This window comes from Gluconobacter kondonii (assembly GCF_002723995.1).
Lineage (GTDB): Bacteria > Pseudomonadota > Alphaproteobacteria > Acetobacterales > Acetobacteraceae > Gluconobacter > Gluconobacter kondonii.
Map to the genome: position 1 here is coordinate 1 of NZ_BEWP01000017.1, position 42717 is coordinate 42717.

The following is a 42717-nucleotide window of genomic DNA, read 5'->3' on the forward strand; positions in this document are numbered from 1 at the left end:
CACCGACACAAGACTCCCCGTCGAAGTCAAACAACAAAACGCCTTCGTCAGAGCTTTTACTCGGTAAAACAGCAAAGACGCCTGAGCGGGAGACGTAGAATGAAGTCGAAAATATTTCGTTTTCTTTTTCTCCTCTCAGGCGTCTGCGGTCTGGCGTCGCATGCATTTGCGGCTGAGAGCAGCGCCATTACGGCGCCCGGCCCTCTGGGAGTGTTGGCCGGAACGTTCGTGAATGCGGGCGTTGGCACCCCTGTTGTACTGATGATCCCCGGCTCCGGCCCGACGGACCGTGATGGAAATTCGGCTCTGGGACAGAAACCTGCGACGCTGCGGCAGATTGCGGATGGTCTTGCTGCCCATGGAATTTCGTCAGTCCGGATCGACAAGCGCGGCATGTTCGGCAGCAAACAGGCGGTGGCTGACGGCAATCACGTCACGATTGCGGATTATGCTGCGGATGTGCGGAACTGGATTGCGGTCATCCGGGCCAGGACCGGCGCGCGGTGTGTCTGGCTGGCGGGTCACAGCGAGGGTGGGCTCGTCGCGCTGGCAAGCGTTCAGGGACAGGCCGACATCTGCGGGCTGATACTTCTGTCCACGCCTGGACGGCGGCTGGGTGAAGTTCTGCGGGCGCAGCTTCACGCCATTCCTTCGGCCAAAACGGTTCTGCCGCAGATTGACGCGACGATTGATGCTCTTGAAGCCGGACAGCATGTGGATGTCCAGACGCTGCATCCGGGGTTGCGGGGCATGTTTCATCCTCTGGTGCAGGATTTCATGATTGATCTGTTCCATCATGATCCGGCGGCGCTGCTCAAGGCGTATCACGGGCCGGTTCTGATCGTTCAGGGCGGTGAAGACCGCAAGGTCAGTGCAGCCGATGACCTGTCGCTGCTGAAGGCTGCGGATCCCGGGGCGACAGTCGTTCTGTTGCCGTCGGCGATTCATCCGCTGGCGGATCTGGGCACGGTTCCAGCCGCCGATGGGTCGCTTTTACTGGATGGTGCTGTCGTGCCTGATATTGCAGAGTTTATTCAGAAACATTGACCCGAAGCGGAAGCGGGCACACATCTGGGAATAACGGAGGATCAGAGATGGCAGACGATGGATATCCAGCAGAAGATTATCTGCGACCAAAGCTGCAGAACCTAATCTCAGACGGTGTGCGGGCTGGCTTCCCGCAGGATGAAGTCATTGCGGTCCTGATTTCCCTGCTGGATGAGGGACCTGAAGAAGACGGGGAAATGAGATGAGCGACCCATATTCGGTACTGGGCGTTTCGAAAACGGCGACGGACAAAGAAATTCGCAGCGCGTATCGGAAGCTGGCCAAGCAGTACCATCCGGATCACAACCCGGACGACAAGAAGGCCGAAGAGCGCTTCAAATCGATCGGTCAGGCGTACAATATCGTCGGCGACAAGGAAAAGCGCGCGAAGTTCGATCGCGGGGAGATCGACGCCGACGGGCAGGAGCGTGGGCCTTTTGGTGGTGGCTTTGGCGGCGGGTATGGTCCGGGTGGCCCACGTCCGGGCGGACAGGGTTTTCAGGGCGGGTTCAATCAGGAAGACCTTGGTTCCTTCTTTTCGGACATGTTCAGTGGAGGATTTAGTGGTGATTTCCAGCCGGGTGGTTCCGGCGGCCGCCGTGCGTCCAAAGGATCTGACCGTCGTTTTGCGGTGACGATCTCGTTTCAGCAGGCTGTTCTGGGAACATCACTTGATCTGACCCTCGGCGAGGGCGGGCACACGGAGGTCCGCATCCCGCCAGGTGTGGAAGACGGGCAGACCCTGCGCGTGCGCGGCAAAGGCGCGCCGGGACGTCCGGGCATGGATGGCCAGCCGGGCGTGGCCGGGGATGCGCTGCTGACGATTTCCGTCACGCCTGACAGCCGCTATGTCCGCGAGGGACGCAACCTGCGGATGACGCAGAATCTGGATCTGAAAACGGCTGTTCTGGGCGGAAAGATCGCCGTTCCGACCCCCAAGGGTGATGTTTCGGTCAAGATTCCGAAGCACTCCGACAGTGGCAAGGTCCTGCGTCTGGCAGGGCGTGGAATCGGAGGCGATAAAAAGCATCCGGCCGGTGATCTGCTGGTGACGTTGCAGGTCCATATCGGTACTGTCTCCCCCGAGCTGGAGGCCTTCTTCAGCCAGCAGGAGAGCTGAAGAGATGGGGATGGTGCGTCGCGTCCGGTCGAGACTGCCGGAATGGCCGTGGAGTGACATCATCGGCGGGATCGTAGCGCTGGTCTTCGTGGTGTGTCTGGGTGTCATCAGCACGCACGCACTGATCCTCGCCGGGGAGTGGCATTTGCCCTAAAGTGCTCCGTCTTCTGGTTTCTGACGGGTTCTGCATGACCGCTACTTCTCTTTCTTCCGCTCCCGGGATGCGCCGTAGGGCGTTTACCGTTGTTCTGGCCATCGAACTGTGGGAGCGGTTCGGATATTACGGCATGCAGGCCGTTCTCACGCTGTTCATGGTTGTGCATCTCCGGATGGGAGATGCAGCAGCCAACCTTATGATGGGTGCCTTCGGGGCGCTGACTTACATTACGCCTTTAGTTGGCGGTGTCATTGGAGACCGCGTGCTGGGCGCGCGGCGGACTGTCGTCATGGGCGCGCTCCTGTTGACATGCGGCTATGCCGTTCTGGCCGCAGCATTGCAGTCCCATATTTTGCTTCTGGTGGCGATGGCTCTTATTTCCACGGGAAACGGGCTGTTCAAGCCTAATGCCGGAAATCTGGTGCGCCGGATTTACAAGAACGATGACGCGGCGCTCGATGCCGCTTTCACGCTCTATTATATGTCCGTCAATGTCGGTTCGACGGTTTCCATGTTGCTGACGCCCTGGTTGCAGATCCATTATGGAGCGCCTTCTGCGTTCGCCGCATGCGCGATCGGGCTTGGGGTTGGGCTGCTGTATTATGTGCTGCGGTCCAACTGGCTTGACGCCACCACGCCTGCTTCCGAAAAACAGCCTGTGCCGCTGCGCAGGTTTGGACTGGTCGGGGCTGGTCTCGTTCTTATGACCGTTTTCAACGCATGGATTCTGGGGAGCGATACTCTGGCCCGGCTTTGCGTGACGGCGGCTGGGGCAATTCTCGCGGCGATCTGGGTGGCGCTGTATGTGCGGGCGCCGAAAGCCGAACGTCCGGGACTGCGGCTGACCTATATGCTGTGCCTGCAGGGGACGATCTATCTTGTTTTCTACCAGCAGATGATGACGTCCCTGACGCTTTTTGCCCTTCGTGGCGTCTCGGGAGACTATCGTATTGGCGGAGTGACGCTGTTTCACATGTCGGCAGGGCAGTTTCAGGTTCTCAATTCCCTCTGGATCATGGCTCTCAGTCCGGCGCTGGCCTTTCTCTACAACCGGATGGGGCAACAGCAGAAACAGACCTCCCATGCCCGCAAAATGATCCTTGGCTATGCCATGGTCGCCTTGGGATTTGGTGTGTGGTGGGCTGCTGCTGCCCATGCGGACGGGCTGGTGTCGCCTTGGGTGATGGTAGTGGGATATGGCTTTCTGTCTTTGGGCGAACTGCTGACAATTGGTCTGGGGTTGGCAGTCGTTGCCTGTTATTCGCCCGCCCGGTTGAGTGGCTTTATGATGGGCGCGCTCTATCTGCTGTGGGGCATTGCCATGTATGTGGGCAGTCTTGTTGCCAATCAGGCTGCGCTGTCTCCTGAAGCGATCGCCGGAGGTGGTGGGGCTTCGCTCTATGCCGGACTTTTTCGGACATTGTGTGAAATCGCTGCCGCTCTGGTCGTGTTGTTGCTCTGCCTTGAGCCTCTGACGCGCCGTTGGGACCGGGAACACGCAACTGTGATCGGAGGATAAGGCACCAAAACTGTAGCGTTAAACTTTTTGTAATTATGGAGAAATCTCCAGATTTAAAAATGACGGCAGGTATCGGGATCGTGTCCTGAAGGGCATATTACGAAAACTGACGTCTTCTGTGCTCTATTCTGGACCGTTTTCGGACTGTATGACATCTCCCGGCCGCGTGATCGGGTTCTGGCGGCTGTCATGGTGTCACAGGGAGACGGTTTGGAAGATGGGGAAGCTCGGACAGGATTGGACGAAAACGCTGTGGACGGCCTGCGCCATGACAGCGCTGCTTTCAGGTCTTACGGACGTCGCGCACGCACAGACAACACCCGCTGGTGTTGTGAACGGTCATCAGAAAGCCGCTGCCAGCACCAGCACGGCGACCATGGGCACGCCGCAGATCCGCACGAAATCCATTTCTCCCGTGCCGCAATTCGTCAAGCCGACACCCAAAGGCGTTGAGCCCGCAGCCACCACGTCCGACACGACCGAGAACCGTTTCTTCCCGGCGTCTTTTCACGACTGGCTGACCCAGAGCACCATGACGGGTGACTGGGGCGGCTGGCGCACTTGGCTGGCTGACAAGGGCATCAATATCGGTGGACATTATCTTGAGGACAGCGCCGGTAATCCGTTGGGCGGCAAGACCAAGGCCGTGCGTTATGCGGATGAGTTCGGTATTAATGTCGACTTCAACCTTAAGAAGCTGACCGGCCGGAATCTGGGTATGTTTCATACGGTGATCACGGCGCGTCAGGGACTGGGCATTGGTGCGACGCTTCCGGCGCTGGACAGCCCGCAGCAGATCTTTGGCTCGGGCGAGACGGTGCGTCTGACGCGTCTGTCCTGGGAAATGCCCTGGAACCGGTATGTTTCGACCGAAGTTGGTGAAATCAACACTGAAAACGATTTCGAACAATCGTCCATCTATTGGGGCATGAGCCAGTACTGCCAGTTCGAATCCAACGCGATTTGCGGTATGCCGCAGTCCATCGCGATGAACTCGGGCTATGGCTGGTATCCGACGGCGCATCCGGGCGCATGGGTGAAGTTCTACCCGGCTGGGAATAATCATTATCTGGTACAGTTCGGCGCGTATTCGATCGATCCGACGATCTCGAATACGCACAACGCTTGGAAACTGAATCTGCATGATGCCATCGGCACGTACATTCCGTTTCAGCTCGGCTGGCATCAGGGCGGCAAGGACGATTACAGCGGCCCGCTCCAGACCAACGTCAAGATCGGCGGATACTGGGATACGTCCGAAGTCAGCGATGTCTATTCCAAGCTCAGCATGTTCTCTGTTCCGGCCGAGTATCTGCTGTCCGCCCCGACCCAGAAGGTCCGTGGACGCTTCGGTGGTTGGTTCCAGTTCGACCGGATGCTGGAGCGTGATGCCGCCGATCCGAACCGTGGCACGACGCTGTTCACGTCCTTCACCTGGGGCGATCCGCGGACATCTGTCGCACCGTATTTCATCACCTGGGGTGTCACCCGTAAGGGCACGTTCCGTAATCGCCCGAACGATACGATCAGCCTTGGCATGAAGATGCTCTGGGTGAATCCGAAGCTCACGATCTGGGCGCGCCAGATGCAGGCCTCGGGCGCACAGGGTATCAACAAGCCCTCCGGCGAGCATGCGATCGAGTTGAACTATGGCTGGCGTCCGACGCCCTGGCTCGTGATCCGGCCGGGTGCGCAGTATATCTGGAGCACCGGTGGCACGAACCGCTACAAGAACCCGCTGCTTCTGGATTTCGAAACGGGCATCACGTTCTGATCGTTCCTGATCGAAACAGCTAAAATGAAAAACGCGCCGCTCCTGTACGGGAGGGCGCGTTTTTTGTGCTCAGTCTTTTGGGCGGATTACAGATCCGTCGTGAAGGAGAACTTGAACGTGCGGGGCATGCCCTGCATCAGATAACCGTTGAAGGCCGAGGACCAGTAACGCGTGTTGGCCAGATTATCGACGCCGAAGCGCAGTGTGACCGGCGTGTGATGCGTTACGAACGTATAGCGCCCCGCCAGATCGAAGCGCGTCCAGACCGGGATATGCAGGGTGTTGGCGGTGTTAACCCACTGCTTGCCGGTATTGACCACACGCCCGACGACCGTGGCGCCCTTGAGGAACGGCAGGTCGTATTCGAGATTGCCGTTAATGGTGTAGTTCGGCACACCGATGGCGGTGTTGCCGTCCTGAAGACCATTTGCCGTATGACGCAGATCCGCCTGAATGACGGTGCCGCCACCATTGAAGCGCAGGCCGGGCAGAATCTCGCCATTCAGCGTCAGTTCGATACCGCGGTTCCGCTGCAATCCGTCTTCACGGAAGGCAAACTGGCCCGTATTGCCGAGTGCCACGGAATAGGCGTTGGGCTGTGAAATCTCATAGACGGCGAGCGCGGCACTGAAGCGGCCCGTGTCGTATTTCGCGCCCACTTCATACTGCGTGGATTTGTAAGGCGGGAAAATCTCGCCCAGATTCACAACATTTCCCGAAGCCGTCGGTCCCTGCGACAGGCCTTCGATCCGGTTGAAATACAGCGATGTCCGGCGTGTCGGATGAATGACCAGCCCCACGACCGGGGTAATGGCGTCCTGATCATAATGGTTGTTCATCGCGCCCTGACCGGTCTTGCTGTAGGCGTAACCTTTGATGAGCATGTTCTGGTAACGGAAGCCGCCTGTCAGGGCGACACGGTCGTGGAAGAAGGACATCGTGTCCGAGAAGAACAGGCTGTAAAGGCGCGTGCGGTTGGTGGACTGCGGGTCATCAAGAACACCGCCGACGGTGGTTTCCGCCGGGGCAACGAACTGCGGCGTGTTGTAGATGTTGGTCGCACCCGGTGTCCCTGCCATGGCGTAGGCAGCGGCGCTGTCTTCCCACAGGCCGGAACCGCCAGCGTTGATTTCATGGCGGATGAAGCCGGTGCGGAAATGGGCACGAACGCCTGCGCGCGTGCTTTCATTCGTCTGATCATAGGGCACATACATCGCGCCCGCCGTTCCGGCGCCGGTGACGGAGTTGGTGACGGTCGGGTTGGAATAATTGCCCTTTTCGTTGCTGGTGAGGGCACCGAATGCGCCATAGAGCGTAATATTTTTCGTCAGATCGTGCTCGGCGTTCAGCATGCCGAAAACATAGTTCAGATCATTATACGCCCAGCGCTGCCCAAAATTATGCGAGGGCGCGACAGGCCGGGGAACGGCCGTGACGGCACTCCCAAGGAAGATCGCCGGTCGGCCGCCATCTACACCCTGGTTTTCGTAGTCGATATCCATCGTAATGCGGGTGCGGTTGTCACGATCATGCCAGTCGAAATCCGCGCCCAACGTGGTGGAATGACGGTATTCGTCCGTTACGGCGTCCTCGCCGCTCTTGCCTGCAACATTCAGCCGTACGCCGAAATCCTTGTCCTGTCCGAAGCGCCGACCGACGTCGATGCTGCCACCGCCCATGGCGCTGCTGGTGTAATCGCCGGTGAGGCGGGTGAGGGGAGCATTTGTTGCGTGTTTGAACAGCAGATTGATGTTGCCACCGATGGCCGAGCCGCTGGGCGCGGCCCCGTTGAGGAATGCGCTGGCGCCGTTGAGAACCTGCACCTGATCGTAAAGTTCGGGAGAGACAAGCTGCCGGGGCGTGATGCCGTAAAGCCCGTTAATCGACACGTCGTCACCATTTACGGCAAAGCCCCGGATGACGAACATTTCCGAGAAATTGCCGTAGCCATAGGTCGTGCGGACGGTCGGATCGTTTTCCAGAACCTCGCCCAGCGTCTGGGACTGTTGGTTCAGGATCAGGCTGGAATTGTAGCTGCGAATGTTGAACGGAACATCCAGCCCCTTTTTGTTGCCCAGAGCCCCGAGCTGTCCGCCGCTACTGACCTGCATCTGGTCTCGGCGTCTGGCACGGACAACGATTTCCTCGTCCTGACTGATCTGCTGGGCCTCGGTTGGAGGCTTAGCGGAAGTGGTGGATGTCGTGTGGGCGACGGTGGAGACAGGGGCGGCGAAGGCCGGAAAAGCTGTTCCTGCCAGCAGCAGACAGGACAGGCGCGCGACCCGGAGCGGGTTTGAAAGCGGGATGGAAAGTGATGCGCGCACGGAAACCTCGAAGCAAGAAGCGGTTGCGCGCGTTATTGCGATAATGAGATTTATTCGCAACTAAAATATGACGTTCGGTTCGGAGCCACGGCGATTTGCCAAAGCCGGGAACTCCTGTAGCGTAAAAGTCAGAGTTTTTTTATGATAGGAAATTGCCAGATGTCCCTTCGCCCCCTGCTCGCCCGGAGTGTTCTGAGCGTCTCGCTGGCTGTTGCGTCTTTCGCCGGAACTGCTGCTACGGAATACGCTTTTGCTGCGGTTCCCGCTCCAAATGTGCCGCTCAAGCTGATGAGCGTTGCTGTTCAGGGCAACAGCCGCGTTCCGACGGCAGATATTCTTCAGGCATTCGGCTATCACGCGGGGGACAAGGTGACCCGCAACGAGCTGGATGCCTCTCAGAAGCGCATCGGCGAACTCTATTCTTCGCGCAATGTCGGGACCAGCCTTGAGGAACGTCTGCGGATTTCCGGCGATGGCGTGGCTGTTAAGATTATTCTCGAGGAACAGGCTGCAAGCGCGCCGGCCCAGCCTACTGCCCTTGTTCTGGACAAGGTCGCGTTTCAGGGAAACAAAAAGGTCTCGACAGCCGATCTGGAAGCCGCGACCAAGCTTCGTGCGGGCGGACCTGTCTCGAACGAACTACTCTCCGCAGACCAGCAGGCCATTCAGGGTCTCTATAAGGCCAAGAATGTCGGGGTATCTTTTCAGCCGCAGGCGACCTATCCGAACCACGACCAGCATGTGGTTCTGGTCTGGGTCATCAACGAACAGGACAAGGCTGCGAACTGACGCAGCCTGATCCTATACAGGCCGCTCAGCCCAGCGTGTCCGGGTCGAGCGGCTCTGGTGTGAGGATGGACGGTAGATAGAGCGGATGTTCAGGACGCCCGCTCTTGCTCAGGCGCAGGGCCGTGACCCGGATGCCGTTCTGCCCCATCAGTCGGGCAACTTCGGTTCCGCGCCCGCGCAGGCCCTTGGCCTGCGGCGACCCGTAAGCCAGCACGACCAGATCGACCTGCCGGGCCATGTCCAGCAAATGGGCATCGTTGTCCGGCCCGACCGGATCGTCCACCTCAAGCAGACGCTTCTGGTCCGTGCAGCGATAGGCGAAGCTGTTACCGACGAACATGCCGCCATAACCCCATGCCCGCGCGTAACGCTGGCATTTGGCGACCGTGCGGTCATCGCCGAATTCGGTCGCCACAGACGGGTTCATCATCAGCCACATGACCATGGGGCGTGTATCGTCCCACACGCGGCGCAATGTGTAGCGGTAGCAGTCTTTCGGGCCACCATAGATCGCGGTGCTGCTGACATCCGCGGAGAGTTTCAGAGGGCCTGAATCGCCGACATGATGGTGGTCGAACAGGTCGGAAGACGCTGAAATGGAAGGTGCGCTCACGGGGTCTGCTTCAGGGCCTTTACCGCGGCAAGCGCGCGCGAGACATGCTCGTCAGGAGACATCGAGGCATAGCTCATGACGATATGACCGTCCGGTGCAATGACATAGGATGTCCGGCTCGCCATATGCAGCAGGGGCATTTTGGCGGCATAGCTGCGCGTGATCTTACCCGTGGGATCGGCGGCGACAGCAAAGGTGCTACGGCATTCACTGACCGAAAACCGGTCCAACTTGTCGATCGGGTCCATTGAAATGCCGATCACGGTTGCGCCCTGTGCCTTGAAGTCGGGAATGGCGTCCGCGAATTCATGGGCTTCGATCGTGCAGCCCTTGGTGAAGGCTGCCGGATAGAAATACAGGACCACCGGACCGGTCTTGAGGGCGTCGGCCAGATGATAGGTGAACTCGTGCCCTCCGAGGCTCGCAGGGGCCGAGAAATCCGGAGCATGGCTGCCGGTTTCGAGGGCGGCATGCGCCGGAGTGATCGTCAGGGCGCCGGAGAGGGCGACAGCACAGAAAGCGGTCGTTGCAAGAAAGCGGCGCATCGGGGTTTTGTATTCCTGTCAGAAAAGCGGGCCGACATGCGACCCGGCAAACGGATCAATAGGCGCCGGGCGGAACCACAACGCAGGGAGAACCGTGCGACAGACGGCGGCAGGCTGCAACCGCATTTTCATGTGACAGACCCGTCAAACGCGCGCGATAGAGATGGGACCGGCCATTTTTGACGCTTTCAACCTGTGATCGGGCGGAGGCCACAACAACACCGCCTTTGCTGTGAGCCGTGGCGGTCGCAAGGCTCGCCTGCTTGGCATTGGCGAAAGCGCCGACCTGAATCGCCCAGTTTCCGGCTGCATTTCCCGGTGTCGCCGCGCTTTTGGCCGGAGCGGACGCCGCAGGAAGCGCCATGCGGTACTGGGGCCGGGTGGCGGGCATGACGGCCATGATCGGCTGGGGCTGGAGGTGATGCCCGATCGGGATTTCCTGTGCCGTCACGCGGTTGTCAGCCACATCGTTTGCGGGCACGGAGACCTGACGTACGAGAGGATGAGCGGGCGCTGGCGCATAACCACGGGCGGCCCAGGCGGCGCTGATACTCGTTGGTGCCTCAGCCCCCGCAGCGGAGGCGACCTGAACCGGAGCTTCGGCAGGCGATGTCGCGCTCTGCGGCGTCGCATTCGGTGTGTCAGAATCTGCATCGTCAGAGGCCGTGTCGGCTGCCTCCCGGTGGCTCCACGCCGCACTGACGGCCTGTCGCTCAGAGGACGAAGTCGTCGGCGCTATGTCGGCAGGCTGGGTGTTCTGGGCCAGCATGACCTGCGCGTTGGGATCATGTTGTGCGACCAGAAGATCGGCTGCGGAGCGGTTACGGGGTGTGATCCCGGCGATATGCGGTCCGATCGCGGCAACATACCGGCGTGTCTCGCGCGGCAGTGCGCGGCCGCGACGCAGATAACGGTCAAGGCTGCCCGGCCCGTCATTATAGGCCGCAAGGAAGCCGGGGGAGCCATAGATGTCATACATCTGGCGCAGATAGGCCGTGCCTGCGAGAATGTTGTCATGCGGATCGAAAGGATCTTCGCCAAGCCCGTATTGCTGGCGCATGTCGTCATAGGTCGGGGGCATGAGTTGCAGAAGGCCCATCGCGCCGGGAACCGATGTGATGAAATTGCCGTTATGGTCAAAAAGATGGCCGCCGGATTCCTGCTGCATCACGGCCCGGATCCAGGCATCGGGCACGTCAAAGCGCTCGGACGCTTCGCGGATATAAGGTCCCCACGGGTCTTCGGGGGGGCCCGGCGGGGCGTAATAGGATTTTGCATGGGCGCGGTAATTGGCCGCTTCCTGCGAAACCGGCATTTCCGAAGACGATCCCATATCGGCATTGTTGCCGGCACAGGCCGCCAGAAGCCCGACCAGACCGAACGCTGCGCCCGCACGGATGAAAGAAAGAGTGCGAACAGAAGTCCGGAAAGGAAAGACGGGTCTGGGCATCGGGTCTGGGCACCTGAGGAAAACTGGTCTCATTACGCCAAGCATACACGGGGATTGCGGCGAAACTAGGAAAAAGGCTCTGGTGGGCAGATTTTCTGAGGCAGGACTGCGCGTCGGACGGAGTATAGCGGCAATTCATTTCCCGAATATGAACTTCCCGGAATAAGATGATCACTGTAGCGTCTTCTTGCCGGGACATAGGGGATCGGGTAGGCGGACAGTATGAGTGTACCTTCTCCAGCTTCCGATGTTGCCAGGGACGAAGCGCCGCGCAGGCAGAGTCGTCGTGACACGCCCCGTGGCAGCCCTGCTGCGCGGGCCTGGGCGGACTGGAAGGAAACCCGACGTCTCTGGAGACTGGGCGTCAGGCTTGGCTGGCTCGATATCCGGCTCCGCTATCGGGGGTCGGCGCTGGGGCCTTTTTGGTTGACGATCACCTCCGCGCTGATGGTCGCCTCGATGGGTGTTCTGTACAGTCGGCTGTTTCATATGCAGCTTGCGACCTATCTACCGTTCCTGTCGCTGTCGCTCACTTTGTGGAGCGTGGGGCTTTCAAGCCTGATCCAGGAATCCTGCACCTGCTTTCTGGAAGCGGAAGCCATGGTGCGCTCCGTCCAGTTGCCGCTTCTACTTTATGCGCTGCGGGTGGTGGTCCGGAATGCGATTGTGTTTGCCCATAATATCGTGGTGCCACTCGCCGTATTCGCCATTTATCATGTCTGGCCGGGGGTGAATGCCCTTCTCGCGCTTCCGGCCCTTCTGCTCTGGGCTTTGGACGGGTTCGCCGCCTGCATGGTGTTTGGCTCGCTCTGCGCGCGGTTCAGGGATATCGCACCTATCGTCGGGGCGTTATTACAGATCGTATTCTATGTGACACCGGTCATCTGGATGCCCCAGCAGCTTGGGGCGAAAGTATCCTATCTGCTGTATAATCCGTTTTATCCATTGCTGGAAATCGTGCGCGAGCCTCTGCTGGGGCGTGTGCCGTCCCTGCAGATCTGGGGGATTGCACTGGCCATCAGTGTGGTGTTCTGGCTGATTGCCGTACGCGCGTTTATCCGGGCGCGGGCGCGTCTGGTCTTCTGGATCTGACATCATGGCCCATATCTGTCTTGAAGATCTCTCCCTGTCGTTTCCCGTTCTGCATGGTGGTTCGCGTTCTCTGAAGAAGACGTTGCTGGCCCGTGCGAAAAGCACCGTGGCCGCCAAAACGGGCGCCGTGGGCGGCAGAATGCGCATCAGCGGCAATTCCGCCGAAGTCGTGGAAGTTCAGGCCCTTTTTAATGTCAGTTTCACGATTTCCGAAGGGGAGCGGGTGGGGCTCGTCGGGCATAACGGGGCTGGAAAATCGACGCTCCTGCGTGTGCTTGCTGGAATTTATGAAACAAACGAGGGGACGCTGGACATTGAAGGCGACACCCATGCCCTCATTGATCCCAATGCGGGGATGAATGGCGAACTGACGGGGCGCGAAAACATTCAGCTCTTCGCCTGCCGTATGGGGATGGGACGGGTCGCGACACAGGAACTGGAGAAGGATGTGGAGGCGTTTTCGGATCTGGGAGCGTTTTTCGATCTTCCGGTACGGCTCTACTCCTCCGGCATGTCCGTCCGTCTGGGCTTTGCACTGGCGACGGTCCCGCGTCCCCGCATTCTGCTGATGGACGAATGGTTCATGGCCGGGGACCAGAAATTTCAGGATAAGGCCCGCGCACGGCTTGAGGGCATGGTCGACGCCGCGGAAATTCTGGTGGTGACGTCCCACGCGCTGTCGATTCTCCGGCAGTGGTGTACGCGCATCATCTGGATGGAGAGCGGGGAAATTCGCATGGACGGCCCCACCGAAGAGGTGCTGGATGCGTATGAAGCGGCACTGGCGATCACTCCGGTTTAAAGACGCTCCCGCCTGCTCTGTGGGGTATGGAGTTGGTATCCCGGCAGGCGTGGAGTAGGCTCCGAGGGGTTTTTACATTCAGGGAGACATTTCATGTCTTATGCCGCTATTGACGCCGCACGCGTCGCCAAAGCCTCCGAATCCGCGCTCCAGACTCTGTCGACCGTGAAGGAAACGTCCGAGGCCCATCAGCGCAAGACGATCATGATCGAGCGGATTCACGCGCTTGCCAAGGCCGCAGCCGAAACCAAAGACTGCAATGCTATTACGCTCACCTCTGAGGAATTCTGGCTGATTTCCAAGAACTGGTAACGCGATCTGAAGGCGGTGGAGCGAGCTGCCGCCTTCAGCCGTTATAGGAGGCCAGTTCGATCAGATTGCCATCCGGGTCACGGCAATAAACGGATGTGATCGGACCAAGGGCGCCAAGACGCGCAACCGGGCCCTCAACAATTTCCACGCCGCATTTTTCCAGATGCTTGACGATATGCTCGCTGGCGATGGCCGTCGTGAAGCACAGATCCGACGTTCCGGGCGCAGCCGCTCCGGCGGTATCCCAGCCCTCCGCACCTTCGGGGCGCAGATTGATCTTCTGACCACCAAAGCTCAGGGCTAAACGATTGTTGCGGCCATACTCGTCGATATCCATGCCCAGAACCCGCTGATACCAGGACGCGGACAGGTCCCGGTTGCGGACGGTCAGCACGATATGGTCTAGGCGGTCGACGGTAAAGCGCATGGGGATCCCTCATGAAAGCGACATTCAGGCCACTGGTTCCAGTCAGTATAGGCCGGAACCATACACTCTGGCTAACGCCTAGCTGGGCGGACGTTTGCGGAAGGCCGCGAGGCTGACCACTTCCGCGTCTTTTTTGCCGTCTTCCGAAGAGGAGGGCTCTGGCTGGACGTCCGGATGGTGGGCCGGGTCGATATCGTCGGGCTCTACCGCACCTTCGGGGATTTCGATGTCCTCATCGTCTTCAAGCGGGGAATGGTTGAAGCGCAGGGCCATCCGGATATGGGGATCGGCAAAGGCCGTGATGGCGTTGACGGGAATGCACAGGATGCTCCCGACGCCGCCGAAGGACAGACCGACCGAAATTACGTTCTTGTCGCGGTCCAGCGCCAGATCCCAGAACTGGTGCTGAAGAACGATGGTCATTTCTTCGGGATACTGCGCCCGCAGGCGGGCAGGGATAATCACATCCGGCCGGTTCGTGCGGAACGTCAGATAGAAGTGATGGGCCCCCGGCAGCCCCTCGGCTGCAACGTGCTCGATCGCACGCAGCATGACTTCACGATAGGCGTCTTCCACCCAGTCATCATAGGGGAGAAGGCTCTCGGGAAGCTCGTGCTCGAAGCCGTCCTGGCCGTTGTGATCGTCGTCGCTCATGGTCGCAAGCCTGATGTTTCGGTCAACTTTCATCAAGGGATGCGACAGACGGGCACGGATGGCAAGCCGTCTTTGAGAGGAATGTCGGAGACATGATGAGGTGGGAGGGCTTCTGTTGCCCGGTGCCCTCCCGAACCGCGCTTATCGCTTATGCAGCGACAGCGAGCACCTCTGAGTTATCGTTGGCACTTGTAAGTTTAGCCCGATGACGGTGGTACAATGCCGGGCAAAAGATAAGTCTTTACCGTGCGCGTCGAGCCTGTTTCGTCCCCACAGACCCCTTTTGCGAGGGGTTTTTCATGGTGGAGACGCCGGGCACTGCCCCCGGGTCCACAACACTTATTCCACTTACCGTTTATCGCCATAGCCGGGGACGAACCCCTTGCATCGGTGAACATAGGAGTGCTGCTGTCCGGTCGCAAGGGAAAAGGCGGTTACGAAAAAAATTAAGGCACAGGAATCGTGTCAATCCGATTCATTCGGATGACGTGGGACGAAAGCGCATGCTAAAGCCGCCGCCATGGCACTGACATCCGAACAGCGCGCTGAAATCGAAGCGCAGCGCAGCGAACCCCAGCTTACGTCCCGTCCGACTGTGGCGGCGATGGAAAATCTGCTTTTCACGCCTTTCGAGGTGCTGGATCATGGTTTCCTGCGCGTGGTCGATTATATGGGCGACGATGGCGCGGTCGTGCAGGCTGCGCGCGTGTCCTATGGCCGCGGGACGAAGAAGGTCTCCGAAGATGCGGGTCTGATCCGCTATCTGATGCGTCACCGTCATTCGACGCCGTTCGAGATGTGCGAGATCAAATTCCACGTAAAGCTGCCCGTGTTCGTCGCGCGGCAGTGGATTCGTCACCGTATGGCGAGCGTGAACGAATATTCGGCGCGCTATTCCATTCTGGACCGGGAGTTTTACCTTCCAGCACCCGATCAGGTGGCGACGCAGAGCAGTTCGAACCGGCAGGGACGCAGCGATGCACTGGATGCCGAGACAGCGCATGAGGTTCTGGAGATCCTGCGTCGGGATGCCAGCCAGTGTTACGACGATTATGAGAGCCTCCTGAACCCTGAAGGCACAGGACTGGCGCGTGAGCTTGCACGGATCAATCTGACCCTGAACACCTATACGCAGTGGTACTGGAAGATTGATCTGCACAATCTGATGCATTTCTTGGCACTGCGCGCTGATCCGCATGCGCAGTACGAGATCCGTGTCTATGCGGAAAAGATGATTGAAATTCTCAAGGCCTGGGTGCCCGCGACGTCTGCGGCGTTCGAGGAATACCGCCTTGGTGCCTTTACGCTCTCGGCAGGCATGCTGAAGGTTGTGCGGCGGCGTCTGGCGGGTGAAACCGTCACGCAGGAAAATTCCGGCCTGACCAAGCGGGAATGGTCTGAAATGGCGGCGGTTCTGGATGCTCAATCCTGAACCCAGCCCCGGCTTTGCATCTGCCGGGAAGGATTCCGCCGAAAGCGATCTTGAACGGCTGATGAGCGCGGCACGGGAGGCGCAGGCTGAAAGCCCTGTGGAAGACGCTCCTGTAAAGTCACCCAATCTTCTTGTCTGGGCCGGGGTGGCGGGCTCTCTTGTCCTGATATCTGTTGCCATTCACTTTTTCTGGCCAGCTTCATAAAATATTCAATTCAGTAAACGATAAGTAAAATTAGAGATTATTTGATTTTTTATTTCGTGAGCTGTTATGAGAGATTCGGTGTGGATTCGTGTGAATTTTATCACACTTATCTCGAGGCTTTTTACGAACAGACTTATCCACAGGGTATTGCCGTCTGTTTGAAGTGCTCCGATTCGTAGAATCGAGCGCGAAAATGTTCTTAAGATGCTGATTAAACGCGATAATTTTAGAGTGGTGTCTCAAGGTTAATCAGGATTTGGCATCAGGCCTGTCAAGAAAATTTTTGGAATACCCACATTTCACCCTCTGTGGGTGCGATACTTGTGCATTACTGGTATCATGTGCGAATTCTGATTTTGCGGCAAAAATACGTAGGCAGTATATGCCCTGAACGGCGTTGACCGTCCCGTTGGTTGCTGTCGCCATGCTTTTTGGAAAAAGCTGGTGCCGGGTGAGGGATTTGAACCCCCGACCTTCGGTTTACAAATAGGACGCATTACGAAAAAAACCAGTAATATGCTGGATATTTTCAATGACAAGTTGTGCTGTGCTTTTTCTGTGCTACTTGGGCGCATTGCGAATCGCAAATGACCATCCACAGGAAAGTCCGAGCCTTGCGACTCGGACTTTCCTTCGCGGGTGAGATTACCTTAATGGGCTGAATGAGTGTTGTTTCCTTAAAATGTTATGGCTGCTCACTCGTTTCAGATGGCTTGGTGGGGGGTTGAACAAGTTTCCACACGAGATAACCCCGCGTTGTGATCTGGGTATCTATGCTGGGACTATACGGACCGCTCAAAACCGATGGAGGCGTAAGCCCGTGATATTTTATACACCCTAGTTCCATCAGGCGTTGGCATGAGTCCGCCAATATCAACTCATTGGCATCGTCGGCTTGCCCGATCCTTCTCTCGAACTCGATCCGGAGACCAAAGTGATTAACCTTCGCGTGGCTCTCTTTGGTCTCTTTGCAGCCGTACATGTCGAGAACCAGAGCATCAACGGGATCAAGCTGTTTGATGATCTTGATGACTGAGCTGGTGATACCGGTATCTTTTTGAACCAGCATCCTAGCGATCAAGGCACTCCAGAGCTTTTGCAGTTCCTCGCGATCTTCTTCCATCGCGGGCTCCAGAACCTGTTTGGCGGCTGTTGTGGAAACCTCTTCAAGCCGCTTTTGCCCCTCGATCATTTCTTCAGCCATAGCGAGTTCGTGTCGAAGGTTTCTCTTTCTTCGCCGGCGCATAATCGGATCGGTCCATACTAACCTGACCGTTTCATAAACAGCTTCTCCAAGGCCAGGTATTGCTTTCACGACATGGCCTAAAGCGTGAGTCGCTTGTTCTAGATCGGTGCTAAGAGGTGTCAGGTCGTTCATATGGTCCTCCATGAAGGATCATATCAAAAAGAAGCCCCGACTTGACGATAGGGGCTTCTTTTTTTGGAGACCTAACTTCTGCTCAATATTCGGTGTTGAGCATGATCACCCGGTTCTCTCCATCATCAACCCGATAGAGCTTGATCTCCTTCACGGGCATATCCGTATAGAGAACCTTCTGGCTCGTAAGCGTGACGGGCTCGCCTCCCTCTTTTCCTCCGTCAGTGCATGTCGCTATTGCGGTGTTGTCCTCGTATTTGCGGATGGTCCATGTCTGAAACTCCTCGGCTTTGACCTTTGTGTTCAGTTGGTGGCTACCGATCAGGTCAATGATCCACGAGCAGCCATTCTCTGCGATGAACTTTGCTCCGTCTGTCAGAAGTACTCCGGTTGGCAAACGCCACCATGTCGTCGATCCAGTGAACTGTCGGAGATCGGATTGTGTGAAGCTCATGCTATGCCCTCTTCAATGACGATTAGTTCTTGAAGGTCAGACAGTTCACGCTTGCGCTGTTCATACTCCCAAGGGGTAAGACAAAGTTCCTCGGTATGAATGATGGAATCATCAACGGGGGAAAGTGTTTCAAGAACTGCAAACAACATAAACTGTCTCCTTCGAGTAGTTTATTGCGAAGTTCTGAAAGTATTCCTATCGAAGACTTTGAGATTTATGGTTATTTATTAGTTGGCTATAGAATAAAATGAAGTGATGCTTTTGGTTATATCTGACTAGTTTACTGGTTCTGGTCTTCCTCATTTAACATATATTCTGCATTTCTTAGAGAAATCCCATTTAGTCACAAAAAAAGGCGCCGAAGCGCCTTTCTGTTATTGCTCTTTCGGGGATCAAGCAGAGGTGTGAAACGTGGCCTGTATCCCAAGTGCTCTCATGATGCCCATGAGGCTCGACAAACTGGGGTTCCCCTTATCGGAGAGGGCCTTGTAAAGAGCCGGGCGGCTGATACCAGCCTTGTTGGCTGTCTCGGACATTCCTCGTGCTTTAGCGATGACGGAGAGCGCGTGAGTGATCGCCGGGATATTACCGTCTTCCCATGCCATGTTGAGCAGTTCCTCTTGAACGAGAGGGTCTTGTGCTGCTTCAACACTGTTAAAGGTCTGTAGCTCTGAAACCTTCATCATTCCTCTAACTCCTGCGCCATCTGCTTCGCTGTCTCGATGTCCTTGCTTTGTGTCCTCTTAGTGCCTCCGCCGAGAACAACGACAAGGACCGCACCGCGCTGCACAAAGTATATCCTGTAACCCGGCCCATAATGTATGCGGCTTTCGGAAACACCCATTCCGCACGCCTTAACATCGCCAAATGAGCCGCCTTCCATCTGGATCAATCGGGCTCTGATTTTGGCAGCCCCTCGGCTATCCTTCAGCCCGTTAAGCCAACGTATAAAAAGAGGGCTTAGTTTGATTTCCATGTGTAAACTTTAGTAGACAGTGGGGGTTGCGTCAACCGAAAAGGTGGGAGGCGGATGGGAAGGCTAGTCGCCTTCCTCGACCTCAAACACCACCACGTCATCTTCGATTCGGTGCTCAACTTCTCCGCTGAGTAACTGGTGCGCTGCATCCTCGGGGATGCCGTATGCCTTTGCTAGAACCTGTCGCATCCCTGCACGGTCTTCCTCGAACGCGTATCCGTTCTTCGCCCAGGCGATTATCCCCGGCGTGTAGGCCGCTGCACTCGATCCGAGCCTGTATGTCTTCTTCGCCATGTCCCACCTCACAAAAAAGGGGAGCCTGCGCTCCCCGGTTGTTTCTCAGTGACCGCGACCAGTGCGGGCCTGTGCGCCTATGCGGGGTGTTTCCGGCTTTGCAGCTACAACCTCTTCCTCTTTGCGCTTGCGTTCGCTTGTTGCCAGCAGGGGCTTGTCGAGTTCCCCGGCCTTCGCTGCTACGATCAGCAGTTCAAGCACTGCCTTAACGTCATCTAACTTGGGACCGGTCTTAATAGCTGCTCCGCCTTCGGAAAGCTGGATCTTCTTCGAGCCGTATCGGGGAGAAACAAAGTAGGCGTTGTTGCCTTTCTCCCACCACGTCGCAAATCTCACAGACTTCTCGAACTTGTTGGTCTCGCCTGTTGCTTCGTCCTTCTCACGGCGTTCACGCATCAGATTGAAGGGCTTGCCTTCGACCTCTGCCTGTAGTGCCCGCAACTGCACTTCGACGCCTTCAACGAACCGCTTGCGGACGTGTGGTGCCCGATCATTCTCGGCGTCAACTTCTTTAACGAACTGTAGCTTGCTAAGAGCGGTCATTGTAAGTGTTCTCTGCTTTTTGGCTTTGCGTTATTGCTTGCCTACATCGCTAATATGTTTCCTTTCTGAATACCTTCCTATGTCAAAGATAGGCTTTTCTTATACTCTTTGGATATTGACGCGGAAAAGAAAAGACAAACCTACCTGATGGGCAAGTCTAGTATTGTCCTTATATTACTTGAATGTAGTGTGCTACTTGAGGGAAGCCAGAACCAACGGACTAGCCACACCGAGGACTTCTGCTGAATACAGAGAGCCCCTGAGAGCGTTATACAGTGCGGTCTAGGTCTTCTCGCTACACATTGTAGCCCAGATACTAAATGGCTCTGTACGACGCTCTATGAGGTTTGGGCGAGGTACCTCAATAGCTCACTGCGCTCGCCCTGAGGACCGAGTGCAAGTTGCGGAGTTTCAGACAGCAGGCCGACCTGCATAATCGGTGCGTTGACGTGGAAGACCAACACGTCTCCGCTTTTCATCCTGAAGGTGAACTCCAAGAAGTAAGTCGTGCTGTTGCTGCCTTGTGAAAGGGTAAAACTAACAACGGTTCCGGCTGCCGACGCCGGGCCGATGACTAGGCAGTTATCGCTAGACGCATCGCCGATGTTTCGTATCGAGCAACTGACCAGAGTGTCAGACGCCGATATAAGGTTTCGGATATCGAGAGAGTATGTGATCGAGGAGGACTGATCACGGCTCGCTAGATAAATGGCTTGCTGATCGAGGGCAGGATACCTTGCTATAACAATCTTGCTGTTTGTGAGATTAGACATCGCTTCTCCGTTTTTGTTTCAGTAGTTTTAGTTTGCAGATGGTGCGCTTGGGAGTGTTTTAGACTTTGTGTCCGTCCCATTATCGATTGCCATCAGTGCCTTTAAGTACGTTACCCACGCATCCGGCGTGGCCTCATTCAGCATCGTATAGTTGTTCTGCACGTATGTTCTTGCATCCGCCAGGGCAGTTTGTGCTTGATCGGAGAGAGGGGCAACGTAAACCGGTGCTGTGTAATCCACCACCCTCTTGCCCTTGACACCTTTTCCCACAGGCAGACGGAATGTTGGATCATTCCACTGAGCTTCTGTTAATGGAATCATGTTTGAGGCATCTGGTACATTGTCCAAAGACCCCATATCGCCCGTATCATACCATCCTGTTACGATAGTCGGCTGCGTAGCTGTCGTATCATACGAGGCATAATATCTTGCTGGATAATCTGCTGTTGTTTTTGTCATATCAATCTCCTTACTTTGGTCCAAAAGCTACTACTGAGAACTGAGTAGCACCTCTATTTACCACTCGGATTGTGAAACCCGAGGCATCCCAGTTATATGCTGCAAAATCGACGTCAATATCTTGGGCCGGTGTGATAAGGATTGCTACTGGTGCTGATCCAAATGCTTGCGGAAAGTTTACGCGCATATTGTCAGTTGCATTAACTTGGAATGGCTCCATTCTATTACCATAAGCAAAGTTCCAGATGTTTCCCGAGGAACCGAAATCACCTTGGTAAGAGCTCCACGGAACATAGTTGGCATTAACCCAGTTCGTTGTTCCATAACCCTGACTATTGACCCATGACTGAACATCATTGGCTTTTTGATTGGCTACGTTATGGGCGAAAGCTGTTGTGGCTATGTGTGTTCCATTATCTTCATTGCCGTGTGTCTGGTACCATGCTTCGCCACCTACACTTAGATTTCCATTGACCAAAACCCCGGCATTAAAAGCTACTGTTCCGTTATAGGAACCAATAGTATTCGTGTAGAGCCAGTTGCCCTGACCTACCCTGACATCACCATTCACGATTGCAGCGCCGTTGATGGTGGCCTGACCGGAAGTGATATTTCCACCTAGGTTCAGAGAGCCGTCAGGATTGAATATCGCAAAATGATCCGAGCCGTTGTTGGTATGGATTACAACATTTCCCTGATTTGTATCCTGATATACCGACGAGTTTCCGCCGTTGTTGAATGCAAGTGTCTTTAGAAAAGCACCTTGGAATGTCGGCGTTGAACTTGTTTGGAGTGTTTGGTTCGTAATCGTTCCGACGTAGTTGTGAACAAACGAGGTAGATGCTGCATTTTTAGAGTTATCGGATGTTGAAACAGTGGGAACCTGCAACCCTGTGCCGACTGACACGATGCCAGAGTTTCTGCTTATCGTGAGGGGTGTCGATAAGAGGGTATTGCTGTCCGAGTAAGCAGAAATAACCAGATCACCACCGGCGTTGTTGCCTGTCTCTGCTGCATTGCTTTTTCCGATGGTCCAGCGATTTTTGCCGCTATTGCTCAGGTAGATGGTTGCCCAGTCAGACCCATTATCAATGATGGATAGGTTAGACGTCAGGTTGGGGGTCGTTAGTGCTCCAGCGGTTATCTTGCCGCTTACGGAGAGAGGGCATGAAAAAATAGCGCTTGCGGCTTGGAAGTTCAGGGATGCCTGACCAGTAGCAGATGCTGAACCACCGCTTGCAGAAATGCGAGCGTCAAAGTCATGATTAACACCGAAGGAATGGAAATCCAGATAGGTGGTATTGTTCTGACCGTTAGTGGTATCGCCTAGTTCTATACCCATTGTGCCGCCCGACGACGCGCCGACACTCAACGCCTTACCGATAGTAGCCTGACCAGTAGTCGTTATGTCGTTCGCTGTTAGGGAGCCTGAAACGGCTAGAGGAGAATAAAGGGTGGAACTGGCGGGAGCGAGAGACAGAACTCTTGAAGCCATATCGCCGGTAGTGGAACTGTCTCTGAACATGAAATGACCACTGAAGTCAGTGAACGTCATTATATTGCCAGTACCCTGACTCCATGTTGTCGCGTCTGTTCGGTAAATGTCGTTATCCAAGGAGATTGAATGATAATAATGATCCCCTGCGTTCGAGATCACATGAGCGCTGGTTGAACTATCCTGCTGGAGCGAGATGCCGCCGATTGTCGCAGATTGATCGACCTTCAATGAACCGGATATCTCGCCACCGATGAGGGGCAGGTATTGTCCCTGAACCCAGTTCTGTTCAGCGAGATAGTGCCATGTCCCGGAACTGTCCTGTGCAGAGGTTGTGCCAGCAACATGATTGAAACCTATTTTGCGAATACCGTAGGTGTTGTCGTCTTCTTGCTGGAATACAAAGCCGCCTAGTTGCGTCTGATCGACCTGCGCGATCAACTCCGAACCTGTCCAGCCGATATAAACCTTGTTATTAGCCATCCAGTCACCACCGCCCTGCTGAACTGGCGTAAAGCCGACTGTCGCTTGCATGGCCTTCTGGTTCACATAATCTACGGTAGCGATCTGGTTAGCTGGCGCGGATGAACCCGGCTGCGATGTCAGAGGAGTGCCTGTTAGTGTCGGACTGTTCAGAGGCGCAAATGTCTTGTTCAACAAGTTGCTGATCTGGCCAGATGAGTTGTCGGGATTGACGCCATGTGACGTTAGGATTGCATTTAGCTCACTAACGATAGTGTTCATATCCGTGGTGGTAAGTTTTGTTCCCTGTTGTCCGATAGCCGGATTAGGGTCCTGATATGTTTTATTGAACATCAAATAACCTCTTAAAAATGAATATATTCAATCGTATTTAATGGTTTCCTTATTACGCGAAGTTTGGATTGTAGTAAAAATATGCTTTGCACATTGCAGGAACTAGGTCTGAGAACTCGCATTCAAGAAAAGCAATGTTCGGGTTGTCTGTGCTCACGAATGTAACGGCATAGACTTGGCTTTCGTCGTCCATCGTTCCAACGTCGTCACCGAAACGGTAAACACCCGGAACGATACCCCCATACTCAACTACCTTGATCGTGAAGCCCATTGCTCGTGCATGGTTGACGTAGAAGTCTTTCGAGATGCTGCCCGTCATCGTTAAGCGAGCAACGATCTGACCTCTGCGTTCATCATCACTGGAGTCTGCTGTTACGCACTTACTCGGCAGACCTACTGCCGTTTCCCACACGTCTATGAAGTTTGTTGTCGTCGCAGGGAAGAGATCAACAAGGAGATCACAGGCCGCATCATCGAACCTCTGTTTCTCTTGGTTCAAACCCTCAACGAACTTTGACATATTACTGCCGGGATTTTTGTTCCAAGCATCGCCATTAGGAAGAAGGTTCTTTGCAGCATTGATGTAGTCGGCTGCCTGTGTTCGGGTAATAAGGTTACTCATGGCGCCTCCTTAGTTGTAGGTAATGTTGCCGATGACAGGAAGCTGACCGAGCGTCGTTGTGACGTTCCCGGACGGCGCTGTCAGCGTGAAGTCAGTTGAGCCCGTCACACTGCTGATTGCAGCGATGATTGAGGCTTGCGAAATGACCGAGCCAAGCGGTGATCCCTGATTTTCAAATAAGGTTGTTAGTGAGGTTTTGATCGCACTTTGAATGGACGCCGATGCCGATTTGAGCCCAGACAAGGTGATGTCTGTTGAGACTTTGATCGGGGAGCAAACGAGCAACAACTCGGAGACCGGCTTCTGGGATTGCAGCGCATTAGCGACCGAGAGCTGATCCCCCGTCGCTGTCTGCCAGCGAGTATCGAGCGTTGAAGATCCGTCCGAGCCTTGCGGGAAGCCCTGATACTGGTTTGTACGATCCATCATGACATACAGGACCACTTGCCCTGGCATAACGGGTACGGGGTTAACCCATGCAGCGGTGACACCGGGAACGGCTAGAGCCCAGTCCACATGGTCTTGCGAAGAACCGCCTACGCTTCGGACTTTGAATGCGTCGATTACGCGAACGCGAAGCTGATCATCTGTTTCTAGTGGTGTACCATTTTCAATGGAGTTGGTTAGAGTAACGGAAGCGTTTACGCCCGCAATCGGGCTGATGAGCGAAAGCATTGAACCTGCGCTCGCATTGCCGGATGTGCCTGAAACGGTAGCTGTTATGGGAACACTGTTTCCAACATTGGAAAGAATGTTCGTCGTGTAGATGAAGCCATCGCTTCTTTGCAGGACCGTACCCGCTGGAATGGTCGCGTTCGTTGTGCCCGAGAAAGAAACCGATCCTGTTGCCAGAGCGGCAGACTTTCGCGTGATGCCTTTGAGGGATGCCCATTCCTCAAGATAAACGTCCGTAGCCGTCGCCGGGCTGGCCTGAAGGATCAAATATTGTAGGAATGCCCAAAGGTAGTAGATTTCTTTTGAGTCGGCTCTTGCTATTGTTCGTAGAACTGATTGGTCAGGAAGATTGACGCCTGTACTGTTTACGATGTCCTGTTCCATTCTTTTACGAATGGTTTCAAACGTAGGGTAGGCATATGCCATGGTAATACCTCTTATATTGGATAGAATATTCTCTCCGTATTTAGAGGCGTTTGGATTTATCGGCGTAAAGCAAGCGGGCGTCATATATGCCCGCAGAGGGCATTTAGTGATCCCGGGGCACTGTGTAACAAGCTGGGCGTTAAATGCGCTGTGCGGGCTTCTGAGGGCGTCTTAGGGACGCTATTCACAGGAAAGCCCCGACATTGCTGCCGGGGCCTCTTGTTTTTGGCTTATTCCGATTAGCCGTTGTTTGCACCGCTTGCACTTGTGCCTGCCTGACCCTTCTTCGCAACTGCGCCAGAAGCATCTGTGCCAGCCAAGTTAGGAGTGAAGATCGAAGAATCAACACTGGAAGCAAGAGCAGCGAAGTTGCCAAGGGACCAATCTTCAACAGTCATCTTCGCAATCGCGTTAGGCTGAACAGTGTTGAAATCGTGCCTCATGGAAGCCTTGAAGCTGTAGAGGTCCTGTCCCCAAGAGTGAACAGCACCGCTAGCGTTCGAATACGAACCAACGTCAGTACGGTCGAACTCATAAGAGGTAGCTTCACCGAAGCGCAGGTAGTCACCCTGAACCAAGTAGATATTGGACCCCTTTCCAGAAGTACCAAGATTTGTCGGGATCTGTGTCGTGGTCAAAATGTCCTTTCCGAATAGCTTGCCCGAAGCAAGCTCTTCCTTGAATGGGAACTGGTAGTCGTTAGCGAAGAACATCAGAGCATTCTTGACGTTCGGGTGCATAAGGAATGTCGAACCCTCGGCGTCAATCAACTTACCTTCGAGAGCAGCAATCAACTGAGCAAGGCTCTGGGAGATTGTCGTTACGTTTGTAAGGCCGGTCGTACCGGTCAACGAAGTGAAGGTGTTAGCAGCGGGAACGAGACCTTCAAGACCGATTGGCTTGTTGCCTGATCCGTTATCAAGGCTGTTGATCATAACGCTATCGACCTTAGCGGACATAACGCGACCAATCTGCTTTGCAACCTTAGCGGCAATCTCGAAAGGAGATAGGATATCAACTTCTTTGGTGATCGACGTTACGGCAGCAATCTTTCTCCAACGGAGATATACGCGGTCCCAATCGCCTTCGCTGTATGGGAACTGTTCGCCTTCGTCGATGTAAGCGGCGGTCACGGTGCCTGACTCACGAAGGATGGTCTTCTGACCAAGTGGCATAGATTCTTTCTGAGCAATCTTTACGATTACAGATTCAGGATAAAGCGCCTCAACGTATCCTTCCATTGCCTGTGGGATGATCGGCTCACTGGTAGTAGTGGTTGCCTTGGTCATAATGTTTGCCGCATCGGAAGCCTTAAAGCCGTTCGCCTTTAGCTTTGTTGCAGCATCACGGCCATGCTTCTCGGCAAAAATCTTACCAAGACCGCGATAACCAAACTCTAGTTTTGGATCGAGGCCCGAACCAATATCCTTGTTGATCGAGAAGGTCTTAACCTTGAACTCACCGGACTTCTCATCAGAGTCAGATGAAGCAGGCGAAGAGGTGTCTTCTTCAGCATCCTTTGCTTTCTTCGCATCAAGCTCTTCTGCACGAGCTAGGCGCTCTTCGAGAGTGCGAACGCGGTTCTGTAGATCCTCATATTCTTTCTCGGCTGGTGCTGTGTCTTCGCCTTCATCTTCTGCTTTGCAGAGAGCGATAAATGCCTTGTCGAGTTTCTTTACTGCTTCATCTAGCGAAGCCTTTACATCAAATGTGCGATTAGATGACATATATGTCTCCTTGAATGTTATTAGTGATAATCACCTTTGTATTTATTGATTGAATATTATATTCACTTGAGGCGAGATTTGATCTTTGCCAAGTCAATCTCGCGCTGTAATCTTTTGCGGTTTATTTTTTTCTTCTGATCTGGAAGAATGTCACTAGCTTTATTATCGCTAGTATCAGGGTGGTTACTGTCTTCAGTGTCTGGGGCGTCATCTTCTTGTTTCTCCTTTACATTGACTAGAAGTGCCTCTTGGTTGCAGGGGATCGGCACAATGGAGAACTCAAGAAGTTCTGATTCCGTTATGGTCATTCCACCGGCATCATTGATGCTGTAGTTGAGGGGGCGGAAGCCGATGCTTACGGCGCTGATAAAGCCGTCTTTTAAGGCTCTGCGACAGAACTCTGCGTCTGGACCAACAACGGGATAATCCGCTGGGCAGAACTCAACAGTTCCCTGCCATCCATTACCGACGCGCTTCAGTTCAACGCATCGCCCGATAGGCCATTCGCCGTCGTTATGGATTTTGAGAACGCGGGGATTTCGTAGATACTCGGTAACGTCTAAGCCATCGGGATCAACGATATCGTTAGCTCTATCCAAGGCATCGTTTGTGATGACGAAAGTGAAAAGATCACTGCCGTTGTCTAATGCTTTAATCTGGAAATCGGCTGTAACTGTCTTTTCCAGAGCCGATACGTCTTGAGACTTAACGGCATCACGGAAGCTCTTAATGGATATATGTTTCCTCATGATTGGTTTTCACTTTCATCATTGTCGGTTGGTAGGGTTCCTCCCGGTGTTGTCTGCAAGCCGTCGGTCTGGCCGATCGCGCCTGTATTGAGTGGACGTAGAATCTCATCGCCTCCCTCGTATCCGGGGAGACCTTCTCTTGCGCGCCATTCGTTTGGAGATAGAAGACCGGCAACGACGGCTTTGGAGCCAGCGTCAACGCGATCCTTGTAAACAGGACTGACAGCCTGTGTGTAATCGTACTTCATGCGATATTGATCACGCTCGGAAGCGATGAAGCACTTATCCAGAAATAGCTCTTCAAACTGCGTTGTTACGGGTCCGCAAGTGTCGCTGTAGAAGGTGCGCTCTTTCTGCTCGATGGATGCAGCGGCGTCCTTGTCCTCAAGTCCCAATCTATGAGCAGGGTAGTTCGTGACGTTACAGACGTTTCGCTTTGAATCCTCACCCATTTCAGGAAGCATCAAGTCCTTGACGCTTAGGTTCATGGGAACAAGTTGAATGTCTGGTGGAAGAGCGGGACCCATGCCAACATTGGCCGTTCCTGCCATTCCCTTCATCAAGTTTTCACGGATCGTAGCAAGCTGTTCCGGCTTATATCGACCAGTCGTTGTGATGATATATTGGATAGAAGTTCCGTTGCGGAATGCACCTGCTCGCGTCTCTTGAATGGCAAGATCAATCCCGAAAACTTCCGGCGATAGATCAAGCGGCCCCTTACCGATTATGTTGTTCTCGAAGTTGGTGTGCATGAGATGAATGACATCTTCTTGCAGGAGCCTTCTTGTCTGGCCGGTTTCGGCTGCAAAGCTCGTCTTTCGGCCTTTGAACTGGTTGGTCGACGCCGTGTAGAGCCTGTCTCCGTCTTCCAGTTCCGTGACGCTCATACGGTCAGGTGTGATGGTGATCAGCTCAACGGGGCGTCCATCATTTCCTCGGATGATCGCCACATAAGCGTTTCCCCAGAGGACATAATGGATCATAAGATTGTTCATGAACTGGAACCACGAACGATCCTTGCTGTTCGGGGTTTTAAGCAAGCTGCAAAGCGGATGGTCCGTTGTGTTTGTCCATCCGCCGTTGGAATCTATCTTCTGAATGTTCGGTGGTAGTTTTGCGATTGCTGATGAATACCCCGTCACACACCCGAAAACAGTTGGTGACTTCATGACCGTGTAAGGGGTGACGACAACGCCTGAAAACGTCGATCCTGCTCCCACCATGCCGGGAGGTGGTCCCCAGTATTGAGGGGCTTCTATATATGCACCCGGCCCGAGTTTTGCTGGAGGATTATCGGAAGGGATCGGTGTTTCCACCGGGACGGCTTCGGCCTTTGTGATAGTTGGCGCGGCCCAACTACTCGTAGGTGTGGGGCTTGAATCCTCCCCTTTTATTAATCTTGAAAATATGGACACATGAATACCTCGTAAGAATACTTCTTTGAGGTATTTATTTCGTTACCATATCACTTCGGTTGAGAGCGGCTGACTGCCATCACGGATATAAGAATGAAGGGCATTACACGTTGCATGAACGCCGTCTATCTTGCGCGTAGACATCTTATTTTCTTTGGAAAGCTGTAGGTTCTCCAAGTGGTCATATGAGGCATAGACGTTCAGGCAGTTCCAACGGAAGATCGGATTGTTAAACTTGATCTTGTGTTCAAGGATGGACTCTTCAAAGAGCTTATTCGCAAGGTTTAGGTTCTTTCCCTGCGTTACAGGCCAGACTGTTAGGCCCTCGTCTTCAAGCTCTTCCATCATATTTTCAGAGCCCCATTTATCGACGTTTACCGTTTCGATTTCATATGTCTTGCTCAAGTCGATGATGTAGTCCCGCATTTCTCGATAGTCGATTGTTCGGCGGCGTTGCGTTGTTAGATATCCGTCACGGACCCAAGCAGGATAAAGCTCGTTTCCAGCACCTTCTACCGTGGCCTCTGGAAGCCAGTACTTCGGAAAGACATAGAAGGTATCATCGCGTTTGAAGACAGTAGACACGCAGGTCATATCTCGAACACTCGACATATCAACGCCGATCCAGCAGGGCTCTCCTTTGAAGTCCTCGATCTTCAAACTTGTATCCAGACCCGCATTAACGTCGCTGGATTCCAGCCACTGCGACGAACTGGATAGCCATATGTTCAGGTTAAATGTGAAGAATGATGCTCGTTCGGATTTAGAGCGTTTTGCATCCGCTGCGTTCTTCTCGAACTTCTTACGGTTAAATCCGAAGTCCCAAGAAGGATTGGCCTTGCGCCATGTGCTTTTCTCAAAGGGGTTATCGCCTTCATCAGCGGCCCATATGCAGCCGAAGAACGTTTCATCGACCAAGTTGCCTTGCAGAATATCGACGCATTTTCGGTGCATGGAATAGCCAAGCCCTTCCATTGAATCGCCTGCTGTCGTGATGATCTTGGTGAGTGTCTGGGGTCGATCTTTCAACATGCCTGTTTGAAATATGTCGTAGACCTTTCGTGTCTTGGTTGTGTGAAACTCGTCGAAAATCACCACACTTGGGTTCAATCCGTGCAGCCCATCAGCATCACTAGACACGGCGCGGAAGAACCCACGGTTGCCGATCTTGCGCCCATTTACGACGATCTCTTTGTCTAGGCGGATTTCTTCCTGCTTCGCTTCGATCCCCAGTTGAGACATGAGGGCAGGATGGTTCTGTGTATGCTGATAGGTGAAGCCGTAGAGGATGCGAGCCTGTGCTTCCGTAAGAGCACTGACATAAACCTGTGGGCCGCCTTCGCCATCGCAAGCGAGGAAGTAGATCGGCATCCCTGTGATGACTGAGGTCTTACCGTTTCCTCGTCCCATCTCGTCGTATGAGAAAGAGAAGCGTCGGTAGTCGTCTGAATCGTTAACCCATCCGAGCGTCTGGGATATCGACCATAGCTGATAGGGATACATCTCGAAGGGCTGTCCCATCTTGGTTCCTTCCAAGATGGTCAGGTAGCTCATGAGAGTTTGGTATCTTTTCCCTTTGCTCGGGTCATAGTGGTAAGGGAAGTCAGGTGTAGAAGCTCGCTCCAGATCACGGATAGAGCGTTCACACGCGAGCTTCGTATATTCACCTGTTATGATTTTCCCAGACAGGACATCCTTGACGTAGGCATACTGATCTTGCTGTTCGAGATTGCCAGCATCAATGGCGGCGAACTTTCCTCCGCACGACATTAGGTCAATCCGGGAAACTGCACGACTGTCACGGTGTCTTCGTCGGATGCGCCTTTCTTGAGGGACTTGGTGTCCATCGGCGTCATGCCAAACTTGGCATACAGACCTTTCAGGGAAGCCTGTGTGGCATGAAGGGCTGTCAGTTCAGGGTGCTGACGACGCATCTTCCCTGAGTCGTAGAACTTGCCATGTTCGTCGATATAGGCCCGATACTCTTCTTCATCGGTAATCAGGCAAACCATCTGAACCATCGCCGCTTCGTGGCGTGCCTCGTAATCAGGATGAGAAGTTAGCTGTTCAAACAACTCTTCTCTTCGAGGTTTGCCGTCAATGTTTTTTGGGAATGAGTTTTTCTTAATAGTCACGATAATAATCTCCAATGATGTGTCGGAGATATTTAGCTTTTGACTTTTTTACTTTTTCAAAATCAGGATTTTTACGGACTAGACTGGGTGTGCGCTCGTGTTTGGGTCCGCTCAACTTTTCGGAACGCGTTACCCCTTAGGTCATCAAGCCCTCAGAGCGTCGTAGAGCACGGTGTAAGGTGCGCGGGTGCAAGTAGTGCTGCGCTGGTGTGCGGGGGTCTGTACGGGCTTCTGAGGGGGAGACTTCGCCTACCTACCGCTCGCTGATGAGTACGAATCGAGTACATTCTCATTGAATGTAACAGTGGTGGCTGGTATCAGGGATGAAGCATTAGTAAAGGATAGACCCTAATGACTAACGTCTCAGAAAGAGTAATCGTTGCAGCTATAAAAAAGGTTGTCCGCCTAGAATCCGACGGCGAGTGGCGACTATCGCTCGATCTGACCGGTGAACCTGCAAACGATCTTCGTAACTTCCTTCAGGCGCACATAGAATCAGGCGAGCGTAGTGTAAGCGGTGTAGAAGGTTTTCTTTCGCAACAGATAAGTCAGATAGTTGAAACTAGGATTGCTGAAAAGAAACAAAACTTAGACGATTACGAACAATATGTAGTCGAGCGGTCGGGTCGAGGCTGCCTAGAGCAAGTCTGGCCTGTAGCGCAGGAGTTGCATAGATTTATAATCCCCTCAGCCAACTAAATCTCTATCGATCTCGGTGGTAGTGGGAAAGTTGCCATTGATGTCTTCAATCGTTGCTAGCAATCCGAAGAAAGAGAAGACGTCCTTGTTAAGGGTATGAATCGTCATACCGTTTTCTCTTTCTTTTGGGTGGGGGGCTATACGGGCTTCTGTGGCGCTCGCTGATGAGTACATTCGCGTTGAACGTAACAGCGGCGGCTGGCATTAGGAATGAACTAACATCAGAAAGGATTTAGATAATGGATACCGTATCGAACGAGGTAATATTTGGGGCTTTAAAAAAAGTTCTTCCGCCAGAAAGTGATGATTCTTGGGTTCTGAGGCCAGATTTTGAAGGGGTTGCTTCTAAAGATCTGAAAGACTTCATCAATGAAGGTATCAGATGTGCACAATATGAAACCCATCATATTAAAACTTGGCTTCGTACGGCTATCGAGGATTTGATAGATCAAAGATTTAAAGAGAAATCGGTAGGATTAGACCCTTATGAGCAGTACGTTATGAAGCGTGATGCTAAGTCAAGCCTGTCGGATATTCCTCGTTTAGTTGATCGAGTTTACAACTTTCTTTTCCTGTCAGGTCACTAAATCACTTACAAGGCCGGAGATAGTTCTCCTGTTGTCGCTGATCTTTTCAACCATTGCGGTCGTCACGTCGCTGGTGATCGCTTTGGCTGATTGGCTTGTAGAGATTGTACTCGTGATGTCGCTTGGCACGGAACTTGTTTGAGCAAAACGGCCAAGGGTCGCTGCTCCACCGAACAAGCTATCAATCCCCGAAATACTATTCGTTAAGCCCGTTGATCGGCTGATTAAGCCCGTCACACTTGCGCCTACTGTCGTGAGGGCGGAAGCAGGAGTTCCTAGTAGGCTCTTGGCCTGCATGGCTGTGTTGAAGGCCGCTCCGATTGTTCCAATGCCGCTCGCCTGGCTACCGGTTAGGACATTGGTGACTGTCTGGAAAATGCTGGTCTTCTGCTGGCTGGTCTTGCTGTGAGCGAAGAAGGATAGGCGGACTTGAACGATGCCGAGGCGTTCCTTGCTCTCACTAAATGGGCACTGGAGGATTGTTCCGTACCAACTGCCAAGGGAAGGGTGGACTAGTTCGATAAGGGCTCCGCTTGTGTCGGCCATTTCCTCCATGAGATCCGTGAGGTCTTGGTAGGCATCACCATTCATGATGGCTGTTAAAGCTCGTCCCAAGAGGCCGTTGTCGTTTACATCTAGCGAGCCTTCAATCTCGAAGATTGTAGGTCTCTGGCCTAGTGTCTCAACCATAGGAGTGAGGCCACCGGGATACTGATGGATAATGCGGTTGGCTCCGTAGCTAACTGTCTCATAACGATCCACGATGATTTTTGTGCCAGCTATCGTGCAGGTTTGAATGGTCATTTTACGGTACTCCATAGGTAGCTAAAGTTCTGCCGGGATGATCCTTTTGTGATCGTGACACTGATGTTCAGGCGTTTGCTGCTGACGAGTGTGCAGGCGATATCAATCTTGTCGCACATATTGTCGTCCAGCATGTCTTGCAGAGCTTCTCGGACGTAATCCGTTGCTCTTGCTTCGTAGTTTTCCTTGTCGGTGACGGGGAGGTGCCAAAGTTGCCAAAGGCGACTTCCGACCTTGCGCCCGTTCTCCTGATAGGCGTCGTACCAAAACCCTTCTTTGTTTTCGGTACGATCCCATGAGGTTTCCGCTCTTCTATTTGTAAAAAGGCGGAGGATCACGCATGTCTCAAGATCGTTGCTGGTGTCGATGTCCGTGACTGTCACGCCATTGATTACCGAGGTCGTGAAGGACCAATCTATCTGTTGTGTTTCTTCGTTAAAACAAAGCCTTATGTCAGCCATGCGTGATTTTCTCCTTAGTTGGTCTTCGAGTTCAGAGCCGCCTTGATCTGGTCGTCTTCTGCGCCTGCATCCTTCACGAGACTGATTATGTCGCTCCATTCATCAGCAGTCGGAGTTCTCTTCTCTGCGATGATGGAATAAACTTTCTCGATAAACTCGATGAATACAGGTGCTTCCTGAACAACAAGAGCGCCAAGGCTTGCGATTTCTGTAATCAATGAAGTGTTCATGTTATTTTCCTTCCGTTGAGGTCTTTCCGATTTTGTGATCGTCGAGATAAGTGACGAGTGCCGTTACGGCATCGTTTGCTAGAGTGTTTGCTGTGCTCGTTACGGTCGTTCCATTTGCATAAGCGGTGTCCACTGTTGCGAGGGCATCACTGGCATTTTTGTCCAAATCCAAGAGCGTATTGGCGATGTTCACATCGACCTTACCGAATGTGCCGCTTGCGTATTGAACGACAATCTTGTGAGCAACCACATAGGCAGAACTCGCCGTGTAGGCCGTTTCCTGTCTCTGCGTTGCCGAGCAAGCTGTTAGACTGATGGTGCCACCTAGCATCACTGCTGAAAGTAGAGCGCCTGTTATTACCTTTGTTTTCTTTGACATGAGGTTCCTTTCATGAGGTTGTTTCTCTGTGTATTTACTTGAAAGGAAGAAACCCCAGCCAAGAGGATGACCGGGGTTTCGACAACACACAGGATGCTACTTCTTGTAGCGTGGTATTTATGCTGGCGGACTTGTCTTTGAGCCCTTGCCGTTCTCCATGTGGGCATGAGACTGCAAGCTGATACCTGCGCCCACGACATCGCCGGACGCTGTAATCTTTCCGCTGACCTCAAGATCGCCGGTGATGGATACCTTGCTGCCATCGACCTCAATGACAGTCGTGCCGTTGATCGTGATGAATGTCTTGCTATTGGCTTCAATGTGGATGCCGTCTTGCGTGATCAGAACCTTCTGGTTTCGATGATCGTGCTGGCAGCTATCGCCTTGGCCGAGATTTGCCGGATGATAACGAGGGTCATGAGTGGCGATAACGAGCTTATTGTCATTGTGGCCTGTGCTGGAAACAGTCTGCCCGACTGCACCGGATAGGGCAGCGGACGCGAAACCATAGTTGCCGATGACCTGCACGTTATGGAGTTCGCCAGATGCGCCGTATGTCTGACACTGAGCCGTGTGGACCTTGCCGGTTGTGTTCGCATCCGTGGTGAAGAGGGTAGGCTTTGTCATATGGAGGATGCGGCTTTCCAGTACGGCAATCCTCTCCTGTAGGTTCGATATTGTTCTGTAATCCATGGCTTCTCCGTTCTGGTTACGATTTCGTATTGTAGTAGTCTGCCGAGGGATTGATGACGTTCGGCTGGATGCTGAATGCTTCACGCGGCATGAGCGTGATCTGGGTCGTTGATCCGTTTGTGAGGTCTCGAATCATCGTGTAGCCGGCGACAATCATCTTGCTATCTTTGATGCCTGTGAGGGGATCGGTCACGCTCACAAGGGTATTGATGTCCCAGAGATCGCCGCTGTCACTTTGGTAGCCTGTCATGACCAAGTTCATGACCATAGAGCGACCATAGTTCCGATTGGCCTGCCACTGGGCAATGTTCTGGGCATACTGGTGATCGGGAGAATCTAGGGAGTTAATCAGCAGGAGTTTGCGCTGTGTTCCCACAAGTTCTTGCTGTGGGTCTTTGCCAATGCCGGTAGGGATGGGGAGAGCAGGACCGCTGCTGTATTGATCATTCGGCTGAACGGCGACGACGTACTCCGAAAAGCGTCCGCTGATATCGAGGGAGAATGAGGTGTCCTCGATCATAGCAGTAGAGGTGTCGATTGTAGCAACGGGATTGCCATCTGCTACGTCTGCGATAACCAGTGCGCCACCCACGCTATCGTAGAGGATTTTGCCGTATATTCGCGCTGCTCTCTGCAAGATCGCATAAGGCGTTTCTCCTGCGTTGAGGTTCATCTGACTTAGCTGGTCTTGCTGATATGTCGAAGCCGCTGATGTGCCAGATTTCGCGTAGGTTTTAACCCCAAACGGGCTGCACAACGTCTGGGCCAAGCCGTTTAGGTCTTTGTAGGTTGCAACATATCCGGGGATCATGGCCGAGCAGTCGAAGAGGTCACGCAAGGCCGAGCGTCCCTGTATGACAACGGGGTGATCGCTCATGGAACCTGAGGTGTCCACACGTTCGAGGATGCCAGTGAACATGAGCTTCTTGGCTATGTAAAACGTCACTTTCTGATTTGCTTGGACGGCCTCTAGGAGTTCAGGAAGCCTCGCATAAGCAAGGGCGATAGTGATGGTGAAGTTGCCCGGTAGCTGCTCCATGGATCTGTTGAACTGGAATGATGTGTAGTTCAGGAGTTCGCGGTTCCCAACGTAGATATGAAACTCCATATCAGGTGGATGGAAGGCATTGCCTGTGACGGTGATGTTCTCGGTGCTCATCGGCTCAACACCTCATTCGTCAGGTCCATAAACAGCGGCCTGATAGGGGCATTTCGCATGATCAGTTCGTCATCTCGGGTGCCGTCGCCATATAGCTGCTGGGCTATCACGCAAGGCGGAAGGGATGTCTTCGTCGTGTATGTCGTGATGTCTGGAAGGCCATAACCTCGCGTCTGGATATCGAGAGAGATTTCAGCAATCGCATTGTTGAAATATTCGAAGATGTCCGTTTCGTTGGTCTGTCCCGCGTAGGTTATCTCTGCTGTGAACATGGGCAGGATCGTGTCACGGAAGTTGTAAGCATCAGTGGAAGAAGACCATGTGACGCTGGGCTCTGCACGGTAGATCGCTTCGAGGCAGGTTCGACGTGCCAGGGCGAAAACGGGATCATAAGAGGTGGCAAGAACGGACTGGGTGTTTACGTCATATCCGTACTGCGTGATGAGGTAAGTGAGCTGGGCCACATACTGTCCGGGATCGGTGTAGATGTTCCCTAGTGTCTCAACAATCTCCTGTAGGGTTGATGCTGCGCTGGTTATATCGCTCATAGTGTCTCCGGCTTGTTTTTGAAGTTTTTGGTGTTCCTTCTGTTCGCGGTCATAGCCACGTTGTCGTTCATGGATTTTTCTTGGAAGATCGCATGACGACTGTAGAGTTCGTAGTTCTCGTAATAGGTAGACTCTACCTTGTTGGCACATAGATAGAGGACTTCCCGAGATACCAGAGCCTCATTGCCTTCAATGTGCTTTAGCCATCGCTTTCCAGAGCCGTAGTAGCTCTTCCAGTTTGTGGCTTTTCCAGACGACGAGACGATCTGCTTTTTGCCAATATACCAGTACCCGTTGAACGTCATTTTATAGACGATTGCGACTTCTGTTCCCGGTGCGTAGAGGGTGTTTCCATGCTTCCAATCCATGCGAGTATTTATTGAGATTGGAATATCGGCGCTGATGTAGGAAACCCCACGGCACTTTTCCGTGGGGTCTATGAGTGAGTGCGTATCTGTTCTTCAGTTCACTGGATCAAGGCTTCTCTCTGATTTCTTGAGCCCATGCGTGACAGAACCTAATCAAGTCTGTTGCTGCATCAGTTAGAGCCGCTTGGCTCTTCTTCACGTTCAAGTCCCATATACTGTGGTCTACTCTTGAAGGCGCTTCCTGCTTTGGAAGCTCTTCTTCTTTGACGCCTATAAGGCCGAACGCCATTCTGGCTTCCTCAGGAGTAAGGTCGCCGTCTCTGATAGCGTCTGCGATTGTGTTCAATGTCTCGGGGGTCATAGCTGCAAGAGTTAGATCGTCCTGCGGTTCTGGATCGGGGAGGCTTACCGTTTTCGGTTCTTCGTTCAGTGCCTCGCTCACGATGATTGCTAGACAAGCTGGCATCGGATGCTTTTTGAGGCTTCTGTTTTTCTGGCTGTTATAGCGAAGACCTGTTGCTTCATCGGGGGTCACATAAAGGACGCCTTGCTTAAGGCGGTACTGGAGATTTCTCTTTAGGTCTTTCCAGCGCTTTTCGTATCCGCCTGTAGCAGTCTCGATTAGCAGGTTTAGATAATCTGTAAGCTCTGTATTCATATTTTTCATAACTTCTTCTCTCTCATTCTCAAATGAAGTTTCGGAGAACTGTTTTTGTTCTCTGTTTCTATTTATACTTTTGATTAAATGAGGCGCTGAAACAGCTAAATATCGGGGATTTTAACTTGGAGATATCCCATGAACTTACTTCTATCTATTTTAAGAACTCTCGCAGGCAAGCTCGCTGTGGCTCATAAGCTCACCGATAGCCAGATCATCGCTATCTGGTGTTCCGGCTATAACCCGCAGAAGATCATTTCTGCGTTGCCGAACGATGATGCGGACTTTGCAAACATTCTGGCTGTCGCTGCTATTGCGATAGACCTCCAGAATGGAACCCTGTCGGACACTGATGCCGTAGCTAAAGCGCAATACCTGGCCTCACGTCCGGTCGTTGTTGCTCCTGTTGCGACGCCGGAGCCCGCAACCCCTGAACCCGCTGCGCCTGAGCCAGAAACGACGACTGACGAAGAGCCTGCTTCCTCTGACGACAAGTCCTAATGGGAAAGTCGGTTTATGATCATCGCTGGCGCAAGGTGTCAGAGGCCATAAGACATGCGACGCCTTATTGCGAAGACTGCATGGACGAGGGCACTGTCACGACTGCTGAAGATATGCGCCTCGATGTCGATCACATCATTCCAATCGAGGTTGATCCCTCGAAAAAGTATGATGCCGATAACCTGCGCGTTCGTTGCATCCGGCATCACTCGATCAAGACCTGTTCGGAAAACAATCACTGGAATAACCGAGAACTCCGCAAGCCAAAGCAATGGTGGATGAGTGACGAATGGGACAGTGATGCCTCTTCTGAATGAATGTGGAAAAGCCCCGGCTGTTTGGCTCGGGGCTTTTTTATCGTCTGGCTTTCTCCCGTTGTTCGTGAATGGTGTTTGCACGTTCGATCCACCATTCCAGTTCGCCTAAAGGCATATGGTAAGGGGAATAGGGATCGTTTTCGTTTACGTGCTTCCAATCGAAAAAGAGGATCAGTTCTCTAATATTGCCCCTGAGAACATCAAGGGTTTCGGAGGTAACATTAGATCCCGTTAGTTTCCCAAGAAGTCGTCGATTGCTCGAATGACGTTACCGGGCATGATGCCGATATCGAGTGCCGTAAGCCCGGTTGCTTTCGTGTAGACATACATATTGGCTTCCGCGATGCCATTAGGCGTTCCGTCATTCATTCCTGATGCTACCTGCAACTCCGAATAGTTAGGCTTGCGAACAGTGACCTTGGAGTGTCCGCCAACGGCTGGCTTCAAAGTGATTTCTAGTTCCTCGTCCGTCTTGATCGTAATGCTCTTAGCCATTGGTTTCGTCTCCTGTGTTTCCTGCTTCTGCTGCTGGTGCTTCCGTTGTTGGGTAGAGCGCATCGACTGTGCTCAATACCGATGTGATTGCCACTTGGGGCTGATCTGCCACTGCTAGTAGGTGCTTCAAAACTAGGACGTTCTTCAATACGTCCTTCGGAAGCTGTCCGGCAATGTATAGGCTTACAATATCGTTCTGTGTCATGTTTTATCTCCATGTGTTTATGACACATCTATTTATTGTTCTGACATATGAAGGGAATAAGTATTCAAGAGGTGGGTTAAGTTTACCAAATAGATAAAATATTCCTACGAACATAGTGTTCAGCCTTGGCTCATCTCATGACGGAGTATTGTCATGGAGATTAGCGAAAAGGGATTATCCATTATCCAGCATTATGAAGGTCTGAGGCTCACAGCCTACAAAGACACAACCGGTATCCCAACGATCGGTTACGGCTCCACAGGCCCCGATGTTCACATGGGTATGACCATCACGAACAGTCAGGCGACCTCGTTGCTCAAAAATGACCTGGCGGTTTTCTCGCAGATGCTAAACAGCAAACTAGCAAAGCCCATTGAGCAGTGGCAGTTCGATGCCCTCATGAGTTTTCTCTATAACGTCGGTCCCGGCTCATCGAAGAAAGATGGCCTGTTTGTCCTTCGCAATGGAAAGGCTTCGACGTTGTGGTCATGCGTTCAGACAAACCGAATGTCTGCTGCTGCTACCCAGTTTGGCTTATGGAATAAAGCCGGAGGTGTCGTGTTGTCGGGTTTGTCTCACCGACGCCACACGGAAGCATGGCTGTTTTCAACCGGCAACGTGCAGTTCTTTAACTGAACGCATAGGCGGCCGTCACAACTAGCATCATCATGAACAAGCCCAAGAGCAAACTGCGTATGGCAAACAGGAGAAGTCCACCCAGATAGGCGACTTTCACTAAGGCCCAGACGTGTGCCTTGATCCATATCCATAAAAACCAAAAACGATCCATGTCATGTGTACCTCATACGATTGCGCTAGGGAGTGCTTGGTGAACGCGAGGCGGAGCGATTGTCATTCCGCCTCCGCTTTTTGCTCTTGCCTGAATGCGACCGTCAGCAACCTCGATGTTCATCTGGTGCGTAAAGGACTGTGACTGGCTTGCCGTTATCTGGGACTGGGTTGCTTTGGCTTCCGTTGTCGCCTGTTTGTTGTTGATATCAGCAAGGCGATTGTTTGAGTCCGTGAGCTTTGCCAGCATTGTATCCGAGGAAGCCGGGGAGGCTGATATGTTGCTAGCGATATCTGCACGGCCTCGCATTTCGCCCCATGTGTTTGCAGGTCTCTCGTAGAACTTGGAAACCGTTGCCGCTGCTAGGCGTGGGTCATTGTTGTTCTGCAACTTCTGGAAGACATTTCCGCCAGTCGCCGTCTTGGATTCTGCAACGTAGAACTTTTCCTGTTCTCGTCGTGCCTGATCGAGATCCGTTACGCTCTGCATGGAGTGACCAAACATCTTGGCGTATGCAGCCTGTCTGTCTTCGTGCCACTGTCCGATACCGTAAGCGTGACCACCATCACCACGAGCGAACGGGTTGAAGTTTGACTCCTTGAGCATGTTTGCCGCGTAGCCGGTTGCGTTGGCCTTGTTCAGACCTAGCCCCATAAGCTCACTGATAGCCTGCGGAGCCATCTTGTAGCCCTGACTGTTCTGGGGGATCGCTTTCGTTGTGGTTGAGCCTGCTGCTGCGTCTGTGGGTGATCCTGATGAACTTGCCTGCGCGACTTTCTCGGCTGTCAGGTTCTTATTGAAGTCATCGACAAGGGGTTTTGCAACGAACCCGATAGCCTTTCCTACTTTCGTTCCGGCGATCCAGTTAAGTGCGCCTTTAATCTTATCGAAGATCGGGCTGATGTATGACCATCCGGCATCGAACACGGCTTTAACGCCGTCCCACATTCCCGAGAACGTAGTCGAGACAAGATCGGTTAGCGGCTGTATGGCCTTTATCGCACCACCGAAAATGTCCTTAACAGTGTCCCATGTGGCTTTGAAGTAGGGACCAACTGTGTCCCAGTGCTGATAAAGCTCGTATGCCGCAACACCCAGAGCCGCAACCACACCGACTGCAATAGCAACAGGTGCCGCGATAGCTGCAATGGCTGTCCCAAGAGCACCGAACAACTCCGTAAGGGAGCCAAGTTCAGCGAGTTTCATAGCCACGGAGCCGAAGCGCATGAGGCTCGTAGTTGCTCTAACTGCCCAACTAGCAACCTTGAAGCCTACAAGGATCTCCACAATGCCTTTCAGGCCACCGAGACTATTCACAACCCCCATGGCGCCCTGAGCCATACCGGCCCAGTTAATACTGCCAACCCACTTCGCCAGACCCGCAATGCCGCTGCTGATCTGGTCGATAAGCTGATTGGCCTGCGGAGACGTTGCAAGCCAGTTCGAGAACTGATCAAGCATCGGAGTGAGGGCAGGGGTTAGTTTGCTGGCTATCGAGTTACCGAAGCCCTGGACTGCTAATCCGACACTTTGGAACGACTGCCGGAGTTGCGCTCCTGCGGCAGTGTTCTGCTCGTTGGTTCGCAAGAGCTTCTGCGCTCTTGCGTTCATATCATCGTAATACTGGCTTACTGATTTATGAGCGTTCTTCGCCTGTTCGATCAGTCCCATGAGAGCCGGATCAACACCTGCTGCACCCAGACGAGAGCGAGCCGTGGCGGCTGACATACCAGCGTTCATATCATTGCTGGTCTTCTGAAGAGCCGTCTTCGTCCACTGATCCGAAGACATGCGATTGCTCAGGCCCATGGAGTGGATTGCGGCCTGTTCATCGCCCGAGGCCGTGCCGTTTTTATATCGACGCTGCACGTCCTGAACGTGTTCCGTTGTGGCAACAAAACTGTTGCCCAGCCCTGTTAGCGATCCTGCTCCTTGCAGCCCTCGCAGAGCAGTCGAAGCTACGCCGAGTTTTCCGCTTAGGTTTTCCACCTGTTGCGACATATCGGAGAAGCCTTTGATCATGTCGGCTATGCCCGCGAGTGATCCCAGACCTACAAGTCCGCCAACTATCTTACTTGCTGTTGCCACCTTACCTGTGAGGTTGGAAACGTTCTTCGTTATGTCTTTGATACCGGCTATCTTGCCGAACTGCTTCAACTGATTGTTGAGAGCAATGCCGGGAGCCTGTGTGGCTTTAAGCTGGTTATTAAATCCCTTTAGAGCGTTTGTTGCGCCTTTTAGATCGAAGCCAAATGATAACTGATACGATCCCGTACTCGCCATAATCTAATCCTTAACTGCATTTATTCGTATCCGTATTTAGAGAAAAAGAACCCCCGTCCTTTCGGTACGGGGGTTTGTTAAAGATGTCCGTCGATGAGTGTTCCCGATTAGCTTTCGATGATCGACAAGCAGGAAATCTCTAGCTCACTGGTGTTTTCCTTTGGGGATACCTTGATGGAATCACCGAAGAGGCAGCCTGTCGCTGTTACGAGAACACCGAAACGAGTTGTGAAGGTCACAACGGCATCGGCGAGCCCTGCAAACATGCTCGGCTTATAGCCAGCAGGCCAACGAACGGTAACGCTAATGCTACCCGGCGTTGGTTCATACGAGGTCGTATA

General features: G+C 53.4%; 51 protein-coding genes and 1 other RNA gene. 16 read left to right on the top strand and 36 right to left on the bottom strand.

Annotation, left to right across the window (positions count from 1 at the left end):
* Nucleotides 1–99 precede the first annotated feature (99 nt).
* From GKO01_RS13130 to GKO01_RS13145, 6 genes are all read left to right on the top strand, one after another.
* The gene (locus tag GKO01_RS13130) at nt 100–1047 is read left to right on the top strand and encodes an alpha/beta hydrolase (protein WP_099287416.1); all 948 of its coding nucleotides are present in this window, start codon (nt 100–102) and stop codon (nt 1045–1047) included.
* Nucleotides 1048–1094: 47 nt separating this feature from the next.
* Nucleotides 1095–1253, top strand: coding sequence for a hypothetical protein (locus GKO01_RS16020; RefSeq protein WP_167383484.1), 159 nt, complete (start codon nt 1095–1097; stop codon nt 1251–1253).
* On the top strand, nt 1250–2167 hold the full coding sequence (locus GKO01_RS13135; protein WP_099287417.1) for a DnaJ C-terminal domain-containing protein: 918 nt from the start codon (nt 1250–1252) through the stop codon (nt 2165–2167). Before GKO01_RS16020 ends, GKO01_RS13135 begins: the two co-directional genes overlap by 4 nt.
* 4 nt (nt 2168–2171) lie before the next feature.
* Entirely contained in the window at nt 2172–2321 is a 150-nt protein-coding gene (locus GKO01_RS16025; RefSeq protein ID WP_167383485.1) for a hypothetical protein, read from the top strand.
* A 34-nt stretch (nt 2322–2355) separates the two neighbouring features.
* Nucleotides 2356–3843, top strand: a complete 1488-nt coding sequence (locus tag GKO01_RS13140) for a peptide MFS transporter (RefSeq protein WP_099287457.1) — start codon at nt 2356–2358, stop codon at nt 3841–3843.
* Between the two features lie 217 nt (nt 3844–4060).
* Complete coding sequence (locus GKO01_RS13145) at nt 4061–5617, top strand: carbohydrate porin (protein WP_099287458.1); 1557 nt, start codon at nt 4061–4063, stop codon at nt 5615–5617.
* A gap of 86 nt (nt 5618–5703) precedes the next feature.
* Here GKO01_RS13145 and GKO01_RS13150 read toward each other — a convergent pair whose 3' ends face one another.
* Nucleotides 5704–7941, bottom strand: coding sequence for a TonB-dependent receptor (locus tag GKO01_RS13150; protein WP_099287418.1), 2238 nt, complete (start codon nt 7939–7941; stop codon nt 5704–5706).
* Nucleotides 7942–8100: 159 nt separating this feature from the next.
* Between GKO01_RS13150 and GKO01_RS13155 the strand changes: the two genes are divergently transcribed.
* On the top strand, nt 8101–8730 hold the full coding sequence (locus tag GKO01_RS13155) for a POTRA domain-containing protein (protein ID WP_167383486.1): 630 nt from the start codon (nt 8101–8103) through the stop codon (nt 8728–8730).
* A gap of 25 nt (nt 8731–8755) precedes the next feature.
* Here GKO01_RS13155 and GKO01_RS13160 read toward each other — a convergent pair whose 3' ends face one another.
* Genes GKO01_RS13160 through GKO01_RS13170 form a run of 3 tightly spaced genes read right to left on the bottom strand, consistent with a single transcriptional unit; the run spans nt 8756 to nt 11338 of the window.
* Entirely contained in the window at nt 8756–9343 is a 588-nt protein-coding gene (locus GKO01_RS13160) for a DUF1643 domain-containing protein (RefSeq protein ID WP_099287420.1), read from the bottom strand.
* Complete coding sequence (locus GKO01_RS13165; RefSeq protein ID WP_099287421.1) at nt 9340–9888, bottom strand: peroxiredoxin; 549 nt, start codon at nt 9886–9888, stop codon at nt 9340–9342. Before GKO01_RS13165 ends, GKO01_RS13160 begins: the two co-directional genes overlap by 4 nt.
* A gap of 55 nt (nt 9889–9943) precedes the next feature.
* Nucleotides 9944–11338 (bottom strand): lytic transglycosylase domain-containing protein, encoded by a 1395-nt coding sequence (locus tag GKO01_RS13170; RefSeq protein WP_099287422.1) that lies wholly within the window; start codon nt 11336–11338, stop codon nt 9944–9946.
* A 222-nt stretch (nt 11339–11560) separates the two neighbouring features.
* On the opposite strand from GKO01_RS13170, the gene GKO01_RS13175 reads away from it, so the two are divergent.
* The 3 genes from GKO01_RS13175 to GKO01_RS13185 all read left to right on the top strand — a co-directional run bounded on the left by GKO01_RS13175 (nt 11561) and on the right by GKO01_RS13185 (nt 13544).
* Nucleotides 11561–12430 (top strand): ABC transporter permease, encoded by an 870-nt coding sequence (locus GKO01_RS13175; protein ID WP_099287423.1) that lies wholly within the window; start codon nt 11561–11563, stop codon nt 12428–12430.
* Nucleotides 12431–12434: 4 nt separating this feature from the next.
* A complete protein-coding gene (locus GKO01_RS13180; RefSeq protein ID WP_099287424.1) occupies nt 12435–13232 on the top strand; it encodes an ABC transporter ATP-binding protein in 798 nt (265 codons plus the stop codon).
* A gap of 93 nt (nt 13233–13325) precedes the next feature.
* The gene (locus GKO01_RS13185) at nt 13326–13544 is read left to right on the top strand and encodes a hypothetical protein (protein WP_011252962.1); all 219 of its coding nucleotides are present in this window, start codon (nt 13326–13328) and stop codon (nt 13542–13544) included.
* A 34-nt stretch (nt 13545–13578) separates the two neighbouring features.
* Here the strand turns inward: GKO01_RS13185 and GKO01_RS13190 are convergent, their stop codons facing one another.
* From GKO01_RS13190 to ssrA, 3 genes are all read right to left on the bottom strand, one after another.
* A complete protein-coding gene (locus GKO01_RS13190) occupies nt 13579–13971 on the bottom strand; it encodes a VOC family protein (RefSeq protein WP_099287425.1) in 393 nt (130 codons plus the stop codon).
* Between the two features lie 78 nt (nt 13972–14049).
* The gene (locus GKO01_RS13195; protein WP_062028435.1) at nt 14050–14625 is read right to left on the bottom strand and encodes an SspB family protein; all 576 of its coding nucleotides are present in this window, start codon (nt 14623–14625) and stop codon (nt 14050–14052) included.
* Nucleotides 14626–14726: 101 nt separating this feature from the next.
* Nucleotides 14727–15051: a transfer-messenger RNA gene (ssrA, locus tag GKO01_RS13200) on the bottom strand.
* Between the two features lie 94 nt (nt 15052–15145).
* Between ssrA and thyX the strand changes: the two genes are divergently transcribed.
* Together thyX and GKO01_RS13210 are read left to right on the top strand one after the other, a co-directional pair.
* Nucleotides 15146–16057 (top strand): FAD-dependent thymidylate synthase, encoded by a 912-nt coding sequence (gene thyX / locus GKO01_RS13205; protein WP_099287426.1) that lies wholly within the window; start codon nt 15146–15148, stop codon nt 16055–16057.
* Nucleotides 16044–16262, top strand: a complete 219-nt coding sequence (locus GKO01_RS13210) for a hypothetical protein (RefSeq protein WP_099287427.1) — start codon at nt 16044–16046, stop codon at nt 16260–16262. The genes thyX and GKO01_RS13210 overlap by 14 nt, the downstream gene beginning before the upstream one ends.
* 685 nt (nt 16263–16947) lie before the next feature.
* On the opposite strand, the gene GKO01_RS13215 is transcribed toward GKO01_RS13210, so the two are convergent.
* The 16 genes from GKO01_RS13215 to GKO01_RS13290 all read right to left on the bottom strand — a co-directional run bounded on the left by GKO01_RS13215 (nt 16948) and on the right by GKO01_RS13290 (nt 31199).
* Nucleotides 16948–17640, bottom strand: coding sequence for an Abi-alpha family protein (locus GKO01_RS13215; protein WP_167383487.1), 693 nt, complete (start codon nt 17638–17640; stop codon nt 16948–16950).
* 82 nt (nt 17641–17722) lie between these two features.
* Nucleotides 17723–18094, bottom strand: coding sequence for a DUF6876 family protein (locus tag GKO01_RS13220; RefSeq protein WP_099287429.1), 372 nt, complete (start codon nt 18092–18094; stop codon nt 17723–17725).
* Nucleotides 18091–18243: a hypothetical protein gene (locus GKO01_RS16030; RefSeq protein WP_167383488.1), complete on the bottom strand. Its 153-nt coding sequence runs from the start codon at nt 18241–18243 to the stop codon at nt 18091–18093. The genes GKO01_RS13220 and GKO01_RS16030 overlap by 4 nt, the downstream gene beginning before the upstream one ends.
* A gap of 243 nt (nt 18244–18486) precedes the next feature.
* On the bottom strand, nt 18487–18780 hold the full coding sequence (locus tag GKO01_RS13225; RefSeq protein WP_174694299.1) for an addiction module antidote protein: 294 nt from the start codon (nt 18778–18780) through the stop codon (nt 18487–18489).
* Entirely contained in the window at nt 18777–19070 is a 294-nt protein-coding gene (locus tag GKO01_RS13230; RefSeq protein ID WP_099287430.1) for a type II toxin-antitoxin system RelE/ParE family toxin, read from the bottom strand. The genes GKO01_RS13225 and GKO01_RS13230 overlap by 4 nt, the downstream gene beginning before the upstream one ends.
* Before the next feature lie 63 nt (nt 19071–19133).
* Entirely contained in the window at nt 19134–19364 is a 231-nt protein-coding gene (locus GKO01_RS13235; RefSeq protein WP_099287431.1) for a hypothetical protein, read from the bottom strand.
* 45 nt (nt 19365–19409) lie between these two features.
* Nucleotides 19410–19907 (bottom strand): hypothetical protein, encoded by a 498-nt coding sequence (locus GKO01_RS13240; RefSeq protein ID WP_099287432.1) that lies wholly within the window; start codon nt 19905–19907, stop codon nt 19410–19412.
* Nucleotides 19908–20707: 800 nt separating this feature from the next.
* A complete protein-coding gene (locus GKO01_RS13250) occupies nt 20708–21139 on the bottom strand; it encodes a hypothetical protein (RefSeq protein ID WP_099287434.1) in 432 nt (143 codons plus the stop codon).
* A 10-nt stretch (nt 21140–21149) separates the two neighbouring features.
* Nucleotides 21150–23450 carry an autotransporter outer membrane beta-barrel domain-containing protein gene (locus tag GKO01_RS13255; protein WP_099287435.1) on the bottom strand — a complete coding sequence of 767 codons (2301 nt, stop codon included), beginning with the start codon at nt 23448–23450 and terminating at the stop codon, nt 21150–21152.
* Between the two features lie 52 nt (nt 23451–23502).
* Entirely contained in the window at nt 23503–24072 is a 570-nt protein-coding gene (locus GKO01_RS13260) for a putative phage tail protein (protein WP_099287436.1), read from the bottom strand.
* Between the two features lie 9 nt (nt 24073–24081).
* Complete coding sequence (locus tag GKO01_RS13265; RefSeq protein ID WP_167383489.1) at nt 24082–25173, bottom strand: baseplate J/gp47 family protein; 1092 nt, start codon at nt 25171–25173, stop codon at nt 24082–24084.
* A gap of 239 nt (nt 25174–25412) precedes the next feature.
* Nucleotides 25413–26900 carry a phage major capsid protein gene (locus tag GKO01_RS13270; protein ID WP_099287438.1) on the bottom strand — a complete coding sequence of 496 codons (1488 nt, stop codon included), beginning with the start codon at nt 26898–26900 and terminating at the stop codon, nt 25413–25415.
* 62 nt (nt 26901–26962) lie between these two features.
* On the bottom strand, nt 26963–27649 hold the full coding sequence (locus GKO01_RS13275; protein ID WP_099287439.1) for an HK97 family phage prohead protease: 687 nt from the start codon (nt 27647–27649) through the stop codon (nt 26963–26965).
* A complete protein-coding gene (locus GKO01_RS13280) occupies nt 27646–28965 on the bottom strand; it encodes a phage portal protein (protein ID WP_145994770.1) in 1320 nt (439 codons plus the stop codon). Before GKO01_RS13280 ends, GKO01_RS13275 begins: the two co-directional genes overlap by 4 nt.
* 141 nt (nt 28966–29106) lie before the next feature.
* Nucleotides 29107–30834, bottom strand: a complete 1728-nt coding sequence (locus GKO01_RS13285) for a terminase large subunit (protein WP_099287441.1) — start codon at nt 30832–30834, stop codon at nt 29107–29109.
* The gene (locus tag GKO01_RS13290; RefSeq protein WP_145994771.1) at nt 30834–31199 is read right to left on the bottom strand and encodes a P27 family phage terminase small subunit; all 366 of its coding nucleotides are present in this window, start codon (nt 31197–31199) and stop codon (nt 30834–30836) included. Before GKO01_RS13290 ends, GKO01_RS13285 begins: the two co-directional genes overlap by 1 nt.
* Before the next feature lie 938 nt (nt 31200–32137).
* Here GKO01_RS13290 and GKO01_RS13300 point away from each other — a divergent pair.
* Entirely contained in the window at nt 32138–32485 is a 348-nt protein-coding gene (locus GKO01_RS13300; protein ID WP_099287444.1) for a hypothetical protein, read from the top strand.
* On the opposite strand, the gene GKO01_RS13305 is transcribed toward GKO01_RS13300, so the two are convergent.
* From GKO01_RS13305 to GKO01_RS13340, 9 genes are all read right to left on the bottom strand, one after another.
* On the bottom strand, nt 32474–33289 hold the full coding sequence (locus tag GKO01_RS13305) for a DNA circularization N-terminal domain-containing protein (protein ID WP_167383490.1): 816 nt from the start codon (nt 33287–33289) through the stop codon (nt 32474–32476). The genes GKO01_RS13300 and GKO01_RS13305 overlap by 12 nt on opposite strands.
* Complete coding sequence (locus GKO01_RS13310) at nt 33286–33750, bottom strand: phage GP46 family protein (protein ID WP_167383491.1); 465 nt, start codon at nt 33748–33750, stop codon at nt 33286–33288. The genes GKO01_RS13305 and GKO01_RS13310 overlap by 4 nt, the downstream gene beginning before the upstream one ends.
* Nucleotides 33751–33764: 14 nt before the next feature.
* Nucleotides 33765–33980, bottom strand: coding sequence for a hypothetical protein (locus GKO01_RS16035; RefSeq protein WP_062105891.1), 216 nt, complete (start codon nt 33978–33980; stop codon nt 33765–33767).
* 1 nt (nt 33981) lies between these two features.
* On the bottom strand, nt 33982–34359 hold the full coding sequence (locus tag GKO01_RS13315) for a hypothetical protein (protein WP_145994772.1): 378 nt from the start codon (nt 34357–34359) through the stop codon (nt 33982–33984).
* A gap of 117 nt (nt 34360–34476) precedes the next feature.
* On the bottom strand, nt 34477–35052 hold the full coding sequence (locus GKO01_RS13320; RefSeq protein ID WP_099287448.1) for a phage baseplate assembly protein domain-containing protein: 576 nt from the start codon (nt 35050–35052) through the stop codon (nt 34477–34479).
* A gap of 16 nt (nt 35053–35068) precedes the next feature.
* Nucleotides 35069–36211 (bottom strand): phage baseplate assembly protein, encoded by a 1143-nt coding sequence (locus GKO01_RS13325; RefSeq protein ID WP_099287449.1) that lies wholly within the window; start codon nt 36209–36211, stop codon nt 35069–35071.
* A complete protein-coding gene (locus tag GKO01_RS13330) occupies nt 36208–36759 on the bottom strand; it encodes a hypothetical protein (RefSeq protein ID WP_062105883.1) in 552 nt (183 codons plus the stop codon). Before GKO01_RS13330 ends, GKO01_RS13325 begins: the two co-directional genes overlap by 4 nt.
* A complete protein-coding gene (locus GKO01_RS13335) occupies nt 36756–37127 on the bottom strand; it encodes a hypothetical protein (RefSeq protein WP_099287450.1) in 372 nt (123 codons plus the stop codon). The genes GKO01_RS13330 and GKO01_RS13335 overlap by 4 nt, the downstream gene beginning before the upstream one ends.
* Nucleotides 37128–37233: 106 nt before the next feature.
* Complete coding sequence (locus GKO01_RS13340) at nt 37234–37794, bottom strand: hypothetical protein (RefSeq protein WP_099287451.1); 561 nt, start codon at nt 37792–37794, stop codon at nt 37234–37236.
* Nucleotides 37795–37923: 129 nt separating this feature from the next.
* On the opposite strand from GKO01_RS13340, the gene GKO01_RS13345 reads away from it, so the two are divergent.
* Together GKO01_RS13345 and GKO01_RS13350 are read left to right on the top strand one after the other, a co-directional pair.
* Nucleotides 37924–38286: a hypothetical protein gene (locus GKO01_RS13345; RefSeq protein WP_099287452.1), complete on the top strand. Its 363-nt coding sequence runs from the start codon at nt 37924–37926 to the stop codon at nt 38284–38286.
* A gap of 80 nt (nt 38287–38366) precedes the next feature.
* Nucleotides 38367–38603: an HNH endonuclease signature motif containing protein gene (locus GKO01_RS13350; RefSeq protein WP_167383492.1), complete on the top strand. Its 237-nt coding sequence runs from the start codon at nt 38367–38369 to the stop codon at nt 38601–38603.
* 231 nt (nt 38604–38834) lie between these two features.
* On the opposite strand, the gene GKO01_RS13355 is transcribed toward GKO01_RS13350, so the two are convergent.
* Nucleotides 38835–39098, bottom strand: coding sequence for a hypothetical protein (locus GKO01_RS13355; RefSeq protein ID WP_145994773.1), 264 nt, complete (start codon nt 39096–39098; stop codon nt 38835–38837).
* Nucleotides 39091–39303, bottom strand: a complete 213-nt coding sequence (locus GKO01_RS15805; protein ID WP_145994774.1) for a hypothetical protein — start codon at nt 39301–39303, stop codon at nt 39091–39093. Before GKO01_RS15805 ends, GKO01_RS13355 begins: the two co-directional genes overlap by 8 nt.
* 153 nt (nt 39304–39456) lie before the next feature.
* On the opposite strand from GKO01_RS15805, the gene GKO01_RS13360 reads away from it, so the two are divergent.
* Nucleotides 39457–39939, top strand: a complete 483-nt coding sequence (locus GKO01_RS13360; protein WP_099287455.1) for a lysozyme — start codon at nt 39457–39459, stop codon at nt 39937–39939.
* A gap of 166 nt (nt 39940–40105) precedes the next feature.
* On the opposite strand, the gene GKO01_RS13365 is transcribed toward GKO01_RS13360, so the two are convergent.
* Both GKO01_RS13365 and GKO01_RS16120 read right to left on the bottom strand, forming a co-directional pair.
* On the bottom strand, nt 40106–42376 hold the full coding sequence (locus GKO01_RS13365; RefSeq protein ID WP_099287456.1) for a phage tail tip lysozyme: 2271 nt from the start codon (nt 42374–42376) through the stop codon (nt 40106–40108).
* A 107-nt stretch (nt 42377–42483) separates the two neighbouring features.
* On the bottom strand, nt 42484–42717 hold a 234-nt coding region (locus GKO01_RS16120), incomplete at its 5' end, for a hypothetical protein (RefSeq protein WP_218017442.1).

Bases quoted from the DNA above. Each gene is read 5' to 3' on its own strand.
- GKO01_RS13130 (WP_099287416.1), top strand. From the start codon at position 100: ATGAAGTCGAAAATATTTCGTTTTCTTTTTCTCCTCTCAGGCGTCTGC.
- GKO01_RS16020 (WP_167383484.1), top strand. From the start codon at position 1,095: ATGGCAGACGATGGATATCCAGCAGAAGATTATCTGCGACCAAAGCTG.
- GKO01_RS13135 (WP_099287417.1), top strand. From the start codon at position 1,250: ATGAGCGACCCATATTCGGTACTGGGCGTTTCGAAAACGGCGACGGAC.
- GKO01_RS16025 (WP_167383485.1), top strand. From the start codon at position 2,172: ATGGGGATGGTGCGTCGCGTCCGGTCGAGACTGCCGGAATGGCCGTGG.
- GKO01_RS13140 (WP_099287457.1), top strand. From the start codon at position 2,356: ATGACCGCTACTTCTCTTTCTTCCGCTCCCGGGATGCGCCGTAGGGCG.
- GKO01_RS13145 (WP_099287458.1), top strand. From the start codon at position 4,061: ATGGGGAAGCTCGGACAGGATTGGACGAAAACGCTGTGGACGGCCTGC.
- GKO01_RS13155 (WP_167383486.1), top strand. From the start codon at position 8,101: ATGTCCCTTCGCCCCCTGCTCGCCCGGAGTGTTCTGAGCGTCTCGCTG.
- GKO01_RS13165 (WP_099287421.1), bottom strand. From the start codon at position 9,888: ATGCGCCGCTTTCTTGCAACGACCGCTTTCTGTGCTGTCGCCCTCTCC.
- GKO01_RS13170 (WP_099287422.1), bottom strand. From the start codon at position 11,338: ATGCCCAGACCCGTCTTTCCTTTCCGGACTTCTGTTCGCACTCTTTCT.
- GKO01_RS13175 (WP_099287423.1), top strand. From the start codon at position 11,561: ATGAGTGTACCTTCTCCAGCTTCCGATGTTGCCAGGGACGAAGCGCCG.
- GKO01_RS13180 (WP_099287424.1), top strand. From the start codon at position 12,435: ATGGCCCATATCTGTCTTGAAGATCTCTCCCTGTCGTTTCCCGTTCTG.
- GKO01_RS13185 (WP_011252962.1), top strand. From the start codon at position 13,326: ATGTCTTATGCCGCTATTGACGCCGCACGCGTCGCCAAAGCCTCCGAA.
- GKO01_RS13190 (WP_099287425.1), bottom strand. From the start codon at position 13,971: ATGCGCTTTACCGTCGACCGCCTAGACCATATCGTGCTGACCGTCCGC.
- GKO01_RS13195 (WP_062028435.1), bottom strand. From the start codon at position 14,625: ATGAGCGACGACGATCACAACGGCCAGGACGGCTTCGAGCACGAGCTT.
- thyX (WP_099287426.1), top strand. From the start codon at position 15,146: ATGGCACTGACATCCGAACAGCGCGCTGAAATCGAAGCGCAGCGCAGC.
- GKO01_RS13210 (WP_099287427.1), top strand. From the start codon at position 16,044: ATGCTCAATCCTGAACCCAGCCCCGGCTTTGCATCTGCCGGGAAGGAT.
- GKO01_RS13215 (WP_167383487.1), bottom strand. From the start codon at position 17,640: ATGAACGACCTGACACCTCTTAGCACCGATCTAGAACAAGCGACTCAC.
- GKO01_RS13220 (WP_099287429.1), bottom strand. From the start codon at position 18,094: ATGAGCTTCACACAATCCGATCTCCGACAGTTCACTGGATCGACGACA.
- GKO01_RS16030 (WP_167383488.1), bottom strand. From the start codon at position 18,243: ATGTTGTTTGCAGTTCTTGAAACACTTTCCCCCGTTGATGATTCCATC.
- GKO01_RS13225 (WP_174694299.1), bottom strand. From the start codon at position 18,780: ATGATGAAGGTTTCAGAGCTACAGACCTTTAACAGTGTTGAAGCAGCA.
- GKO01_RS13230 (WP_099287430.1), bottom strand. From the start codon at position 19,070: ATGGAAATCAAACTAAGCCCTCTTTTTATACGTTGGCTTAACGGGCTG.
- GKO01_RS13235 (WP_099287431.1), bottom strand. From the start codon at position 19,364: ATGGCGAAGAAGACATACAGGCTCGGATCGAGTGCAGCGGCCTACACG.
- GKO01_RS13240 (WP_099287432.1), bottom strand. From the start codon at position 19,907: ATGACCGCTCTTAGCAAGCTACAGTTCGTTAAAGAAGTTGACGCCGAG.
- GKO01_RS13250 (WP_099287434.1), bottom strand. From the start codon at position 21,139: ATGACAAAAACAACAGCAGATTATCCAGCAAGATATTATGCCTCGTAT.
- GKO01_RS13255 (WP_099287435.1), bottom strand. From the start codon at position 23,450: ATGTTCAATAAAACATATCAGGACCCTAATCCGGCTATCGGACAACAG.
- GKO01_RS13260 (WP_099287436.1), bottom strand. From the start codon at position 24,072: ATGAGTAACCTTATTACCCGAACACAGGCAGCCGACTACATCAATGCT.
- GKO01_RS13265 (WP_167383489.1), bottom strand. From the start codon at position 25,173: ATGGCATATGCCTACCCTACGTTTGAAACCATTCGTAAAAGAATGGAA.
- GKO01_RS13270 (WP_099287438.1), bottom strand. From the start codon at position 26,900: ATGTCATCTAATCGCACATTTGATGTAAAGGCTTCGCTAGATGAAGCA.
- GKO01_RS13275 (WP_099287439.1), bottom strand. From the start codon at position 27,649: ATGAGGAAACATATATCCATTAAGAGCTTCCGTGATGCCGTTAAGTCT.
- GKO01_RS13285 (WP_099287441.1), bottom strand. From the start codon at position 30,834: ATGTCGTGCGGAGGAAAGTTCGCCGCCATTGATGCTGGCAATCTCGAA.
- GKO01_RS13300 (WP_099287444.1), top strand. From the start codon at position 32,138: ATGGATACCGTATCGAACGAGGTAATATTTGGGGCTTTAAAAAAAGTT.
- GKO01_RS13305 (WP_167383490.1), bottom strand. From the start codon at position 33,289: ATGACCATTCAAACCTGCACGATAGCTGGCACAAAAATCATCGTGGAT.
- GKO01_RS13310 (WP_167383491.1), bottom strand. From the start codon at position 33,750: ATGGCTGACATAAGGCTTTGTTTTAACGAAGAAACACAACAGATAGAT.
- GKO01_RS16035 (WP_062105891.1), bottom strand. From the start codon at position 33,980: ATGAACACTTCATTGATTACAGAAATCGCAAGCCTTGGCGCTCTTGTT.
- GKO01_RS13315 (WP_145994772.1), bottom strand. From the start codon at position 34,359: ATGTCAAAGAAAACAAAGGTAATAACAGGCGCTCTACTTTCAGCAGTG.
- GKO01_RS13320 (WP_099287448.1), bottom strand. From the start codon at position 35,052: ATGGATTACAGAACAATATCGAACCTACAGGAGAGGATTGCCGTACTG.
- GKO01_RS13325 (WP_099287449.1), bottom strand. From the start codon at position 36,211: ATGAGCACCGAGAACATCACCGTCACAGGCAATGCCTTCCATCCACCT.
- GKO01_RS13330 (WP_062105883.1), bottom strand. From the start codon at position 36,759: ATGAGCGATATAACCAGCGCAGCATCAACCCTACAGGAGATTGTTGAG.
- GKO01_RS13335 (WP_099287450.1), bottom strand. From the start codon at position 37,127: ATGGATTGGAAGCATGGAAACACCCTCTACGCACCGGGAACAGAAGTC.
- GKO01_RS13340 (WP_099287451.1), bottom strand. From the start codon at position 37,794: ATGAAAAATATGAATACAGAGCTTACAGATTATCTAAACCTGCTAATC.
- GKO01_RS13345 (WP_099287452.1), top strand. From the start codon at position 37,924: ATGAACTTACTTCTATCTATTTTAAGAACTCTCGCAGGCAAGCTCGCT.
- GKO01_RS13350 (WP_167383492.1), top strand. From the start codon at position 38,367: ATGGACGAGGGCACTGTCACGACTGCTGAAGATATGCGCCTCGATGTC.
- GKO01_RS13355 (WP_145994773.1), bottom strand. From the start codon at position 39,098: ATGGCTAAGAGCATTACGATCAAGACGGACGAGGAACTAGAAATCACT.
- GKO01_RS15805 (WP_145994774.1), bottom strand. From the start codon at position 39,303: ATGACACAGAACGATATTGTAAGCCTATACATTGCCGGACAGCTTCCG.
- GKO01_RS13360 (WP_099287455.1), top strand. From the start codon at position 39,457: ATGGAGATTAGCGAAAAGGGATTATCCATTATCCAGCATTATGAAGGT.
- GKO01_RS13365 (WP_099287456.1), bottom strand. From the start codon at position 42,376: ATGGCGAGTACGGGATCGTATCAGTTATCATTTGGCTTCGATCTAAAA.